Here is a 57,671-nt window from a genome sequence, read left to right on the forward strand (position 1 = left end):
CCTGGATGCAGCAGGCCTATGGGCTGCAGGCGTGCGACAGCGTGTTGCAGAAAACGCCGTTCAGCTTCGATGTGTCGGTGTGGGAGTTCTTCTGGCCGCTGATGGTCGGTGCGCGCCTGGTGGTGGCCCAGCCCGGTGCCCATCGCGACCCTGCACAACTGATCCAGGTCATCACCGAGCAGGGCATCAGCACCTTGCACTTCGTGCCCTCGATGCTCCAGGCCTTCATCCATGAGCCGGGCGTCCAGGCCTGCACCAGCCTGCGACGCATTGTCTGCAGCGGCGAGGCCCTGCCGGCCGAAGCCCAGGCCCAGGTGTTCGCCCGTTTGCCTGGGGCGGGCCTGTACAACCTCTACGGCCCGACCGAAGCCGCCATCGACGTGACCCACTGGGCCTGCATCGAGGATGGCCGCCACAGCGTGCCGATCGGCCGGCCCATCGCCAACCTGCGCACCCACATCCTCGATGCCGAACTCAACCCGGTGCCGGTTGGCGCCGCCGGTGAGCTGTACCTGGGCGGCGTGGGCCTTGCGCGTGGTTACCACCGCCGCCCGGCGCTGACCGCCGAGCGCTTCGTGGCCGACCCATTCGGCTCCGGTGAGCGCCTGTACCGCACCGGCGATCTGGCGCGTTACCGCGAAGATGGCGTGATCGACTACTTGGGGCGCCTGGATCATCAGGTGAAGATCCGTGGCCTGCGCATCGAACTGGGCGAGATCGAGGCCGGCCTGATGGCTCACCCGGCGGTCAAGGAAGCGGTGGTGCTGGCCCAGGACAACAAGCTGTTGGTCGCCTACCTGGTGCCGTCGGCGCAGGTGGCCGATAGCGGCGCGCTGCAGGCGCAGCTGCGAGCTCATCTGCAACTGAGCCTGCCGGTGTTCATGGTGCCGGAGTGTTTCATGCTCCTGGAGCGTCTGCCGGTCACTGCCAACGGCAAGCTCGACCGCAAGGCCTTGCCACGCGCCGGAGCGGTGCGCCAGCAGCACGAGGCCCCGCACAGCGAACGCCAGCGCGCCTTGGCGCAGATCTGGCAGCCGTTGCTGGGCGTCGAGGCGGTCGGGCTGGACGATAACTTCTTCGCCCTGGGCGGCGATTCGATCATCGCCATCCAGGTGGTCAGCCGCGCCCGCCAGGCCGGCCTGCGCCTGAGCCCCGCCGATGTGTTCAAGCACCAGACCCTGCGCGAGCTGGCCGAAGCCGTGGAGCAGGCGCCGCTGGTGCAGGTCGAGCAAGGGCCGCTGCAGGGCGAGGTGGCGTTGACGCCCATCCAGCATTGGTTCTTCGAACAGACGATTCCGACGCGCGAGCATTGGAACCAAGGCCTGCTGCTGACCCCGCGCGAGCCGCTGCAGCCCGAGCGTCTGGAGGCGGCCCTGGAGCGCCTGGTCCAGCAACACGACGCCTTGCGCCTGCGCTATCGCCACACATTGACCGGCTGGCAGCAAACCCACGCCGAGGCGGCGCCTGTGCAGCTGTGGCATCGTCAGGCTGCGTCGGCCCAGGCCTTGCGCGCCCTGTGCGACCAGGCCCAGGCCAGCCTGGACCTCGCCGACGGCCCACTGCTGCGTGCGCTCTTGGTGCAGATGGCCGATGGCAGCCAGCGGCTCTTGCTGGTCGCCCATCACCTGGTGGTGGACGGGGTGTCCTGGCGCGTGCTGCTGGAGGACCTGCAGCAGGCCTACCGTCAGCAGGCCTTGCCGGCCAAGACCAGCGGTTACCAGCACTGGGCTGCACGTTTGGGCGATTACCTGCCTCGAGCTCGTCAGCAATTGCCGTTCTGGCTGGCGCAGCGCGCCAGCGCGCCACTGCCGCACGACAACCCGAATGGGCGCAGGGTCAACGCCAGCGCGGCCGTGCTGACCTGGCGCCTGAGCGCCGAGCGCACCCGCCAATTGCTGCAGCGCGCAGGCCAGGCCTACCGCACCCAGGTCAACGACCTGCTGTTGACCGCCCTGGCCCAGGCCGTGGCTGACTGGAGCGCTCAGGCGGACTGCCTGGTACTGCTCGAAGGCCACGGTCGAGAGGCGCTGTTCGACGACATCGATCTGAGCCGCACCGTGGGCTGGTTCACCAGCCTGTTCCCCGTGCGCCTGAAGGCTGCGCCGACGCCGGGCGAGGCGATCAAGGCGGTCAAGGAGCAGTTGCGCGCGGTGCCGGACAAGGGCGTCGGCTATGGTGTGCTGCGCTACCTGGATGCCGAGGCCGGCGCACAGCTGGCCGCCCAGGCGCAGGCGGGCATCCTGTTCAACTACCTGGGCCAGTTCGACCAGCAATTCGGAGACGACGCCTTGTTCGCCCCGGCCATCGAAGGCAGCGGCCAGGCCCAGGATCCTATGGCGCCGTTGGCCAGCGCCTTGAGCCTGGAAGGGCAGGTGTACCAGGGCCAGCTGGTGCTGGAGTGGCGCTACTGTCGCGAAAGTTTCGACACCTCCACACTCGAGCGTCTGGCCGAGGGCTTCGGCCAGGCCCTCGAGGCGTTGCTTGACCATTGCCTGGCCCCCGGCACCCTCGGCGTGACACCTTCGGACTTCCCTTTGGCGCGGCTGAACCAGGCACAACTCGATGGCCTGGCCTTGGACTGGGCTCACGTCGAGGATGTGCTGCCGCTTTCGCCCTTGCAGCAGGGCATGCTGTTCCACAGCCTCTACGCGCCCGAGACCGGCGCCTACATCAACCAGTTGCAGGTGTGCATCGACGGCCTGGACGTGGCGCGCTTCGCCGCCAGCTGGCAGGCCGTGCTCGCACGCCACGACGTGCTGCGCAGCCAGTATCACTGGGAGGCCCTGGCGCAGCCGGTGCAGTCGATCGCCCGCGAGGTAGCACTGCCACTGCAGGTGCTGCCGGGCGAAGGCGCGGATATCCAGCGCATTGCCGATCAGGAGCGCACCCGCGCCTTCGCCCTGGACCGCGCACCCTTGCTGCGCCTGGTGCTGGTGCACCTGGGCGGCGAGCGCTACCAGTTGATCTACACCAGCCACCACATCCTCATGGATGGCTGGAGCAACGCCCAACTGCTGGGCGAGGTGTTGCAACGCTATGCAGGCGGCCAACCGCCGGTGAGTGCGGGCAAGTACGCCGATTACCTGGCCTGGCTGCAACGGCGCGACCCGGCCTTGGACGAGGTCTTCTGGCGCGGCCAGCTCCAGGCGCTCGAAGCACCGACCCTGCTGGGCGAAGCGCTGCCCCGCGAGGCAGGCGAGGAGGGTTTCGGCGAGTTGGTCCACGGCTTGGACGAAGCCTTCAGCCAACGCCTGGCGGCGTTCGCCCGGGCCCAACAGGTGACCGTCAGCGTGGTGTTCCAGGCGGCCTGGGCGTTGCTGCTGCAGCGCTACTGCAACCAGCCATCGGTGGCCTTCGGCGCCACCGTGGCCGGGCGCCCGGCGCAGTTGCCGGGCATCGAGCAGCAGGTCGGGTTGTTCATCAACACCTTGCCGGTGATCTGCGCGCCGCGTGCGACCCAGCGCGTGGCTGCCTGGCTGGGCGAGGTGCAGGCGCTTAACCTGCAACTGCGCGAGCACGAGCACACTTCGCTGGTGGACATCCAGCGCTGGGCCGGCCAGCAGGGGGCCTTGTTCGACAGCCTGCTGGTGTTCGAGAACTTCCCGGTGGCCGAGGCGCTGCGCCAAGGGGCACCGGGCGGCTTGCGGCTCTCGCAGGTCAGCAACGTCGAGCAGACCAGCTATCCGCTGACCCTGGGCATTGAGCAGCACCAGGGCCTGGTACTGACCTTCAGCCACGACCGCACCCGGATCGGCAGTGCACAGGTGGCGCAGCTGCGCGATGCCCTGGTGCACCTGCTTGCGCAGTTCGTGGCCGCGCCTGAACAGCCGCTGGCGAGCCTGGGCCTGCTCGATGCCGCGCGCCACGCCGAGCGCCTGGCTCAGGGCGGGCAGCCGCGGCTGACGCTGGACAGCCCGCTGTTGGCGCACCAGCGCTTCGAATGCCAGGCAGCGCTCACGCCACAGGCGCTGGCCCTGATCGCCGGCGAGCAGCGCTGGACCTACGACCAACTCAATGCCCAGGCCAACCGCCTGGCCCATCGCCTGCGCGCATGCGGCGTGGGCCCTGGCCAGCGCGTGGGGCTGTCGGTGCGACGCGGGCCGATGATGATCGCCAGCCTCTTGGCGGTGCTCAAGGCGGGCGCCGCCTATGTGCCGCTGGACCCCGACTACCCGGCCGAACGCCTGACCTACATGATCGAGGACAGCGCCCTGAGCCTGTTGCTCATGCAGCCTGGTTTGCTCCAGGCGCCGGCCGGGCTGCCTTGCCTGCTGCTGGAGGCGGGCGAGGGCTGGCTGGAGGGCTACAGCCCGGAAAACCCGGTCAACCTGGCCAGTGCCCAGGACCTGGCCTACCTGATCTACACCTCCGGTTCCACCGGCCAGCCCAAGGGGGTGTCGATTGCCCATGCGGCACTGCGCGAATTCTGCGTGATCGCCGCCGACTATTCGCAACTGGTCCCCGAGGATCGAGTGCTGCAGTTCGCCACCTTCAGCTTCGACGGCTTCGTCGAGCAGTGCTACCCGCCGCTGTGCGTGGGCGCCTGCTTGGTGCTGCGCGGCGATGAGCTGTGGGACACCACGACCCTGTACGAGCAGATCATCGCCCAGGGCATCACCCTGGCCGACCTGCCGGCGGCGTACTGGTTCCTGCTGGCCCAGGAGTGGGCCGCCAGCGCACCGCGTGAGGCCGGGCGCCTGCGCCAGGTGCATGTGGGGGGCGAGGCGATGTCCGCCGAGGGGCTCAAGCTGTGGCACGCGGCTGGGCTGGGGCATGTGCGGCTGGTCAACACCTACGGCCCCACCGAGGCCACGGTGGTGTCGAGCACGCACCTTTGCACCTTGGCCGACAGCGCGGGCGCCATTCCGATCGGCCGCGCCTTGCCGGGGCGGGCGCTGCACATCCTGGACGGCCACGGCCACCTGGCCCCGGTGGGCCTGGCCGGCGAGCTGTGCATCGCCGCAGGCGCGGGCCTTGCCCGTGACTACCATGGCCGTGCGGCGCTGACCGCCGAGCGCTTCGTGCCAGACCCGTTCGCCGGCACCCCGGGGCAGCGCTTGTACCGCAGCGGCGACCTGGCGCGGGTGCGCGCCGATGGCGTGGTCGAGTACATCGGCCGGGCCGACCATCAGGTGAAGATCCGTGGTTTCCGGGTCGAACTGGGTGAGCTGGAAGCGCACCTGCAAGCGTTGCCCATGATCCGCGAAGCAGCGGTGCTGGTGCACGAGGGCGCCACCGGCAAGCAATTGATCGGCTACGCCGTGCCCACCGCGCCTGCGCATACCAGCGCCGAACTGACCCGCGCCGTGCGCCAGGCGCTCAAGGCCCGCTTGCCGGACTACCTGTTGCCGGCCCAGGTGGTGGCGCTGGCAGCGCTGCCGCTCAACCGCAACGGCAAACTCGACCGCACGGCCTTGCCCGTGCCCGAGGCCCTGGCGCTTGAGGGTGGCGAGCCGCTGCGCGAAGGCCTGGAGCAGCAGCTCGGGCAGATCTGGCAGCAGGTGCTGGGCCTCGATGGCCTGGGCCGCGAGGACAACTTTTTCGACCTGGGCGGCCACTCCCTGCTGGCCACCCAGATCGTTTCCCAGGTGCGCCGGCAACTGGGGCGTGCAGTGAGCCTGCGGGCGCTGTTCGAGCATCCGCGGCTGTGCGATTTTGCCGAGCAGGTGCGCGCCAGTGCCGATCAGGCCGTGCTCGCCCGCCCGGCCATGGCGCGAGACCCAGGGCCGGGCGAGCAGCCATTGTCGTTCGCCCAGCAGCGCCTGTGGTTCCTCTGGAGCCTGGAGCCGCACAGCTCGATGTACAACATGCCCGGCGCCCTGCGCCTGCGCGGCCCACTGGATCCGGACGCCCTGCGCCGTACCTTCGAAGCCTTGCTGGCGCGTCATGAAGTGCTGCGCAGCACCTACCACGAGGCGCGCGGAAGTACCTGGCAACAGGTGCGTGACGACCTGCCGCTGGCGCTGCGTTACCGCGACTTGCGTGGCCTGGCCGATGCCGAGGCCAGTGCCCAGGCACTGGCCCGCGAGGAAGTCGCGCAGCCGTTCGATCTGGCCAACGGCCCACTGCTGCGTGTGCAGGTGCTGCAACTGGCCGACCAGGACCATGTGCTGCTCATGACCTTGCACCACATCGTCGCCGATGACGGCTCGTTCCGTGTGCTGATCGACGAGTTCGTCAGCCTCTACAGCGCATTCGCGGTAGGCGAGCAGCCGACCCTGCCAGAGCTGAACCTGCAATACGCCGACTTCGCCCGCTGGCAGCGCCAGTGGCTGGAGCAGGGCGGCGAACTGCAACGCCAACTCGCCTGGTGGCAGGCCCATCTGGGCGAGCATCACCCGGTGCTGGAGCTGCCGCCGGACCCGACTGCCGAACCCGGCGAAGCCGGGCAGGGCGCGACCTGCCACTTCACCTTCGACCGCGCCCAGAGCGCGGCCTTGCGCCGGTTCGCACGGCAACGCCAGCAGTCGCTGTTCAGCGTGCTGCTGGCCGCGTTCAACGTGGTGCTGCAACAGCGCACCGGGCAGGCCCGCCTGCGCATCGGCACCGACATCGCCAACCGCAACCATGCCGAGCTCGAGCGCATGGTTGGCTTCTTCGTCAACCAGCTGGTGTTGCAGGTGGAGCTTGTGCCGGCGATGACTGCCGATCAGCTGCTGACCCTGTGCAGCCGAACGTTGATCGAGGCATCCGAGCACCAAGACCTGCCGTTCGAGCGCCTGGTCGAGGCCCTGCGCCTGCCCCGGCGCAACGGCCGCTCGCCGCTGTTCTCGATCAAGCTGATCCACCAGGAAGGCGTGGGGCGCCTGCCGTCGATGGGGGCGCTGCAGGTCAGTGACTTCCCGTCCGGGCGCCAGGCGGCCGAGCTGGACCTGGTGGCGGCGTTCTACAACGACGACGAGCACCTGCACCTGAGCTTCGAGTATCCGGCCGGGCGTTTCGCTCCGGCCACGCTGGAGGCGATGTTCGAGCAGGTCCGGGCGGTGCTCGCGGCGCTGGTCGGGGGCGCAGCCACCCTGGGCGAGCTGTCGGCCCGGGCCGAGCAGGTCTGGCGTGACCACCAGCAGCGCCGGAGCAGCGAACGCGCCGCCCGCCTCAAAGGGCTGCACCCGATCCGCCGGCGTCGTTCCAGCGCCGTCGAATGACCTGATTGTTCAACGACTTTTGCGGCGGCTCGCGACGAGCCGCCATGGTCCAGTTCCAGGAGGCGTCATGTCTGTCACTTCATTGTCCTCTCGCCCCATGCGCGGTGCGCGCAAGCGCATTTCCAGCGACACGTCCAGCCTGGTCAGCTTCCGCCCGTTGTTCGAGGCGGGCTTTCCGCTGCTGTGTACGCCCACCGTGCCAGGGGTCGATCTGGTCGCCTGGGCGGCGCAGAACCGCGCGCTGATCCAGCAGCAGTTGCACCAGGGGGCGGCGATCCTGTTCCGCGGCTTCGATGTGGCAGGTATCGATCAATTCAACCAGTGTATCGACGCGATTTCCGGCGGCGCCCTGCAGTACCTGTTCCGCGCCTCGCCACGCACCCAGATCACGGGCCAGTTCAACATCTACAGCTCCACTGACTACCCGGCCGGTGAGCGGATCTTCCCGCACAACGAGCACTCCTATTCGCCGGTGTTCCCGCTGCATTTGTACTTCTACTGCGACACCCCCTCCCAGACCGGTGGCCAGACGCCGCTGGGCGATACCCGGCTGATCCTCGACCGCGTCGATCCGCAGGTGCGCGAAGCCTTCGCCCGCAAGGGCATTCTCTATGTGCGCAACTATGGCGACGGCATGGGCCTGCCGTGGCAGACCGTGTTCCAGAGCGAGGTGCGCAGCGAAGTGGAAGCCTACTGCGCGCAAATCGGGGTAGAGGCCGAGTGGAAACCAGGCAACCGCCTGCGCACCCGTCAGCGCGGCCCGGCCATCGTCCGCCACCCGCAGACCGGCGAGCGCATCTGGTTCAACCACGGCACCTTCTTCAATGCCCTGACCCTGCCTGACAGCATCCGCGACAACCTGCTGCGCGAGTTCGGCCCGCTGGACTTGCCGCAGAACACGTTCTTTGGCGATGGCACGCCGATCGGCGATGACGTGGTGCGCCACCTGCAACAGATCTACCGCGACGTGATGGTCGAATTCGACTGGCAGAAGGGCGACGTGGTGCTGCTGGACAACATCCTCACCGTGCATGCGCGCAACGCCTTCACGGGCCGTCGAAAAATTCTCACCGCCATGGCGATCGCGCAGAAAAGCGCCGATCTGGCCCACGATTAAGGAGCTCCATACATGACCCTCTCTCTCCAGCCAGGCCATGACGACGTAGGCGGTGAACTGTTCCAGGCCTCTGCCCAGCAGGCGCTGGCTTTGGCCAACCAGGGCGAGCACCCAGGGCACGCCTGGGTGGTGCTCAGCGTCGCACGCCTGCCCGATGCCGGCGCGCTGTCCGCGCACCTGGCTACCCTGGGTGCGCGCCACGAAATACTGCGCACCCTATACCGCCGCCTGCCGGGCATGGCCTGGCCGCTGCAGGCCGTGCAGGCGCAAGTGCCTGGCGCCGTACATGCCGAGGCCGACCGCGACCTGGACCAGGCGCTGGCCTGGGCCAGGGCCCAGGTGAGTGCAGCCGGTGCCTGCAGCGTGGCGGTGAGCGCCCTGGCCGGTGCCCAGCCACGCCTGTTGCTGCTGGGCAGCGCGGCCAGCCTCGACCGCGCCAGCCTGCTGATGGTGGCGGGCGAGTTGGCCGCCTTGTGCGAGGGCCGCGTGCTCGCCGACAACGACGAGGCGTTGCAGTACGTCGACTTCGCCGCCTGGCAGCAGGAGCTGCGCGAAGATGAGCTGGGCCGCCAGGGCGCGGCGTTCTGGCAGGCGCTGGTGCGCAGCCATCTGGTCAACCACCGCCTGGCCTTCGAAACCCCAGGCCACGCCAACGCCCGCCACCAGGCCAGCCGTGCCGATCGGACGCTCGAGGCGCTGCTGTCGAGCGACGGCGGTGAGGCGCGGGTGCTGGCGCTGTGGGGCGCTTTCCTGGCCCGTATCAGCCAGCAAGAGCGTCTGCTGATCGGCCTGCACGTGGAGGGCCGTAACGAGGATCTGGCCGATGCCTGTGGCGTGTTCGCCCGGGCCCTGCCGGTGGCCTTCGACCAACGCCAGGGCGCCAGCCTCGATGGGTTGACCGACGAGATGACGACTCGCCTCGAACAGTCGCGCTCCTGGCTGGACTGCCTGAACGAGTTCGACCTGGGGCTGTGCCGCTACGGCTTCGTCCATCGCCCGAGCGCCGCTGAACAAAGCGTTTTGGCGCTGGACGCCGAAGGGCCGGCCGAGCGCCTGCGCCTGGTGCTAGGCGAAGGCCTGGTGCGCCTGGATGCCGATGCCGCTGCCTTCAGCGTCGAGGCCTTGCAGATGCTGCTGGGGCAGTTCCTGCACTTTGCCGGTCAGGCTCTGGTCGCGCCAGCGCAGGACCTTGCCGAGGCCGGCTTGCTCGATGAGGCTGGGCGCCGGCTGGTGCTGCAGGGCTTCAACCCCCAGGCCGCCTCCCTGCGCCAGGCGCGGCAGTTGCAAGCGTTGTTCGCCGAGCAGGCCGAGCGTCAGCCCCAGGCCATCGCCTTGAGCGTGGGCGGCGAGCGGCTGACCTATAGCGAGCTGGAGCGCCTGTCGAACCAGGTGGCCAACACCTTGCGCGCCCAGGGCACAGGCCCGGACCAGGTGGTGGCGGTGTATGGCCAGCGCAGCCGCGAGCTGGTGGTGGCACTGCTGGGCATCCTCAAGGCCGGAGGCGCCTACCTGCCGCTGGACCCGAACTACCCGGCCGAGCGCCTGGCCTTCATGCTCGCCGATGCCGGTGCCGAGCAGGTGCTGGCCTGCCTGCCGCTGCCTGCGGCCTGGCAGCAGAACCCGCGTTTGACGGTCACTTCCCTGGCCGCCGATGCGCCCGTGTGGTCGGCCAGCGAGCAGGCCCCGGCGCCACTGGGCGATGCCGACAATCTGGCCTACGTGATCTACACCTCCGGCTCCACCGGCAAGCCCAAGGGGGTCATGGTCAGCCACGCCAACGCCGTGGCCTCGACCTTGGCCCGTGGGCATTTCTACCGCGAAGCGCTGGGCAATTTCCTGATGTTGTCGTCGTTCTCCTTCGACAGCTCCGTGGCCGGTGTCTTCTGGGCGTTGAGCCAGGGCGCGACACTGACCCTGCCGGACGAGCACAGCTACAAGGATCCGCAACAGCTGGCCGCGCTGATCGCCCGGGAGGGCGTGACCCATTACCTGACGTTGCCCTCGTTCCACGGGCAGATCCTCGAATACCTCGATGCACCGAGCCTGCGCTGCGTGATCGTCGCCGGCGAGGCCTGCACCCAAGAGCTTGCGCGGCGCCACGGCGAGCGCCTGGCCGGGGTTTCGCTGGTCAACGAGTACGGACCGAGCGAAGCCACCGTGTGGTCCACCGCCACCTATTTGGACCCGGCCGACGGCCATGGCATCGCCATCGGCAAGCCGGTCCAGGGCCTGCGGGTGCATGTGCTGAACGCGCAGTTCGAGCCGGTCGCGCCGGGTGTCGAGGGCGAGCTGCACGTGGCCGGCGATGGCCTGTGCCGTGGCTACCTGGCGCGGCCGTCCCTGACCGCCGAGCGCTTCTTGCCGGACCCGTTCGCCCAGGAACCGGGGCAGCGCCTGTACCGCACAGGCGATGTAGCGCGCTACCGGGTCGACGGTACCCTGGACTGCCTTGGGCGCCTGGATCATCAGGTCAAGCTGCGCGGTTTTCGCATCGAGCTGGGCGAAATCGAAAACGCCCTGCGCGCCGGGCGCGGCGTGGACGATGCCCTGGTGATCGCCCATGACACCGCGGCGGGTAAACAATTGCTGGCCTTCGTCGTTTCTACTCAGGAAGGTCACGAGCAACTGGGCCTGGACCTGCACAGCCACCTCTCCCAGGTGCTGCCCGAGCACATGCTGCCGGCGCGCATCCGGGTGCTGGAACGCTTCCCGCAGACCCCCAATGGCAAGCTCGACCGCAATGCCTTGCTGGCCCTGGACAGCCGACGCAGCCAGTACATCGCCCCGCGCACGGACCTTGAGCGCACCCTGGCCGGTATCTGGGCCGAGGCCCTGCAGGTGGACAAGGTCGGTGTGCAGGACAGCTTCTTCGAGCTCGGCGGCCACTCGCTGCTGGCCACCGCGATCCGTACCCGGATCCAGGAAGCCTTGGGCCTGACGATCCCGCTGCGGGTGTTCTTCGAGGGCGAGACCCTCGAGCGCCTGGCGCAGGAGATCGATGCATTGCGCGAGCAAGCCGGTAATCAGCAAAACACAGTGGACTCCCTGGAGGCGCTGTTCGACGAGGTTGAAGCTCTATGAATGCGGTACCGGACAGAATGCTGGCGCTGGCGCAACGGTTTGCAGGGATGTCGGCCGAAGCCCGACAGGCGCTGCAAGGCAAGATGCGCGAGCAGGGCCTGACCCTGGAAGCCCTGCCGATCCCGCCGCGTGCGGCGGGTTTGCAGGTGGTGCCGGCGTCCTACGCCCAGCAGCGGCTGTGGTTCATCTGGCAACTGGAGCCACAGGCCAGCGCCTACAACCTGACCGGTGCCTTCCGCCTGCGCGGCCCGCTGGACCGTGCGGCCCTGGAGCAGACCCTGGCCGCGCTGCTGGCGCGCCATGAAGTACTGCGCACCACCTTCCGCCTGGAGGCGGGGGCTGTGCAGCAAGTGATCCACCCTGCGATGGCCTGCCCGCTGGAGCAGGTCGAGGCGCACGAGGCAGGCCTTCAGGCTGCCATCGCCAGCGCTGCCCGGGCACCGTTCGACCTGGCCCACGGCCCGCTGATGCGCGCCCGGTTGGTCCGGCTCGGCGCCCAGGATCATGTGTTGGTGCTCACGCTGCACCATATCGTCACCGATGGCGCCTCGTTGCCCATCCTGATCGAGGAATTCACCCGCCACTACGCGGCGTTCGCCAGCGGCCAGGCGCCGCAGGTAGAGGCCCTGCCGATCCAGTACGCCGACTTTGCCCTGTGGCAGCGGCTGTGGCTGGAGGCGGGCGAGGGCGAGCGGCAATTGCAATATTGGCGCGAGCAGTTGGGCGATGAACACCCGCTTTTGAGCCTGCCGCTGGACCGCAAGCGCCCGAGCGTGCCCAGCCAGCAGGGCGATTGCGTCAGCGTCCAGGTGCCCGCCGCAACCTTGGAAGGCCTGCGCCAGTTGGCCCGCGAGCAGGGCTGTACGCTGTTCGTGGTGCTGCTGGCGTCGCTGCATGCGTTGCTGCACCGCTACAGCGGCGAGCACGACATCCGTGTCGGCGTGCCGGTGGCCAACCGCACACGCCAGGACGTGCAGACGCTGCTGGGCTTTTTCATCAACACCCAGGTGCTGCGCAGCCAGCCGCAGCCCGAGCAACCCTTCCTGGACCTGCTGCAGGCCCTCAAGGCTGCGGCCGTGCAAGCTCAGAGCCATCAGGACGTGCCGTTCGAACAACTGGTGGACGCGCTGCAGCCAGAACGCAGCTTGAACCAGAGCCCGCTGTTCCAGGTGATGCTCAATCATCAGCAGGCCGCCGAGGGCAGTGCCCGCTGGTCGTTGCAGGGGCTGGAGGTCGAAGTGCTGGCGGTCGATGAACGCAGCACCAAGTTCGACCTGATGCTCGATACCGTCGAAGGGCCCGAGGGCCTGAGCGCGGCGTTCACCTATGCCACCGACCTGTTCGAGGCCGCCACCCTCGAGCGCATGGCGCGCCACTGGTTGAACTTGCTGCAAGCGATCGTGCGCAATCCGGCCACGGCCCTGGGCGAGTTGCCGATGCTCGATGCCGCTGAGCGCGCTGCCACCCTGGCCGAGTGGAACCCCAGGCCGGCCCGGCATGAGCTGCGCGAGTGCCTGCACCAGCGCATCGAGCGCCAGGCGGCCTTGCGCCCAGCGGCCACCGCGGTGGTCTGCGAGGGCGAGCGCCTGAGCTATGGCGAGCTCAACCGCCGGGCCAACCGCCTGGCCTGGCACCTGCGTGCCCAGGGTGTGGGCCCGGACGTGCGCGTGGGCATCGCCTTGCCACGCTCGCTGGAGATGCTGGTGGGGCTGCTGGCGATCCTCAAGGCCGGTGGCGCCTATGTGCCGCTGGACCCTGAATACCCCGAGGAGCGCCTGGCCTATCTGCTCGAAGACAGCGGCACGCGCCTGCTGATCAGCCAGGCGCCGCTTGCCGCGCGCCTGCCGCAGGTCGAGGGCCTTCAGACGCTGTTGCTCGACCAGGCCGGTGCCTGGCTGAGCGAGGCGCCCGAGCACGACCTGCCCAACCTGACCGACCCCGACAACCTGGCCTACGTCATCTACACCTCAGGCTCGACCGGCAAGCCCAAGGGCACCTTGTTGCCCCATGCCAATGTGTTGCGCCTGTTCCAGGCCACCCAGCAGTGGTTCGGCTTCGACGAGCACGATGTGTGGACGCTGTTCCATTCCTATGCGTTCGATTTTTCGGTGTGGGAGATCTTCGGCGCATTGCTGCATGGCGGCACGTTGGTGGTGGTGCCCTATGCCACCAGCCGTTCGCCCCAGGACTTCCACCGCCTGTTGCGCGAGGAGGGCGTGACGGTGCTCAACCAGACGCCGTCGGCCTTCCGCCCGCTGATCGAGGTGGCGTGCGCGGCCCGCGACCAGGGGCCGCTGGCCCTGCGCACGGTGATCTTCGGCGGCGAGGCCCTGGCGGTGGCCGACCTGCGGCCTTGGTTCGAAGCCTTCGGCGATCGCCAGCCGCAACTGGTGAACATGTACGGCATCACCGAGACCACGGTGCACGTGAGTTACCGGCCACTGGGCTGGGCCGACCTTGAATCGAGCAACAGCAGCCCGCTGGGCGAGCCGATCGGCGATTTGTCGTGGTACGTGCTCGACAGCCGTTTGAATCCGGTGGCCAAAGGCTGCGTGGGCGAGCTGTACGTGGGCGGGGCGGGCTTGGCACGGGGCTACCATCAACGCGCGGATCTGACTGCCACGCGCTTTGTGGCCGACCCCTTCGCCGAGCGCCCTGGGGCGCGCCTGTACCGCACGGGCGATCTGGCCCGCTACAGCGCCGACGGCAGCCTCGAGTACATCGGCCGGATCGACCATCAGGTGAAGATCCGCGGTTTTCGCATCGAGCTGGGCGAGATCCAGCGCTGTCTGCAACAGCATCCGCAGGTCGCCCAGGCCCTGGTGCTGGTGCACGAGGCTGGCGCCAGCAAGCAACTGGTCGGCTACCTGGTGGCCAAGGCTGGCGTCGAGGCCGGCAGCAGCACCTTCGGCCAGGGCCTGCGTGACTACCTGCGCGGCGAGCTGCCTGACTACATGGTGCCCGCACACTTGATGGTGCTCGACGCCTGGCCGCTGACCAGCAACGGCAAGCTCGACCGCAAGGCGCTGCCCGCGCCGGGCCTGGCGCCGTCGCGAGGGGCCTGGCAAGCGCCGCAGGATTCGCTGCAGGCTGACCTGGTCACGCTCTGGGAAGAGGTGCTCAAGCGTGCGCCGGTCAGCATCGATGACAACTTCTTCGAGCTCGGTGGCGACTCGATCATCGCCATCCAGCTGGTCAGCCGTGCCCGTCAGAGCGGCATCCGCTTCAGCCCCAAGGACCTGTTCCAATACCAGACCGTGCAAAGTCTGGCGCGGGTCGCGGTGCGTAGCGAGGCGGCCGTCCACAGCGATGCGCCGGTGGTTGGGGAGGCGCCGCTGACGCCGATCCAGCAGTGGTTCTTCGAGCAGCCCGTGGCCCATCGCGCCCACTGGAACCAGTCGGTGTTGCTGGACCTACGTCAGCCGGTCGATGCGCAGCAGCTGCGTAGGGCGCTGGCCTGCGTGATGCGCCAGCACGACGCCCTGCGCCTGCGCTTTGTGCAGCAGGCCGGCCAGTGGCGTCAATGGCATGCCGAGGAGGGCGCCGAGCAGCCAGTGCTGCAGCACGCCCACGCCTGTGACGAGCAGGCCTTGCTGGCGCTGTGCAACCAGGCTCAGGCTAGCCTGGATCTGGCCGAGGGACCGCTGCTGCGCGCCCTGCTGGTGGACATGGCAGAGGGCGGGCAGCGCTTGCTGTTGGTGGTCCATCACCTGGTGGTGGACGGGGTGTCCTGGCGGGTGCTGCTGGAGGATCTGCAGCAGGCCCTCCAGCAATTGGCCGCCGGCGAGCAGCCGCGCCTGCCGGGCAAGACCAGCGCCTACCAGCAGTGGGCCCGGCGCCTGGTACAGCATGCGCAGAGCCCGTCATTGCTGGCCGAGGCCGCGTACTGGCACGCCCAGTACGAGGACGTGACGCCAGGCCTGCCGAGCCAGGCTGTGTCCCACCCGGTGGCGCAGGAGATCTGCGCCGTGCAGACCTGCCTGGACCCGGACCTCACCCGCCAATTGCTGCAGCAGGCCCCGGCAGCCTACCGCACCCAGGTCAACGACCTGTTGCTGACCGCCCTGGCCCAGGTGATCTGTGCCTGGACTGGCCAGGCCTCGACCCTGGTGCAGCTCGAAGGCCATGGCCGCGAAGACCTGTTCGAGGACATCGACCTGAGCCGCACGGTGGGGTGGTTCACCTCGATCTTCCCGGTCAAGCTGACCCCGGCGCTGGATGCCGGCGCCAGCATCAAGGCCGTCAAGGAGCAACTGCGTGCGGTGCCGAACAAAGGTATCGGTTTCGCCATCCTGCGCTATTTGGCCGACGTGGGGCTGGGGGCGCTGCCGGCACCGGCCATCACCTTCAACTACATGGGCCAGTTCGATGCCAGCTTCGATGCACAGGCGGCTTGGCAACCGGCACGCGAGCGCGGCGGTGACGAGCAGGCGCCGGGCAACACAGTGCTCGAAGGCCTGAGCATCAATGGGCAGGTGTATGGCGGCGAGCTGTGCCTGAGCTGGTCGTTCGACCCGCGCCGCTTCGCCCAGACCCAGGTGCAGGCCTTGGCCGACGCCTATGGCCAGGCCTTGCGTGCGCTGGTCGAGCACTGCCTGGCCAGCGATGGTGGGCTGACACCGGCCGATGTACCGCTGGCGCAACTGCACCAGGCGCAGCTCGATGCCCTGAACCTTGTGGCGCGCGACGTCGAAGACCTTTACCCGCTGTCGCCGATGCAGCAGGGCATGCTGTTCCACAGCCTCTACGACGATCAGCCAGGCGCCTACGTTCACCAACTGCGCCTGGACGTCGAAGGCCTGGACGTCGAAGCCTTGCGGGCGGCCTGGCAGGGGGCGCTGGACGCCCATGACACCCTGCGTGCGCGCTTTTTGTGGGGCGATGAACTGCGCCAGCCGTTGCAGGCGATCGGGCGCCAGGTGCGTCTGCCGCTGGAACGGCTGGACTATCGCGGCCAGCCGCGCAGTGCCCTGGAGGCATTTGCCGAAGCTGACCGTCAGCGCGGTTTCGATCTGGCCCAGGCACCGCTGCTGCGGGTCAGCGTGCTGGACACCGCCGAAGGCCGGCAGCACCTGATCGTCACGCACCACCACATCCTGCTCGATGGCTGGAGCACCTCGCAGTTGCTCGGCGAAGTGATGCAGCGTTATGCCGGCCAGACCCCGGCCAGCAGTGCCAGCCGCTACCGCGACTACATGGCCTGGCTCGTCGTCCAGGATGCCCAGTCCGCCCAGGACTTCTGGAGCGCCCAGCTGGCGCCGCTCGAAGAGCCGACTTTGCTGGCCAATGGTGCTCAGGCCGAGCCTGGCGCAACGGGCTTCGGAGAATATTTCCAGGTGCTCGACCCGGCGACCAGCGAGCGCCTGGGCGCGTTTGCCCGGCAGCACAAGGTCACCCTCAACAGCTTGGTGCAGGCCGCCTGGCTGCTGCTGTTGCAGCGCTACAGCGGGCAAGCCTGCGTGGCTTTCGGCGCCACCGTGGCTGGCCGTCCGGTAGACCTGCCGGGCATCGAGCAGCAGTTGGGCCTGTTCATCAACACCCTGCCGGTGATCGCCCGCCCTGAACCCGGGCAATCGGTGGCGCAGTGGGTACAGGCGATCCAGGCGCTGAACCTGGACCTGCGCGAGTACGAGCACAGTCCGCTGGCCGAGGTGCAGCGCCTGGCAGGGCTGGGCAATCTGTTCGACACCTTGCTGGTATTCGAGAACTACCCGCTGGCCGAGGCGCTGCAGCAGGGACCGGACACGGGCTTGCGCATCCTGGATGTGCAAGGTCGCGAACAGACCCATTTCCCGCTGACGGTTTCGGCCGACTTCGGCGCGCGCCTGTCGCTGCGCTACAACTATGCCCGCAGCGCCTTTGGCGACACTTTCATCGCCAGCCTGCACGAGCACCTGTGCAACCTGTTGCAGGCCATGGCCGCAGCGCCTGAGCAGGCGCTGGGCCAATTGACGCTGCTGGGGGATTCGGAGCGCGATTTGCAACTGCTGGCCTGGAACGACACCCAGGTGGCCTTCGCGCCAATGCAACCGGTGCATCGGCTGTTCGAATCGCAGGCCGAGCGTGCGGGGCAGGCGCCGGCACTGGTGTTTGGCGATCAGCAACTGGATTACGCCGAGCTCAACCGCCAGGCCAACCGCCTGGCGCACCGCTTGCGCGCGCACGGGGTGGGCCCGGAGGTGCTGGTCGGCATCGCCGTCGAGCGCTCCCTGGAACTGGTGATTGGCCTGTTGGCCGTCCTCAAGGCCGGTGGCGCCTACGTACCGATGGACCCGGACTACCCGACCGAGCGCCTGCAGTACATGCTCGAGGACAGCGGCGTGGGCTTGCTGCTCAGCCACAGCACCCTGGTAGCGCGCCTGCCGCTGGTCGATGGCGTCCAGGTGCTGTGCCTGGATCAGCTGGACCTCACCCAAGGCCCGGACCACAACCTGGACCTGGCCCTGGACGGCGCTTCGCTGGCGTACATGATCTACACCTCGGGTTCCACCGGCCGGCCCAAGGGCGCGGGCAACCGTCACGACGCTTTGTACAACCGCCTGGCCTGGATGCAGGCGGCCTACCCGCTGGGCGCGGGGGACACGGTGTTGCAGAAGACGCCGTTCAGCTTCGATGTGTCGGTGTGGGAGTTCTTCTGGCCGCTGATGGTCGGCGCCCGCCTGGCCATCGCCGAGCCCGGGGCGCATCGGGACCCGGCGCAACTGGTGGCGCTGATCAACCGTCACCAGGTCGATACGCTGCATTTCGTGCCGTCGATGTTGCAGGCGTTCGTGCGCGACGAGGGCGCGGCCTCCTGTCACAGCCTGCGCCAGGTGATCTGCAGTGGCGAGGCGTTGCCCGCCGAATTGCAACGCCAGGTGCTGCGCGTGCTGCCCAAGGCCGGGCTGTACAACCTGTACGGCCCCACCGAGGCGGCCATCGACGTGACTCACTGGACCTGCCGCGACGACGGTGGGCACAGCGTGCCGATCGGCCGTCCCATCGCCAACCTGCGTACCTATATCCTCGACGACAGCCTGCAACTCCAGGCCGTCGGCCGGGTCGGTGAGCTGTATTTGGGCGGCGTGGGCCTGGCGCGCGGTTACCACCAGCGCCCTGGGCTGACCGCCGAGCGTTTCGTCGCCTCGCCATTCGACGCCGGCCAGCGGCTGTACCGCACCGGCGACCTGGCCCGCTACCGCGCCGACGGGGTGATCGAATACATCGGCCGGATCGACCATCAGGTGAAGATCCGCGGCCTGCGCATCGAACTGGGCGAAATCGAGGCCGCCCTGGTCGAACAGCCCGGCGTCGCCGAAGCCGTGGTACTGGCGCTGGAGGTGGGCAAGAGCACGCAACTGGTGGCGTATCTGGTACCCAGTGCCAGCGCGCTCGACCCCGCGGTGCTCAAGGCTGCCCTGGCCGAGCGACTGCCCGAGCACATGCAACCGGCTCAATTGATCGAACTCGAACGCATGCCGGTGACGGCCAACGGCAAACTCGACCGGCGCCGTCTGCCGGCACCTGAGGCGCGCACGCGTCAGGGGCGCGCACCGGCCACGCTTGAGGAAGCGAGCTTGCTGACGGTCTGGCAGGCGCTGTTCGAGCGCGACGACATCAGCGTCGAAGATGACTTCTTCGAACTCGGTGGCGACTCGATCGTGTCGATCCAGGCCGTGGCCCTGGCGCGCAAGGCGGGGCTGTCGATCACGCCCAAGGATGTGTTCAGCCACCCGACCCTGGAGGCTTTGGCCCAGGTCGCCACCGCCCTGGCACCGGCGCTCGAGACGCCGGTGGCGCGGGTGTCGGTGGGGCTTTCGCAGGCCCAACTGGCGCGCCTTGGGCTCACTGCCGCGCAAGTGGAGGACGCCTACCCGCTGTCGCCCATGCAGCAGGGCATGCTGTTCCACGCGCTGCAGGACAGCGACGATGGCCTGTACGTCAACCAGATCGAAGTAGGCGTGGTGGGCGTGGATCCGCAGCGCATGCTTGCGGCGTGGGAGGCGGTAGCCCGCCGCCACGCGATCCTGCGCACCGCGTTCCTCTGGGAGGGCGAGCAGGAGCCGCTGCAGGTGGTGCTGCGCGAAGTGCCGCCGCTGCTGACCGTGCTCGACTGGCGCAACCGCGCCGACGCCCGGCAGACCGTGCGCGTGCTGGCCGATGCCGAGCGCGAGCAGGGCTTTGCCCTGGGGAGCGCGCCGTTGCTGCGGATACTGTTGGTGCGCATCGATGAGCAGCGGTACCGGCTGATCTGGACCTACCACCACATCCTCATGGATGGCTGGAGCGTCTCGCGGCTGATCGGTGACGTGCTGCGCCACTACAGTGGCCAGGCGCTGTCTCCGGTGGCCGAGTACCGTCATTACATCGGCTGGCTGCAGCGCCAGGATCCGCTGACCAGCGAAGCGTTCTGGAAGACTGCGCTGGCAGCGCTGGAAGGGCCGACGCACCTTGCCCGTGCCGTACCGGTCAAGCAGCCGCAGGCGGGCTATCACGCGCTCTACACCCAGCTGGATGCAACGCAGACCACGCGCCTGCAGCAGTTCGTCCAAGGGCAAAGGGTGACCCTCAACACCTTGGTCCAGGCGGCCTGGCTGCTGCTGTTGCAGCGTTACAGCGGCCAGCGCACGGTGACCTTCGGCGCCACCGTGTCGGGGCGTCCGGAAACCCTGGAAGGCGCCGAGCAGATGCTTGGGCTGTTCATCAACACCTTGCCGGTGGTCAGCAGCGTACCGACCACCCAGGCCGTGGGCGACTGGCTGCGTGAGCTGCAGGCCTACAACCTGCGCATCCGCGACCACCAGCACACGCCACTGGGCGACATCCAGCGCTGGGCCGGGCAGGGCGGCCAGGCGCTGTTCGACAGCATCATCGTGTTCGAGAACCAGCCGGTCGATCGCACGCTGCGCGAGTGGGACGGCGACTCACTGCGCTTTGAGGAGGTATCGGACTTCGGCCTGACCAGCTTTGCCATGGACCTGATGGTCAGCGTGGAGGAGGGCGGTCTGCGCATCGAGTACATGCACCAGCGTTCGCACTTTGATCTTGCGACGGTCGAGCAGATACGCGCGCACATGGAAAGCCTGCTTTGCAGGCTGTGCGACGATGCCCTCCAGCCGGTCGGCTGTCTGGGCCTGGTCGAGGACGCGCCACGCCAGTTGCAGGCGGCCGCGCCAACTGTGGCCAACACCCCGGTGCATGAGCTGATTGCCCGTCGTGCCCGGGAGCTGCCACAACACCCGGCGTTGGTGCTGGGCGAGCAAGTGCTCGACTACGCTACCCTCGAGCGCCGCGCCACGGCCTTGGCCGTGCGTCTGCAAGCGCTGGGTGTTGGGCCGGAAACCGTGGTGGGCGTGTTCATGGAGCGCTCGCTGGAGCTGGTGGTGTCGCTGCTGGCGGTACTCAAGAGCGGCGGTGCCTATGTGCCGCTGGACCCGGAGTACCCAGCCGAGCGCCTGCGCTACATGATGGCCGACGCGGGCATGGCGGTGCTGCTGACCCAGCATCGCCTGCAGGATCGGGTGACCCTGGCGCCATCGGTCACCTGCCTTGCGGTCGATACGCTGGTACTCGATGAAACGGTCGATGCCTCGGGCTTGCCGGCGGTTCAGGACCTGGGCCTGGCCTACCTGATCTACACCTCGGGTTCTACCGGCAAGCCCAAGAGCGTCGCCGTGGCCCATGGGGCGATCAGCATGCATGTGCAGGCTATCGCCCAGCTCTACGAGATGGACCACGACAGCCGCGAGCTGCACTTCATGTCGTTCGCCTTCGATGGCGCCCATGAGCGTTGGATCACCACGTTGATCAGTGGCGGCACCCTGGTGATCCGTGACAACAACCTGTGGACCGCCGAGCAGACCTTGCAGGTGCTCAAGGCGCAGCGCATCAGCATCGCCTGCTTCCCGCCGGCGTACTTGCTGGAGCTGGCCGAGCAGGCCGAACGCCAAGGCGAGGCGCCGGCCGTGCGCATCTACTGCTTTGGCGGTGATGCAGTACCGGATGCCAGCTTCGAGCGGGTCAAGCGCAGCCTGGCGCCACAGTACCTGGTCAACGGCTATGGCCCGACCGAGACCGTGGTCACGCCGCTGCTGTGGAAGACCCCAGCGAGCGGGCATTGCCAGGCAATGTATGCGCCGATCGGTCTGGCGGTGGGGGCGCGGACCCTGTACGTGCTCGATGGCGACCTCAATCCCTTGCCGCCGGGCCTGGTCGGTGAGCTGTTCATCGGTGGCGAGGGCGTTGCCCGCGGCTACCATCACCACCGCGGCCAGACCGCCGAGCGCTTCATCGCCGACCCGTTCGGCGCGCCGGGAGCGCGGCTGTACCGCACGGGCGATTTGGTGCGCATGCGCGCCGATGGCGTGGTGGATTACGTGGGGCGCGTCGACCATCAGGTCAAGGTTCGGGGCTTCCGGATCGAGCTGGGCGAGATCGAGGCGAGGCTGCGCGAACAGACCGGGGTCAAGGATGCCTTGGTGGTGGTGCGCGACACCCCGCAAGGCCGCCAGCTGATCGGTTATGTGGTCGCCGCTGCCGAACAGGGGTTGAGCCAGCGCCTGCTGGCGGCCCTGCGCGAGCGCCTGCCGGACTACATGGTGCCGGCCCAGGTGGTGGTGCTGGCGCAGTTCCCCCTCACGCCCAATGGCAAGCTCGACCGCAAGGCGCTGCCGGACCGTGACTTCGGTGCCCGCGAATTCGTTGCGCCGCGCACGCCCCTGCAGGCGGCGCTGGCGCAGGTCTGGCAACAGGTGCTGGGTGTCGATCAGGTGGGCATCACCGACAACTTCTTCGAGCTGGGCGGCGATTCGCTGCGCACCTTGAAGGTGATCTCCCAGGTACGGGCGATGCCGGGGCTGGGCTTCGAACTCAAGCTGCGCGACATGATGGCCAACCCGACCATCGCCGGCCTGACCGCCGCCCAGGGCCAGGCGCCGGAGCCGTTGCTGCTGCTCAACCAACCGGTGACGGATGCAGCGCCGCTGTTCTGCCTGCATGCAGGGTTCGGCACAGTGTTCGACTACGAGCCCCTGGCCCGGCGCCTGGAAGGGCAGCGCACGGTGTACGGCGTGCAGTGCCGGATGCTGCTGGACCGCCAGTGGCAAGACTTGTCGCTGGCGCAGATGGCCAGTGACTACGCCGCTGCCATTCGCGCTCGCCAGCCCCAGGGGCCGTATCACTTACTGGGCTGGTCGCTCGGCGGCAGCCTGGCACTGCTGGTGGCTCAGGTCCTGGAGGGCCAAGGGCAGAGCGTACGCTGGCTGGGCCTGGTGGACAGCTACGTGCCGCTGGACACCGGTGAGCAGGCCGAAGCGCTGCGCGAAGACCTGCAGGCCTTCCTCTGCGCCACCCTGGGGATGGACCCGGACGCGGTGCAACCAGTGCTCGACGGGCACAGGGCGATCGAGGCCCAGGAGGTGGGTGGGTTGATTGCCGAGGTGATCCAGCGTCAGCCACAACAAGGCGCGGGTTATGCCTTGCTCGGGGCCGATGAGCTGGCGCATACCTTCATGGTCAGCCAGCGGCTCAAGCAACTGTCGCGCGAGCTGCCGATGTTGCCGGTGGTCAAGGCCGAGCTGCGTTGCTGGTGGGCCAGTGCCAACCCGACCGGTGAGCGAGCGGCGCTCGAAGCGCAGCAACCGCGTATTGCCCACACCGAGGTGGTGCGCGCCAGCCACTACGACATCCTGCATAGCCCCGGCTGCCTTGATGGGGTATTGGCGACCCTGGAGCCGGTGCGGCTGCCTCAAGCCTGACCGGCCAGTCTGGCGGTTTGCAGTAAATAGCCACGCCCGGCTTACGTTAGTGAGTCGAGCGTGGTTTTTTTTTGGAGACCGATCGATGCCGCTGCACCCTGATATTGAAGGATTTCTCGAACTGGTGGAGTTCGGTCGCCTGACCGGCAAGAGCCAGCCCATGCATGAACTGTCGCCGCAACAGGCACGCGAGCAGTTCGCCCAAGCTTCACGGCTGCTGGACAGCGCCCCGGCCGGCAACCTGGAAATCACCCAGCTGACGATCCCCAGCCGCGACGGCCAGCCCCTGGCGGCGAGGGCCTATCAGCGTGCCCAGGGTGCGGAGCGACTGCGTCCGGTATTGGTGTATTTCCATGGGGGTGGCTATGTGGTGGGGAGCCTGGACTCCCACGACACCCTATGTCGTCGCCTGGCCTTGGCGGGGGGCTTCGTGGTGCTGTCGGCGGACTACCGGTTGGCGCCGGAGCACAAGTTCCCCACCGCATTCAACGATGCCGAGGACGTGGCGCTGTGGCTGCTCAATGAAGGCGCCCGTCATGGCCTGGATGCCGGGCGGGTGGCGTTGGCAGGCGACAGCGTCGGCGGCAGCCTGGTGGCCGCGCTGGCGATCCGCGCCGCTTCGGCCCCGGAGCAACTGGCGTTGCGGCCGAAGGTCCAGGTGCTGCTGTACCCGGTGCTGGACGCGGCGGTGGAGCGACCCTCGCTGGAACGCTTCGCCGAGGGCTACCTGCTGGAGAAGCAGTCGCTGCGCTGGTTCTACCGGCAGTACGAACGTGATACTGCAGACCGGCTGGACTGGCGCTTCTCGCCGATCCATGCCCAGCTGCCAGCGCAACTGGCGCCGACGATCCTGTGGCTGGCCGAGTTCGATCCATTGCTCGATGAAGGCCTGGCTTATGCCGAACGGGTGCGCGGGGCTGGGCTCGAGATCGACTGCGAGGTCAAGGCAGGCATGACACACGACTTTGCACGCATGGGCGAGGTGGTAGGCGAAGTGCCCGAAATGCTGACGACGCTGGCGCAGGAAATCCAGCGGCGGCTCTGAGCGCTTGGGGGCCGCTGCGTGGCCCATTAGGGGCGCAGCGGTTTTGCTTGCTTTTTCCAAGAAAAAAGTAAGCCGCCGTAAGGGCGCAAGGGTGAATCAGCGTCACCCAGCTCAATGGCTAAGCCCACAAACCTCAGAACCGACACAGCCCCAACGAAAAAGCCGGAGCCCACACACGTGGCTCCGGCCTCCTGGTCCTGCTTGGCGCCGATCAGTAGCGGGCGCGCAAGGTCAAGGTCAGATTCCGCGGTTCGCCATAGAAGTTCGACCCCCAGGCACTATCAACCCGGTCGTAGTACTTGCGATCGAACAGGTTGTTGGCGGTCAGGGTCGAGCTCAGGTGCTCGCTGAATTTGTAGCCCACCTGCGCGGTGGTCACCGCGTAGCCACCCTGAACGAAGTCGACATCACCGCGTCTGTAGGAGGTTTCGCTGACCACACGGGTACCCCCGGCCACATGGAAGCCTTTGAGCGCGCCGTCGAGGAACTCGTATTTGGTCCACAGATTGAAGTTGTGCTTGGGCGTGATGGTGCTGAACTGGCTGCCTTTGCTCACGCCGTTGGTGGTGTCGTCCTCCAGCAGCTTGGTCATGGTGAAGGCATAGCCGGTGGCGATGCTCCAGTTGTCGGTCAGGTTGCCGGTCAGCTCGGTTTCCCAGCCTTGGCTGCGCACCTTGCCGCTGGCTTCGTAGCCATTGACGCCGTTCCACTGGGCACGGTTCTCGTCGAAGATCTGGAACATCGCCAGGGATGCGTTCAGGCGACCATCGAGCAGTTCCTGCTTCAGGCCCACTTCATACTGCTTGCCCTTGTGCGGGCCGACCATCTGCTTGCCGGTGGCGTCGGTTTCGCTCTGGGGCTTGAACACGCTTGTGTAGCTGGCGTAGGCCGAAAGCTCGGGGGTCAGCTTGTAGACGATGGCGCCATAGGGAATGGCCTTGGCGTTGGTCTCGGTGGACGGGTTGCCGAAGTTGTTGAAGAAGGTGTTGGCGTTCTTCGCGTCAGCTTCGAACCAGGTCACGCGGCTGCCCAGGATCACGTCCAGCTCGTCGGTGACACTGAGCTTGGTGCGGCCATAGATCCCGTACTGCTCACTCTTGGAGTAGTTGAAGTTGGTGTGCGGCATGTCCAGGTGCGGCAGGTCGTTGGCGCCGCCGATGCCGATCGGAAAGCCGTCCGCCCAGCCGTCGCCGTCAAGGTCCGCTGTGCCGTAGGTGAAGGCTTTGTCCAGGTGCTGGTATTCGCCACCGAGGGTGAACTCGTGGGTACGACCGGCGAAGGTGAATGGCGAGGTGACGAAGCTGTCCAGACCCATGGTCTTGATGCGGGTGTAGTAGGAGTACATCGACGCGATGGCGGTATTGGTCGCCGGGTCCACGCCGTCGGTGGTCCAGGTGAACTCGCGGGTGGGGGTGCGGGCATCGCGGTAGGTCAGCGAGGTCTTCCACTGGCCGCCATTGTCCAGGGCGTGGTCGAGTTCGGTGAAGGCTTCCCAGGTCTCTTCCTTGAGCGTGTTCCACTTGGCATCGATGTAGGTGTGACGGCCCACATCCAGCAGCTTGCCGTTGGCATAGGCCGGCAGGCCGAACGCCGGAGTGGAGTCGTTCTCCTGGTAGGCACCACCGAACGACAGGGTGGTGCTCGGGTCCAGGTCCATTTCCAGGCGACCATAGAACATCGGGCGCTCGTTCTCGACATAGTCGACGAACGATTTGTTGTTCTCGTAGGCGGTGACCGCACGGCCGCGGATCGTGCCTTCGGCATTCAGCGGGCCGGTGACGTCGACCATGGTGCGATAGCGGTCCCAGGAACCTGCGGCCACCTCGCCGTTCAGGGCGAAGGTGTCCAGGGCGCGCTTGCGCACCACGTTGATGGTACCGGCCGGCTCGCCGGACCCTGCGTACAGGCCGCTCGGGCCGCGCAGCACTTCGACGCGGTCATACATGGCCAGGTCGAAGCTGGTGGCCATGTCGCCTTGGCCGGTGATCTGCGAGACGCCATCGACCTGCACCTGGTCCACCAAAAAGCCGCGCATGTACACGTCGTTCAGGCTTGAGCCGGTGTTGTAGGTCTTGATGGTGGCGCCGGTGACCTGGCGCATCGCGTCCTGCAGGTTGTTCATGTTCTGGTCATCCATGCGCTGGCGGGTGACCACGGTCACCGACTGCGGGATGTCCTTCAGGCGCTCGGTGCCTTTGCCGATGGTGACCGCCTGGGCCGCGTAGGAGTGCGTGCCTTCGGAGGTGGCGCTCAGGGCCTGGCCGTCGATCTGGATGTTCCCCAACTCCAGAGCGTCGCCCGCCGAGGGCCCCTGCAAGGTGACCTGGGAGCCGTCGATGCTGTAGCGCACGCCGGTGCCTTGCAGCATCTGGCGCAGCGCTTGCTGCGGCTCAAGGCGACCGTTCACCGCGGTGGAGCGCTTGCCGCCGACGGTGTCAGGGCTGAACAGGATCTGCAGGTTGGTCTGCTGGCCGAGGGCTTGCAGTGCCGAGCCCAGCGGTTGCGACGGGATGTTCAACTGGATTTCCTGGGCCTGGACCAGCGCTGCGCAGGGCAGCATGAGGGCCAGGGCCAACGGTGACAGTACGTGTTTGACAGACATCGTGCTTCCTTTGAAGGAACTTGTAATTTTTTGGGTGAATGAGAGTTGTTCGTATTCAAGGAGAAGACGCATAGCCTTCTGGAAACCGGAAAAAATTCTTGCAGGTAGGGGTAAAAAGACGCGCCTGGGGTCAGGCGCGCTCGGTCAAGGGATGCAATTGGCCGCCACGTACTTCGATGAGCTGGTCGGCCAGGTCGAAGTAGCGGTCGTCGTGGGAGATCACGATCACGGTCTTGCCCTGGCGTTTGAGGTCCGGCAACAGCTCGGTGTAGAAGACCTTGCGAAACGCCGGATCCTGATCGGCGGCCCACTCGTCGAACACCAGCACCGGACGCTCGTCGAGCCAGGCGTGCAGCAGGGCCAGGCGTTTGCGCTGACCGGTGGAGAGGTCGGTGGTCGAGAACGCGCCGTCGCGGATGGTCACCTTGTGCGCCAGCTCCAGGCGCTCGAGGTAGGCCTGGGTGTGCTCGGGGAGCACGCCCTTGCGTTCGAGCAGTTCCTGGAAGAGGAAGAAGTCGGCGAACACGGTGGTGAACAGCTGGCGATAGTCGTCACGCTGGGCAGGGCCGACGGCCTGGCCGTTGAGCAGTACCTGGCCGCTGTCGGGTTCGTACAGGCCCAGCAACAGCTTGATCAGGGTGGTCTTGCCGCTGCCGTTCTGGCCGACGATGAACAGCAGTTCACCTGGCGTGACCGTCAGATCGAATGGCCCCATGCGAAATGGTGGCAAGCCGTCGACGCTGGGGAAGGCATAGGTCAGTCCACGCAGCTCCAGGCTTTTGAGCACAGGGCGTGCGTTGGTCTCGTTGGCGGGGAGCAGGAACGGCTCGGGCGTGGAGAACGCGGCGTTCATGTCGGCGATGCGCTTGAGGGCGACGGCGTTGCGGCTGATCAGCGGCAGCAGGCTGAGCACCGATTCCATCGGGCCTTTCATGAACAGCAAGGTCATGATGAAGCCGCTGAGCACGCTGTTTTCGACCGGCACCCCCCAGGTCTGCTGGGCCAGGCACAAGCCGATGACCATGAAGAACAGCAGCGAGCCGAAGGTGCTGGCACTCAGGAAGATGTTCACCGAGCGGATTTGCAGTGCGGCGATGCGCTGCACGGTGGGAATCACCTGCTCGCGGTACAGCGTGTGCCGGCGCTGGCGGTGCATGCGCAGTTCCTTGGCGCCCTCGGCCATGCTGCGGTAGTACTTCTGCAACTGGTCTTCTTCTTCGCGGGCGGCTTCGAAGCCGCCCATGCCATGGCTGCGCGCCACGTACTGGGCGATGCAGCCAAGCACCACAGCGCTGGCGGTGATCAGGAACAGCGTCCCATCGAGCATGGCCAGGTAGCCCAGGCAACCCAACGTCACGGTCAGCGAGACGATCAGCTGCGGCAGGCCGAAGGTGAAGTCGCTCACGGTGTCGATGTCGTGGGTCAGCACCGGGATCAGGCGATGGCTGCGGTAGCGTTCCAACTGCTCGATTGGGGCGCAGAGTACCTTGCCGCCCAACGAGATGCGCAGGCGCGCGATCACCTGCTGGCCAACGTAATTGGTGCCGATGTTCGCGGCGATGGCGCAGCCCAGGGCCAGCGCGCACAGTCCGGCAAAGCCGAGCATGACCGCGCTGGCGATAGCCTGCTCGCTGTGCATCAGGGCGTTGATCCTCGCCAGCAGTGCGGTCACGCTCAGGCCGCCGACGATCCCCAGCACGATGGAGACGGCCAGGGTGGGCAGCAGCGGGCGCAGGATCGACAGCAGTTCGCGGGATGTAGCCTTTGTCGAGCTCATGAAGCGTCCTCAAAAAACGGCCGCGCGTTACGCGCGGCTCAGGGCGACGGCTTCACGCAGCCCGGCACGCTGGCCGGCCAGAGTCTGGTACAGCGACTGACCGATTTCGCTGGCGCGCATCGGCAGCACCGAGAGCAAGGTGTCGGACAGGCCGTGTGAGCTTTCGCAGAACCCTTGCAGGTACACCGCCGCCTGCAGGTCGTCGCTGGCCAGGGCCCGGTAGTCGCGATCGACCACGAAGTCCTTCAGGTGCTGCTGCAGGGGCGCCAGAAGCTCGCGGTGCGAACGGCGTTCGTAGCCGGTGGCAAGGATCACCGCGTCGTAGCGATGGGTCTGCTGCTGGTGTGTGGCCAGGTCCTGCAGGGTCAGCTCGATGCCCTCGGCAGTGGCGGTGGCCGCTTCGACTTGACGGCGGCAGAGCACGGCGTGACGGAACTGGTGGGCGACTTTCTGGCGATAGAGGATGCCGTAGATGCGCTCGAGCAGGTCGATGTCCACCACCGAGTAGTTGGTGTTGTGGTACTCATCGATCAGTTTCTTGCGCTCGGGCTGGCTCTGGTTGAACACCAGGTCGGTGTACTGCGGCGCGAAGATTTCGTTGACGAAGGGGCTGTCGTCGGCGGGTTTGAGCGCCGAGGCGCGTACGATCATGTCGACCTTCACCGATGGGTAGCTGTCGTTCAGGTCGATGAACGCCTCGGCCGCGCTCTGGCCAGAGCCGATGATGGCGATGCGCATCGGCTTGCCGTCGCTGCAAGGCAGGGCCGCCAGGCTCTTGAGGTAGGTGGAGTGGTGGAAGACCCGTGGATCATGCTTGAACGCGGCGAAGGTCGCCGGCACTTTCGGCGTGCCGCCGGTGCCGACCACCACCGAGCGGGCCAGGCGGCGGCGCTCCTGGCCGCCCGCCTCGCGGGAGATCACTTGCAGGTGCTGGATGCGCCCGGCTTCCAGGACCGGCTCGATGCGCACCACTTCCTCACCATAGGCCGCCTGGGTGGCGAAGTGTTCGGCAGCCCAGCGCAGGTAGTCGTTGTACTCCAGGCGGCAGGGGTAGAAGGTGCCCAGGTTGACGAAGTCCACCAAGCGCTGCTTCTGGTGCAGGTAGTTGACGAAGCTGTAGGGGCTGGTGGGGTTGCGCAGGGACACCAAGTCCTTGAGGAAGGAGATCTGCAGTTCGCTCTGGGTGGCCAAGGTGTCGCCGTGCCAGCGGTAGTTGCGCTGCTTGTCGATGAACAGGGCATCGAGGGCGTAGCCGTGGGTGTCGGCGAGTTCTTCCAGGGCGATGGCCAAGGCCAGGTTGGAAGGGCCGAAGCCTACGCCAATCAGGTCGTGAAGGGGCTCGGAGGTTGGGTGCTGGCTCATGGTGACGATTCCTCGGGGTCTGTCGGAGGTGGGTGCCTTGAAGGCACCCGGGTCCTGCGCATGTACACCGATAGAACGAGCCGTCAGCCGTGCAATTTAGAACTCTTCTCGTTCTCCAGTTCCCGGACGACGCGAAAGCCGATCCAGTCGCCGCGATCGTCCGGATAGGTCTGGTTGCGGTTGCCCGAGCGGGAGAAGATCGGTGCTTCGCCCCAGTCGTTGCCGCGCAGTTGCACAAGCTCGCAGTTGGGTTCCTTCCAGGCGCTGCCATCGCTGGGCGCGCCGACGTAGCTGTCGTGATAGCAGTCGGCAGTCCATTCGTAGACGTTGCCGTGCATGTCGTACACGCCGAAGGCGTTAGGCGGGTAGCTGCCCACGGGAGCGGTATAGCTGAAGCCGTCCTTGGGGCCGTAGACGTTGGCGTGGCGGGTGATTTCGTAGTCGGCATCCGGGTCCAGAGGGAAGGGGAATGGCCCAGTGCTGCCCGCACGGGCCGCGTATTCGCGTTCTGCCTCGCTGATCATGCGGTAGGTATGGCCGGTCTTTTTCGACAGCCAGGCGACATAGGCCTCGACGTCCTTGTAGCTCATGCACACGGCAGGGTGGCGGTCGGCGGTTTTGGGGTCGAGCTTGTAGCTGGGGACGCTGTTGGTGCAGCGCCGGCCTGGGCGATCGTCACCGTCGGCGATCACCGTACCGGTCTGTTTGAGGTAGGCCTGCCACTCGCCTGCGGTAACGTGGAAGCGGCTGATGGCGAAGGGTTTGTCGAAGGTCACCAGGTGCAACGGGCCCTCGTCAGGCTGACGGCCGACCTCATCGTCCGGGGTGCCCATCTGGAAGCTACCGGCGGGCAGTACCACCATCTGCGGGCAGTCCTTGCAGTCCTGGAACACTTCGCCGGGCTTGTGGTCGTGCGCGCCTCGGGCCGGGCCTGCGAGCAGGCAGCCGAGCAGGCCGAGTAGGGATAGCGGGCGTAGCAGGTTCGTGGGCATCGTGGGTTCCTTGCTGTGGCGGTCATAGCGTGCGCTTGAGCAGCGCGAGGGTACGGTCGAGTTCCTGTTCGTCGTTGAGCAGGCCCGGCGCGGTGCGGATCACCGGGCCTGCGTCGCGGTACACGGCGTCGACCATCACCCGGTGTTCGATCAGGTAGTTGGCGAACCGGTCCTGGTCTTCCTCGGCCTTGACGCGGAAGAAGGTGAACCCGGCCGAATGGGTGCTGCCTTGGGGGGTGACCAGTTGGAGTTGGTCGATTTCCGCCAGGCGCTGTTTGAAGTAGTCGTTGAGCTGGTGGATACGCGCCTGCACATCGGCCTTGCCCAATTGCAGGTGCAGCTCGAAGGCTTTGCCGACTGACCAGCGGTGCTCGAAGCTGTGATAGCCCCCGGGGGTCATGATGGTGGCGAAGTCCTCGTCCTCGGAGAACGTGGCGAAGGTGGGTACCAGATGGTCTTGCAGTTTTTCGCTGGCGGCGCAGATCAGGCCGGTGCCCCGGGGGCCGAACATCCACTTGTGGGTGCCGGCGATGAAGTAGTCGCAGTTGAAGTCGGAAAACTGCGCATCTTCCACGCCGAACCCATGCACGCCATCGACCACGTAGACGATGCGATCCTGCTCGTCGCGGTCGCGATTGTGCCGACGCACCAGCTCGCCGATCTGGCCAATGGGCAGTTTCACGCCGCTGCCCGAATGCACCCAGGTCATGCCCAGGACGCGGGTATGGGGCCTGATGGCGCGGTCGATGGTCTCCAGGATGCGCTCGGTGCTGACGTTCCAGGCCTCGTCGAACAGGCGAAGCTTTCGCACCTGGGTGCCTTGCCGGCGTTGGCGAAGGTCGAAGCTGGTGTTGGCCGAGTAGTGTTCGTGCTCGGTGGTGAGGATCTCCTGGTGCGGCGCCACCTTCAGGCCCGCGTAGATCATCCCCAGGCCTTCAGTGGTGCTGCCGGTCAGGGCAATCTGGCGGGGTTTGACGCCCAGATAGCGTGCGGCCCACTCGCGGACCTCGGCCTCGCGCTTCCACACTGCCTGGCTGTGCCAGTCCATCCACTGCGCCGGGTTGCGGTCGAGTTCGGCGCGGTAGCGGTCGATGCTCTCCTGCACTGGCCGAGGGTGGGTGGTCACCAGGAAATTGGACAGGTGAATCACCTCCGGCGCCTGGGGAAACAATGTGCGCAGCTGGCGCCATTTGTCCTGGCCGGTCAGCGACGCGGGCGCGGCGACGGCCAGGGCGTGGGGCATCATGGGAAGGCTTGCGGCCAGCAGGCCGGCTTGCTTGAGGAAGGTACGGCGATTGCTCATGAGCGGTCAGGCCTTGATCAGCGGTGGGCGACAGGGTGGGCGGATTTCTGGACCTGCTCCCACACGCGCAGGAAGTTGCCGGCCCACAGCTTGGCGATGTCGGTTTCGCTGTAGCCGCGGGTGAGCAGTTCGGCGGTGACATTGCGGATTTCGCTGACGTCCTTCCAGCCCTCCAGGCCGCCGCCGTCATTGAAGTCCGAGCTGATGCCGACATGGTCGATGCCGACCTTCTTGACCGTGTAGTCGATGGCATCGACGTACTGCTTGAGGGTGGCCTTGGGCTCTTCCTCGAGGATGCCGTAGAGCGAACTTGCGTACTCGCCGAAGCGCGCCTCGGGCCAGATGGCGATCACCGCATCGCCTGGCATCAGGGCGTTGGCCAGGCCCTGCAAGGGCGGCAGGTCGAAACGCGTGCGCAGGGCCTGGAGCTTGTCGAGTACTGGCTTGCCCAGCGGTTTGAGGTACTGGCCGAAGCCGACCACCTGGATCACGCCGCCGCTGTCCTTGATCAGTTGCATCTCCTTGTCGGACAGGTTGCGTGGAATATCCACCAGTGCCCGGGGCGCGGAGTGGGAGGCGACGATCGGCGCGCGGGAAAGACGGGCGACATCTTCCAGGGCCAGCGTGGACATCTGCGACACATCGATGATCACGCCCAGATCGTTCAGGCGCTTGACCGCCTGCTCACCCAGCGGCGACAGCCCGCCAAGGGCATCGGCGGTGTCGTTGAAGAACGGCAGCGGTCGCGAGGAGTCGGCCCAGTCGTTGTTGCCGGTGTAGCTGAAGCCGAACATGCGCATGCCACGCGCCGCCCATAGGTCGAGCTGGGACAGGTCGTGGCCGAGCGGGTAGGCATTGAGCATGCTGATGAAGATGGCGAACTTGCCTTCGCCGTTCAGGCGTCGGAAGTCTTCGGGGGTGTAGGCGATGCCCACTTGGTTGGGGAAATCGCGGACCATGCCGGTGATGATCTTGTAGCGCACTTCCTGCTGGTGGCGGGCCTCGTCGACGAAGCCCGGGGTGGGACGGTGCGGGGCGTTGGGCCCGTTCCAGATCTCCGGCCAGCCGAAAATCGTCAGCGCCGCGCCGGAGAGTCGTCCACGGCCGGCCTTGACCAGGTCGAACTGGCCCGGCCCGTCCTTGTCGAGCTCGTTGCCTGCTGTACCCAGGTCCAGTGGCACGGTCACATGGCTGTCGAAAGAGAGCATGTGCTCGTGCAGGGCATTGGCCTGCTCGACGATGGGGCGCGGGTAGCCAGGATCCTGGCCGAACCAGTGGAAGTAACCGGCAGCGCCAAGGGCGGCTGCCAAGGCCAGGGGCAGGCCGATGTACAGGGCTTTGCGGGAGCGGGTCGTGGTCATTGCCATCTCGTTGCAGGGCTGATCGGGGCGAGGTGCCGGGCAGGTGTGGGCCAGGGCAGGGCTCGGGTATCAGGTGGACGAATGGCGGGACGGCAAATTTATTGGCGGGCGCTGACGCTCAAGAAGTGCGCCGGGCGGCCGATAGTTACTGCGTCTAAATGGCCCTAATGGGCAGGGAGAAACACATGGTAGGCATCACAGGGATCAACATCGCTAGCCCATCGCTGGCCACGACCACCCAGGCGGGCGAGGCGGACAAGACCGAACAGGGCAAGGCGACGGGCGTGCAGGTCGATCTTTCCGGGCTGCGTGATACCGCGCAGGCCAAACAGGCCAAGCAAGCGGAAAGTGCCGAGGACAGCGGTGAGCCGCCGCACATCAAGCAATTGCGGGAGATGATCAAGAAGTTGCAGAAGCAGCTGGCCGAGGAGCAAAAGCAACTGGCTCAGCTGGCGGCCCAGAACATGGACGAAACCAGCAAGCTGGCAGCGATCACCGCCAAGCAGGCGAGCATCGCCACGATCAGCGGTGAAATCCAGGCGGCCACCGCGCAACTGTTGGAAGCCCTGAGCAAAACCGGCGGCAGCAGCGCCGGTGGCATGGTCAGTACCCAGGCTTGAAACCTGGGATGCGCATTCGCGGGTAAATCCGCTCCCACAGGTTTTGCGGTGCTCTCACGAACCCCGCCATACCTGTGGGAGCGGATTTACCCGCGAAGCAGGCGCCGCGCAGCATGGTCGCGGATCAGTCGTTGGCCAGGCGCGGACGGCTCTGGCGCTCGGCCTTGTACTGCATCGCCACCGCCGGTGCCGGCTTGGCGCTGCCGGTCTCCAACCACTGGCGCATGCGACTGGCATCGGCGAAGTGGGTGTACTTGCCGAAGGCATCGAGGATCACCATGGCCACTGGGCGATTGTCCATCTTGGTCAGCAGCACCAGGCAGTGGCCGGCCTCGTTGGTAAAACCGGTCTTGGTCAGCTTGATGTCCCAGTTGCTCTTGTTCACCAAATGGTCGGTGTTACGAAAGCCCAGTGTGTAGTTGGGCTTGCGGAACGCCACGGTCTTTTCGCGGGTGGTGGAAAGCTCGCTGAGCATCGGGTACTTGCGCGAAGCCATCAGCAGCTTGGCCAGGTCACGGGCGGTGGAGACGTTCTGGGTCGAAAGGCCGGTGGGCTCGACATAGCGCGTGTGCGCCATGCCCAGGCTGCGCGCCTTGGCATTCATTGCCTTGATGAACGCGCTGTAGCCACCCGGATAGGCGTTGGCCAGGCTGTTGGCGGCGCGGTTCTCCGAAGACATCAGGGTGATCAGCAGGGTCTCGCGACGGTTGAGCTGGCTACCGAGCCGCACACGGGAATAGACACCCTTCATCTCCGGGTTGTTGGCAATGGTCATGGTGAGCATCTCATCCATGGGCAGCTTGGCGTCCAGCACCACCATGGCGGTCATCAGCTTGGTGACCGAAGCGATGGGCACTACGCGGTCGGCATGGCTGGAATACAACTCCTGGTTGGTGTTCAGGTCGATCAGCAGGGCGCTGCCGGAGGCCAGGTGCAGCTTGGCGGGGTCGCGTTGTACCTGGGCCGGGGGTTGTGCAGCAGCGGTCGACGGAAGGGTCGCGGTTCCTGTGAGCAACAGCAGCAGGCTGAGGATGGACAGGGAAGTTTTCACGTTGAGGCTCACTAAAAGTTGGTATGTCGTTGGCTGTGCAAGGGTTTCCCCCAAAAAACCGATGCATTCTGGAGTATGGCCGAACGGCTGTCGAATGCCTTATATCCAAAGGGCGCAAGGTGAACGAAATTTAATCCTGTACCCGTTCAGCGACATAGCCAGTACCGCTGGGCTCAGCGATGCCCAACGTGGTCAATAAGAAGTCGGCACGCTCAGCCACGCTGATCTTGGGCAGCAGCGATACCGCATAGCCTAGCGCTGGATAAGTCTTCTGGAGCTGCTCGAACTCACATCGAGCGGCAGCCATGTCATGGCGGCGCTCTGCGTCCTGCACGTAAATCTCTGCCCATGGCGGTGCCAGGAAAACATGAGGGTTATAGGGATGCTGCTGGCTGAGCTTTTCCAGTATGAGATCGCCGGTCAGGGTCTGAAGCGCAGCCGCCGCGTCGATCAGGCCACGGTCGAAGAACACCCATTGCGAACTACCACATGGCGCATTGGCATAGTCCTCCAGCGCTACGTCGATGGCCCGACGCAAGAAGGCTTCCATATCAATCCAAGGCAATGCCTTCCCGCCTGCGCGTTCCTCTGCCTGCACGACACGCCGCCCGGGCTCTTCTACCACTGCATAGCCGCGCCGCTTAAGCTCGGACAAGAGAGTTGATTTACCTGCGCCTGAGCAGCCGGAAATAACGACGAAGTGATTCATATGTACTCGGTCCGAAAGCCTTCCTTTCAACTGAGCTACGCAGTTTTGCATAAGCGATACTAGATTGCGCTCATCAACAAGCAGGGCACGCCTGAAACGTATGGCCCTGGGGATATTCGGCGAAGTCGTTCCGGGCGGCCGAGGGAAGCGCGACAGCCATCACTGAATCGGCTTGATCAGCTCCGGGCCCTGGTTTCTGACGTTGCCCACGGCCGCGCTCACCCGGAACCACTCGAATTCTTCAGCGGGTTCGCCCAGGTTCAACGCCATTTGCTCGGCATGCTCTGGTTGGAATGCAGGGTCTACCCAGGCTCTGGCTGGTCCTGGGGCCAGAACCACCGGTCGCCGATCATGCACATCGACCATGCCGCCTTGGGCGTCGGCGGTGATGATCACGAAGCCGTCGTGCTCACTGCCGGTGAACTGGCCGATGCTGGCACATAGGGCGGGTCGCCCGTCCCGACGCCGGATGTAGTAGGGCTGCTTCTTTGGCCCGCCTTCATCGACCCACTCATACCACCCGTCCACCGGCGTGATCGCCCGATGCGGCCAGATTGCCCGGAAGAATGGCCCGTGGGCGACCTTCTCGATTCTGGCGTTGATCGGCGGCGCTCGATCGGTCGCCCAGTGCGGCCGCCATCCCCACCTCACCAGATCCGCCCGCAGGCCTGCGTCATCCATTCGCAGCACGGCTACCTGCGTGGTGGGCGCCACGTTGTAGCACTCCATGGCTTGGTCGCCAATGGTGTCGCGCCAAACCCCAGGCATGCTCAGCGTATCGACGAAGTCGTGTATGCCACGGTACTGGCTGAGCCTTCCGCACATCTGACTTCCCTCCCGGTTAGCCAATAAGCATAGCCTTCTGCTCAACCTGCCCGATCTCTCGCCTCACTGTCTTTGAGGCCCTTTCGCGGGTCAAGATTTTAGCCGTCCTGGTCAGGCCTGTGCTTTACGGGCACCGCAGTGGGTGAATTAGCGTTTCGTCGTCGCAGCTCCTATCATCGCCAACGCTTTACGCAGGGATGATCCTCACTGGCTTGAAGGGATTGCTTAAATGGAAAGAAGCTATTTTGTCACGATGCTTGCGCTCATCCTTCATCAGATAGATGCCGCGTACTGGCAGGAATGGGAGATGTTTTTCCTGCCTGGCGGGGTGCAGGGCTTTTTGCTGTTCAATAGCTTGGCAATCCCCGTATTGCTGGTTGGCTATCGAAATGTTTTGCTGGGTACGGCCAACGCCATGGTCTTCGCTAAAGTGTGTGCCGGCCTGGGCCTGCTTACGGTCTTTATCCATACCGGTTTCGGCTTGGCTGGCTTTCATCAGTTTCACCTGCCTGCTTCGATCTGCATTCTCATTCTGTGTTTGGCCAGCGCTCTATGGCTGATGGCCAGAATACGATCCGCATTGCAATGAAGGCCGGGGCTTGCCTCTCTGACGTTCTCGCGGGAAACCCCACACAGGATGTGGCTCCAACAGGCAAAAAAAGCCCGCCAAGGAGGCGGGCAATAGGGGCTTGGGAGCAACGCACAACAAATTCGGTCAGGCCAGCAGGCTTGCGGCCTGCAAACGCTCGGCAAGGGCCTGGGCGGTGGCTCGGGAGGTCAGTGGACCGCTGACGGTCTCGCCATTGCGGATCAGGTACCAGCAGGCCAGCAATCCTTGTTCACGCAAGGTGGCCGGGACGGCGCTGCCGATGACGGACATGATCTGGATAGTGGCCATTTGAGAACCTCCTGTGTGACATGGGGCTACCTTATCGGGCATCCGGCGCGGCTTGAAATCAACTTCCTCAATAGTGCTAATCAGTTATATCAACGTTAACTCGGGTGCGAAGCAGTCCCTCTGTTACGCTACGTAAACGATTCAGCCTAGGAGAGCGGGGCAATGACGATTCCACCGAGCAGAGACACCGTGTTGTGCATTTCCCTGGCCGGGCGCCCCGGCACGTTCGGGGTACGCTTTCACAACCACCTCTACCGGCAGTTGGGGCTGGACTACTACTACAAGGCCATGACCACCCAGGATCTGCCCGCCGCGGTTGCAGGGATCCGCGCCCTGGGCATTCGTGGTTGCGGTGTGTCGATGCCTTACAAGGAAGCGTGCATGGCCTTGGTCGATGAAATCGATCCTTCGGCGGCGGCCATCGAGTCGGTCAATACCCTGGTCAACGAAGGCGGGTATTTGAAGGCTTACAACACCGATTACCTGGCGGTGCGTCAATTACTCCAACGCCATCAGGTCGACCCCAGCACTGCGTTCGCCCTGCGCGGCAGCGGTGGCATGGCCAAGGCGGTGGCCAGTGCCTTGCGCGATGCCGGATTCGCCGAAGGCATCATCGTGGCGCGCAATGAGCAGGCCGGGCGGCAACTGGCGGATGTGTGCGGTTATCGCTGGCTGCCGCAGCTGGGCGACCTGTGCCCGCCAATGCTGGTGAACGTGACGCCAATCGGCATGGCCGGTGGGCCCGAGGCAGAGGAATTGGCATTTAGCCCGGATGCCATCGCAGCAGCGCAGCAAGTGTTCGATGTGGTCGCGATGCCGGCGCGCACGCCGTTGATCCGCCATGCCGAGGCGCTGGGCAAGCCCGTGATTACTGGGTTGGAGGTGATCGCGTTGCAGGCGCTGGAGCAGTTCGTGCTGTATACCGGCGTACGTCCGACGGACGCGCAGGTGGCGGCGGCGGTGGAGTATGCGCGGCAGGCTTAGGGCCGTGCAGACGTTGTGGGAGCGGATTTTGCCCGCGAAAGCGGTAGTGGATCAGTCGACGTTTGGCGAGTAAACCCGCTCCCATGGGTGCAGCAGTCTTCGAACCGTCAGAACACCTGGCGGTCACCGTCGAGCTGTTGATCGACCAGCCAGCGGCCATGGGCCAGCGCGGCGTGCTGGGCGTTCTCCAGGTCGGACAGGAAGGCCATGTTCATCGGCAGCGACAGGCGGCGGCTGGTGTGTCCTTGGGGATCGGTGATCAGGCAGCCGGCAGCGAACGGCAGCGGCGACCCAGGGTGGGTCATGACGCTCGCGGTGATGGTGTGGTCGCGGTATTCACAGTGAAGGGTTTGCATCGTCCTTTACCTCGCTGTGGCTTGGAAACGGTTTATTCCATATACCACAGCGAGGGGCCGGGAGTTCCCGGCCCGACGAGCGTGCCCTGGCGGGCGAGGCTTAGAACGTGGTCGGCTGGATCACTTCGACCCAGTAACCGTCCGGGTCCTTGATGAAGGCCAGGTGCTTCATGCGGCCGTCCGACAGGCGCTTCTGGAAGGGCACTTCCAGGGCTTCGAAACGCTCGCAGGCGGCGCGTACATCCGGCACCGAGATGCAGATGTGGCCAAAACCGCGCGGGTCGGTGTTGCCATCGTGATAGGCGAACTCGGGGTCGTTCTCGGTGCCGTGGTTGTGGGTCAGCTCCAGAATGCCGGGGATCGACTTCATCCACTGGTGACGCTCGGCGTCATCGGCCGGGATCTGTGCCGGATCGACCAGTGCCAGGAAGTACAGGCTGAAGGCCGCTTCAGGGAAGTCGCGCTTGTCCACCAGGCTGAAGCCCAGCACGCGGGTGTAGAAGTCCAGCGACTTTTCGATGTCCTTGACCCGCAGCATGGTGTGGTTGAAGACGAAGTTGGCGGTGGCGGCATCCGGTGTGGCGGTGACGCCTGGCAGGGCGTGCAGATCGTGCAGGCTCATGGGTACTCCAGAAGAGAGGCCGGGACACAAGGCCCCAGCGGGAAAGACAGGTGAGCCATGATACGGCAGTGAGGCGTGAGCGCAAACGAAAGCGCCCTGCACGAGTGCAGGGCGCTGGAATTAGAGGCCCGCATGTGCGGGCGCGTGATGGGGTCGCTAGTCCTTTAGCTGGTTCGATACTGCGCGTGTCGATGTGAAAAAAGTGTGAAGTGGGTGTTGATGTTTCATGGGCGTACCCAACTTTCCACTGTCTTGGCGCCGTACTGTTCTTTCCAGGCCTTCAACCCGCGGTGGTTGCCACCTTTGGTCTCGATCAGCTCGCCGGTGTGCGGGTTCTCGTACACCTTCACCACACGGGGGCGGCGCTGCTGCTTGGGCGCCGTGGTCGGTGCCTTGGTCACTGCCTTCGGGTCGAGGATGGCGACGATGTCGCGCAGACTCTTGTCATAGCTTTTCATCAGGCCGACTAGTTTCTGCTCGAATTCGATTTCGCGTTTTAGGCCGGCGTCCTTTTTCATCGCCTCCAGTTGCGCCATTTGTTCCTGGAGAGCTTTTTCGGCAGCACGAAACTCTGCAAGTCTGGACACTGTCATCACTCCTGTAAGTGTCGTGGCAGGGCGTGACGAACATACAAGAAGCAATAAACGCCGGCCACGGGGATGGGTACAGCTGTTCGCTGATATCGATTGTAGTCGTCGTCCACTACTGGGTAAACCGCAAACTTTTTATAAGTAATCGCGGAACTTTGTTAGTTTTTCGCGCCTTATTCGCAGCGCGTTGCAAATTGCTCTTCAGCGGTGCTTAGACTATCGTCCAATGGCGCATGCTAGAGGGGTTTCACGATCATTCAAGATGATGGCCGTCGTGTTTGTCGGCTGTTCCGTAGTGCCGGGGGCAATGCTGCCCCGGATCGTTTTTCGCCTTCTTCCTGGATGTTCCTTTCGCATGTTTCCCCCGTTTTCCTCAGCCCCCGGGCGCCGTTTTACCGGCCTGTTGTTCCTGTGTGTCGGTGCCCATGCCCAGGCCGCCGGTTTTCTTGAAGACAGCAGCGCCAAGGTCGAAGCGCGCACTGTCTACTTCAACCGGGATTTCCGTGATGGCCACAGCAGTTCAAGTCAAGGCGCATCCAAACGCGAAGAAACGGCCCAGGGTTTCATTTTGAATGTGCAGTCCGGTTATACCCAGGGGCCGGTGGGGTTTGGTGTGGATGCACTGGGAATGGTCGGCTTCAAGCTCGATTCCAGCCCGGCCGATAGCAACAGTGGCCTGCTGCCCTCGTCGGGCCATGACCCGCGCGGTTCGGCCGATCAGTACGCCAAGCTTGGCCTGGCTGGCAAGGTCAAGGTGTCCGACACCGTGCTGCGCTACGGATCGATGATGCCGGATATGCCGCTGCTCAAGTACAACGATGGCCGTCTGCTGCCAACGATGTTCCATGGCGCGATGCTTACCTCCGAAGAAGTGCGTGACCTGAAGTTCACTTTGGCTCGCCTGAACCAGTACACCGCTCGGGACTCCACCGACCGCCAGGACATCCGCGTTCACTGCAAGAACAAGCGCTATGCCTGCAACATCGAGGCCGACCACTTCGATCTGGCCGGCCTTGACTACCGTTTCAATGACCGCCTCAGTGGCCAGTACCAGGTGTCGCGCCTGGAGAACATCTATCGCCAACAATTCCTGGGCCTGGTGGCCAGCCAGCCTCTGGCGGTGGGCAGCCTGTCGGCCGACCTACGCCTGATCAAGAGCGACGATATCGGCAACGCCCGCGCGGGTGAAATCGACCACCGTGCCTTCAGCGGTATGCTCGGTTACAGCCTGGGTGGGCACAAGATCAGCGCCGGCTGGCAGCGCATGTATGGCCAGAGCGCCATGCCGTATCTGGATGGCAGCAACCCTTACTTGGTCAACTACGCCCAGGTCAATGACTTTGCCGCCGCTCAAGAGCGCTCCTGGCAACTGCGTTATGACTACGACTTCAAGGCCCTTGGCGTACCGGGCCTGACATTCTTCACCCGCTACATCAACGGCGACCATATCAAGGTTCCCGGCAGCAGCGCCGAAGGCAAAGAGTGGGAGCGCGATACCGAGCTCAAGTACCAAGTGCAGAGCGGCACCTTCAAGGACGTGAGCGTGCGCCTGCGTAACTCCACCTACCGCAGCAACTATGAAAAATGGGCGCGGGACATGGACGAGACGCGGGTGATCGTGAGCTACAACTTCTCGATTCTCTAGCGTTTTGCCAAATGCCGCCGGCCGCTCGACAATGGCGGCTGGTTGGCAGGAGGACAGGGCGATGAAACGCGTGCTGCTGATTGGCATCGGTCCGGGCGACCCACGCCAGATCACCTATGAAGCGGTGGATGCGCTGCGGCGCGCCACGGTGTTCTTCGTCCTCGACAAAGGCGACGACAAGGATGAACTGGTGCAGTTGCGCAGAAACATCCTGGCGCGCTACGTGCCACAAGGCGGTTATCGCTTGGTGCAATTGAGCGACCCGCGGCGCGATGGCCAGGCGCAGGATTACCTCGGCGCGGTGCAGGACTGGCATCGCCAGCGCGCGGCCTTGTATGGCCAGTGGCTGCAGGACGAGCTGGGCCCTGACGATGTCGGCGCCTTCCTGCTCTGGGGCGAGCCGGGGTTGTACGACAGCACGTTGCGTGTGCTCGACCTTGTTCGCCAACAGGGCATGGCCTTGATGCTGGAGATCATCCCCGGCATCAGCAGCGTGCAGGCCCTGGCCGCGCGCCATCAGATTCCCCTCAATCGTATCGGCGAGCCTCTGACTGTGCTGCCTGGGCGGCGCCTGGCCGAGCAGACACGGATCGACAACGTGGTGGTGATGCTCGATGGGCAGTGCGCCTTCGCCGGGTTGGACGATCCGCAATTGACCATCTATTGGGGCGCCTACCTGGGGACCGAGGATGAGGTGCTGGTCGCTGGGCCGCTGCAAGAGGTCAAGGCACAGATTCTCGAGTTGAGGGTGCGATTGCGGCGACGCAAGGGATGGATCATGGACACCTACTTGCTGCGGCGCGAATGCTGACGTGGGACAGATCGGCAATCGGGGCCGCTTTGCGTCCCCGGTTTCAACGCCGACGCAACATGGCCCCAGTGAAGTTGTACAGACGCTGTTCATCCAGATGCGCCAGGCTGTGCTCGATCCGCTCGGTCAGGGCCAAGGCGTGGCGGTTGCGGTCGTAGCGGGTCTTGAGCAAGGGGGCGCAGGCCGCCTGGGCTTGTTGCCACGCCGCTTGGTCGCTGTAGAGCCGCACGCAGGCTTTCGCCAGTGCCTCGGCGGTCCCGGCGACGGCGCCGGGCCAGGGCAGGGCGCCGTGCATGGCCTCGGCGCCGATGGGCGTGGTGACGCTGGGGGTACCACAGAGCATGGCGTCGGCAAGCTTGCCCTTGATCCCGGCGCCAAAGCGCAGCGGCGCAAAACACAGGCGTGCGTTGCTCATCACCTGCAAGGCATCCTCGGCCCAGCCGAGCAGGTGGAAACCTTCGTCTGGGTTGTGCAACGCCTGGGCCTTGGGCGAGGCGTAGGCGCCGTAGATGTGCAACTGGGCTCCGGGCAAGTGGCGGCGGATCATCGGCCAGAGGTTGTGCTTCATCCACAGCACCGCGTCCCAGTTGGGTGCATGGCGGAAGTTGCCGATGGTCACGATGTGCTCGCGCTCGGCGAAGGGGCGCAACGTCTGGGCCGCAGGGTCGAGCATCAGCGGACACCAGTGCAACAGGTAGTCCGGCACACCAAAGCCATTGACCAGCAGGTCCGTTTCCACGTCCGAGATGATCAGCGACAGGTCGCAGCGGTAGATCGCGGCCAGCTCACGCTGGGCCAGCGCGCTCGGCGCCATCTGGCGGAACAGCTCGGGGCCGCTGGTGTTGAACAGGCCGCGGAAGTCGTTGGGGTCCAAGCCTTCGATCAGTCGCCGGCGCAGCAATTGGTGGCGGGCCTCGCGCAGGCTTTGCAGGTCTGAGGTTTCCAGCACGCGCAGGGCGTTGGGGCAGTGCCGGGCAACGATGGCGCCGAATTGCTCTTCCATTTCGAATCGGTCGAACAGCACCAGGTCGGGCGCCTGTTCGGTGAGGAGGTGGGCAATGCTTGCGTGGTCGCCGGCGAGGGCCAGCTCGGTGATGCCCAGGGCGCGGAGGTCGGCCTTGTGCTCGGCAGGCTCGGTGGTGCTGGCAAAGGTGATGCGCCAGTTGCGGGCGAGAAAACTCTCGAGGATCTGCATCATGTGACCGCCGACGGCGGAAGAGCGCGGTTCGGGCCAGGCTTGGCCGATGACCAGGACGTGGAGCATGGAGGAGGGCCTTGGGCTGGAAAAGGCGCTATTTAATCATGTCCGGGGGCAGGGGGCCGCAGCGCAGCCCCATGCCAGCCTTCAGAACGTGTAATCCAGCGTCGCAAAGTACGAACGCGGTGCCCCCAGCAGCCACTGGTCGCTGGTATAGACGTAGGACGCCGCGTACTCACGGTCGAACAGGTTGTTCACTTGCAAGCCCAGGCGCACATCCGGCAACACCTGCCAGCCCAGATTGGCATCGACCACCGTATAGCCAGGTACGCTGTTCTCATTGGCCGCGCTGTCGTAGCGCTGGTCCACGTAACGCACACCCAGGCCGGCATCGACCTGTCCAAACCCCTTGCTCAGCCACAGGTTGGCCGTGCGACTTGGCACGTTGCCCGGTCTGTTGCCAGCGCGATCCACCACGCCGCTTCCGGTGTTCTCGAGATAGTCATCGAACTTGGCGCGCACCACTGCAGCATTGGCCGAGACCTGCCACTGGTTGGCCAAGGCCAGTTCCACCGTCGCCTCCAGGCCATCGGAGGTCTGTTGGCCCGCTTGCTGTACGCCGTGATTCACGGGGTCGGCAACCAGCAGTTTCTTCTTGACGATGTGGTAGGCCGCCAGCGTCCACTCGCCACGGCCCTCCCAGAACCGTTGCTTGAGGCCCAGCTCGGTCTGCTTGGCTTCGGTCAGGTCGTAGCGTTGCTCCGGGCGCAGGGTCAACAAATCGCCTACGCCATCCTCGCTGGTCGAGTATTGCCCGTACAGCGACAAGTCGTCGTTGACGGCGAACACCAGCCCGGCACGCCAGTTTCCGCCTGGCAGGCTGCGCTCGCTGCGGGTGTCGTTGACCAGATCGTTACGCTCGATGTGATTCTGGTCGCGGCGGATACCAGTCACCAACGACAGGCGCTCGGTCAGCTCGGTGCGGTTCTCGGCGAACAGGGCAAAGGTGTGAGTGGTGGACAATGTCTGTGGGCGTGTCGGCGACAGGCTATGGAACCTGCCAGGGGCGGGATGCCAAGGGTCGAGCGGGTCTGTGATGCCATCGTCGTAGGGCGCGTTGCTGTCGACGTTGAAGCGGATCTTGTTGTATTCGGCGCCGACCAGCGTCGTGCTGGCCAGGCCAAACAGATCATAGTCAAAGGTCAAGCTCTGGCGGTCGCCGATCTGCTCTTGGTTGTGCTTGATCTCAAGGAAACTGCCGCGCTCCAGCCGGTCTTGATCACCCTTCCAGGCGTAGGTTTCGGCATTGCGCCAATGCCGGCGGCTTTTGATGTAGTACAGCTGGTTGCTGGCCGACACGCTGTCGCTGAGGGTCCAGTCGGTGTTCAGCCGAGTCCATTCGTCGTGGTAGCGCTGGACGTCGTTTTGGATGTTGTAGTTCTTCTTGCGCAGACTGCTGCGGTAATGCCCGTCGATCAGCGGCGTGCCGTAGTAGTTGGCAGGTTCTGCATCGCCGCGCTCGTGGGCCAGGGTGAAGCTCAGGTCATCGGTGGCGTCGAAACGCAGCGCGGCGCTCAAGGCCAGGCTGCGCGAGTCGGTACGGTCGACCCAGCCGTTGCCGGCCTGCTGGTTGACCGTCATCCGGTAGCTCAGACGCTCGCTCAGGCTGCCGCCGCTGTCCAGGCCGAGCTGTTGACGGTCCCAGGATCCGTAGCCCAAGCGCAGCCGGTTGTGGACGTCGCCGGCGAAAGGTTTTTTCGGAATCACGTTCACCACCGCCCCGGTGGCGCCTTCGCCATACAGGACCGAGGCCGGCCCGCGGAGGATGTCGATGCGCTCGACCATCCACGGATCGACCGGGAAGGTCAGCGTACCGGCGCCGCTGTACAGGCGCGAGCCGTCGAACAGGGTCATCACCGAGCTATGGCCTTCGAAGCCCCGGGCCGAGAGGCCGGTGTCGCCATCGCCGGGGCTGCCGGTGAAGCTGATGCCTGGCGAGCGGGTCACGGCGTCCTGGACGGTGAGGTTGTTGCGCCGCTCGATCTGTTCGGCGCTGAGGGTGCTGGTGCTGGCCGGGGTTTGCAGGGCGCTCAGGTTCAGGCGCGATCCGGCATCGGTCGGGGTGGCCAGATCGATGGCCGGCGCGTCGTGGGTGTCGGTGATGGTCGTCGAAGGCAGGGCCAGCACGGGATTGTGCTGTTCATCGGCCACTGCCGGAAGGGCAACGGCCAGGCAGGCCGCCAAGGTATGAAGCGTGTAGGTACGGGACATGTCGTTCCACTGCTGCAGGAATGAATGGATCCCGGTGGAAACAACGCAAAGACAAGCGAACGCGCACGCAAGGGGCGTGCGCGAAGACCGGCCTGCGCCCGCCCACCGCGGGTTTGCCAATGTGAAGTTCCAGGCCGGTCTCCGGGCTTGCGAGGGTCATGAAGCCTTCACCTTCCCATGCAGGCGCACAGTGGTCTGTCGAAGGATTCGCTCGCTTACCGTTGCGGGGGCAGCGCCGGACTTGTCGTAGGGACGACGCACCGGCTTCCCGTTTCACCCTGCGCGCGGCGGCGCAGGACACCTGAAACTGGCACGCATCTGACCATCGATCGGGTGGGCAGTCAATGCGCGGGGGAAAGGCGAGGGCTCAGCGCCCGCGTCGGCGCGAGACCCGCGCCTCGATATTCTTGCGCCCGATCAGCAGCGCGGGCTTTTCCACCACCGGCTCGTCCGCCAGCCATTTGTACATCACCAGGCAGTCCACCAACCCCAGTTGGGCATGGCGGTACGCCTTGGGCAGCCGGCCGACGGTCTCGAAGCCGAGCTTGTGCCACAGCGCCACCGCCACTTCGTTGGTAGCCACCACCGAGTTGAACTGCAGCGCCAGGAAACCTTCCTGGCGGGCCAGCTTCTGTGAGTGTTCGCACATCAATCGGGCCACGCCACGGCCACGAGCGGCCTCGCTGACCATGTAGCCGCAGTTGCCCACATGGCTGCCAGGGCCGGCGGCATTGGCCTTGAGGTAGTAGGAACCCAGCAACCCGCCGTCCTGCTCGGCCACCAGGGTGCGCAGGGGCAGATCCAGCCACAGCTGGCGGGCCTGCTCGAAGGTCAGTGCGGGGTCGAAGGCGTAGGTCTGGCGGGCCTGGACGATGGCCTGGAAGGTCGGCCAGAAACGGTCGAAGTCTTCCGGGGTCATGGGGCGGATCTGGATCATGGCGGCTCCTGCGGGCTGGACCGCCAAGTCTGGGTGGCTTGGCGCCGCCGCGCAAGGGCGACGACGCCGGTCGGGTTCAACTGCCGGCTTTGCCCACGGCGTCCATGGCGCGGGCCGAATAGACCAGCGCGGCGCCGGCGTTCATCGCCACGGCCACGCCGAGTGCCTCGGCGATCTCTTCACGGGTGGCGCCTTGCTTGACCGCCTGTTGGGAGTGCACGGCGATGCAGCCGTCGCAACGGGTGGTCACGGCGACGGCGAGGGAGATCAGCTCGCGGGTCTTGGCATCGAGGTGGTTGGTCTTGGCACCGGCGCCGCTGGCGGTCATGTAGCCGGCCACGGTGTCCGGAGACAACTGCTTGAGATCGCCGATGCCGGCCATCAACTGCTTACGGTAGGCGTCCCAGTCCATCATGCTCATCGTCTTCACCTTGGGAAGGTTGCGGAGTGGAGCTTTCAGGCTAGTCGAAGTTTTCGGCAAGGGACGGGCTTGTGTCGCGATGGGCCGCGAAGCGGCCCATTGGCATTTCAGATGTAGATGAAGAACAGCACCAAGGCTGCGACCACCGCCCACTTTTCCAGGTAGTAGCGGGTGCGGTTGCGCTTTTTCAGCGCTTTGCCGCGCTCGCGGATCTTGTAGATACGGGTGAACAGGCGGTTGATGCCGCCGGTCTTGTCATTGGCGTCGTTGGGCGCGGCGGCGGCGGCCATGACGTTGCGGCTGAACCAGCGGTTGAAGGCGGTCGCCCAGCGGTACTTGAGCGGGCGCTCGACGTCGCAGAACAGAATGATGCGATTGTGCTCGGTGGTGTTGGCGGCGTAGTGGATGTAAGTCTCGTCGAACACCACCGCTTCGCCGTCGCGCCAAGCGTACTTTTCGCCATCCACATCGATGTAACAGCCGTCGTCGTTCGGCGTGTCCAGGCCCAGGTGGTAGCGATAGGAGCCGGCATACGGATCGCGGTGACGCACGAGCTTGGCGCCTGGCGGCAGGGTGGCGAACATGGCGGCCTTGACCGTGCCGATACCCTGCAGCAGCTCGGTGGTGCGGGGGCACAGCTTCATCGCAGAAGGATGGCTCTCGCCGTACCACTTCAGGTAGAAGCGCTTCCAGCCGGTCTTGAAGAACGAGTTGAAACCGACATCGTCATAGTTGTCGGATTTCTTGATCTCGCCGACGTGCAGTAACTGCTGGGCTTCTTCGCGGATTTCCTGCCAGTGGTCCTTGAGCGGTTGCAGCTCAGGGAAGGCCTCCACCGGCAAGTAGGGCTTGGCCGGGTGTTTGGAGAACAGGTACAGGAAGGCGTTGACCGGCGCCAGGAAACTGGAGTGATCGCCCAGCTGGCGGGTCAACTTGTGGCGAACCCGACCGCGCAGGTGGACATAGGCGATCGAGAGGACGAATAGAAGTACTAATGCAATTTTCATGGACGGCTGCTTGTCAAGATGGCCATGCTTCGTGGCTTGAGCCCGCCAGCATAAACAATCATGCGTCGGCTTTATAGAATTAATCTCACATTGCCAGGCAGACATTCGTACGATAAGCCCCGTTCGTGCCGTGTGCCCCGGCCTAGACCTTTTCCAGGAGGGAATGACCAATGGCATTCGTCGAACGCGACAAGGGCCAGCCCTTCAAGCGCCTGTTCTTCGCTCTGACGGTCAGCGATGCCCAGCGCCGCGCCATTGCCCAATGGCGGCGCGCGCTGGCGCTGCGCAGTGGCAAGCCGGTGCCGGCGCAGAACTTTCACCTGACATTGTTGTTTCTAGGCGATGTGGATGTCGCCCAGGTGCCCGCCCTGTGCGCCGCCGTGGATCAGCTCAAGCGTCCAGAGGCGCCGATACGTCTGGTGCTGGATCGTCTACAAGTGTGGCATCGCGCCAGTGTCTTGGTCCTTGAGCCCCAGCAGACGCCTCCGGCCTTGGGTCAGTTGGTCTACGCCCTGCAACAGGCAGCCTTGCCGTTGGGCGTCGCCGAGCAGACCCGCGAGTACCGGCCACACCTGACGCTGTCCCGCGATTTTCGCGCCCAGGTGCCGGAGTCTTCCACGGCGCCGGAGTTTTTCCTTGCCGCGCGCTCGTTCGTGCTCTACGAGTCGCGCAAGGGCGCCTATTGGCCACTGGCCGAGTGGCCTTTGGAAGGCTGAGGCCAGCACAGGCTTCATGGTTGTGAGACAGGGGCTTGACGCGTACCATGCCGAGCATTCCTTTCAATAACAAACCGCACGGCACTGGCCAGCATCGGCACGTGGCGTGTGGCTTTTCGTCTTGCCTGCGGAGATCAACAACCCATCCATGAACGGACCTACTCCAAGCGTCTTGCCCACCACCGCGCAAAGCGGCAGCTGGCTCAGTGTCATCGCCCTGGCGCTGGCGGCCTTCATCTTCAATACCACCGAGTTCGTACCGGTGGCGCTGCTCAGCGACATTGGCCACAGCTTCGACATGAGCACCGCCCAGGTCGGTCTGATGCTCACCATCTATGCCTGGGTAGTGGCGCTGGCCTCGTTGCCCATGATGCTGATCACCCGCAACATCGAGCGTCGGCGCCTGCTGTTGTTCGTCTTTCTGGTGTTCATCGTCAGCCACCTGTTGTCGTGGCTGTCCCAGAGCTTCGCCATGCTGCTGGTCAGCCGTATCGGCATTGCCCTGTCCCATGCGGTGTTCTGGGCCATCACCGCGTCGCTGGCGGTGCGCGTGGCCCCCCCAGGCCAGCAGGCCAAGGCCCTGGGCCTGTTGGCCACCGGTACCACCTTGGCCATGGTCATGGGCATTCCGCTGGGACGCGTGGTGGGCGAGGCTTTGGGCTGGCGGGTGACCTTCCTCAGCATTGCCGGTGTGGCACTGGCCACCTTGCTGTGCCTGGTGAAGTCGCTGCCGCTGCTGCCGAGCCAGAACTCCGGTTCCCTGCGCAGCCTGCCGATCCTGTTCAAACGCCCGGCACTGGTGATCACCTACCTGCTGGTGACGTTGGTGATCACCGCGCAGTTCACCGCCTACAGCTACATCGAGCCGTTTGCCTTGCACGTTGCGCAGATCGGCGGCGAGCGCACGACGCTGTTGCTGCTGTTGTTCGGCGGGGCCGGGGTGTTCGGGTCGCTGTTGTTCAGCCGCTACAGCGACCGCTTCCCCCATGGGTTCCTGGTGGCGGCCATCGCATCCCTGGCCGCGTGCTTGCTGCTGTTGCTGCCGCTGTCGGGCAATTTCTATGTGTTCGCGGCCTTGAGCATGGTCTGGGGCGTGGCGATCCTGAGCTTCAGCCTGTCGTTGCAATCGAAGACTCTGAAGCTGGCGTCGGACGCCACCGATGTGGCCATGGCGCTGTTCTCGGGGATCTACAACATCGGCATCGGCGGTGGTGCCCTGCTGGGGAGTATCGTCAGCAGCCAACTGGATGTGACGTACATCGGCGTGGTCGGTGGCAGCGTTGCGGTGGTGGGGCTGGTGCTGGCGGCGGCGAGTACGGCGCGGTTTCGCCAGGCGTTAGGCAAGTAGACGCAGGCGCTCTTGAATCCGGCGGCGAAGCAGACGGTGCTGAGCAGGCTGATCGCATCAAGTGTCGTCGGGCTGCAACGCCGCGAAGCGCTCGCGTAGCCACAGATGCAACTGCGAAACCGCAGGCGACAATTGCTTGCGGTGGGGGCACACCAGAGTCACGGGTGTGGGCTCGCCGGGGTGCTCGGGCATCAGGATTTCCAGCTCGCCCGCCGCCACGTTGGCACTCACATCCAGCCATGACTTATAGACGATCCCTTCGCCTTCCAGAGCCCAGCGCCGCACCACGTCGGCATCGTCGCTGAACAGTGGGCCGCGTACCTGTACGGTGCGGCTGCCCAAGCGCCATTTGTCGTAGACCCGCCCCAGTTGCAAGTAGAGCAGGCAGGCATGCTGCTGGAGCTCTTCGGGCGTGCGCGGCCGGCCGTGGCGGGCCAGGTAGTCAGGGGAGGCCACCAGTACCCGACGGTTCCAGGGCGCCAGGGGCAGGGCAATGTAGTTGGCCTCGGCGTTCAGGCCGTAGCGAATAGCCACATCCACCGGATCGCGGGAAAAGTCGGCGACCTGGTCGGAAAGAAAGAACCGCAGGCTCAGTTCTGGGTGTTCGCGGCGAAACGCACTGAGCCAGGGCAGCAGGATGTTGCGCCCAAGGTCCGAAGGCGCCGACACCTGCAGCACGCCACGCAGGCTGCTGTGTGCGCCGTGCAGGTTGTCGCGCCCTTGGCGCAGGGTGTCCAGCACGCTCTGGGCGGTGGGCAGGTACAGCTCGCCCTCGGCGGTCAGGCGCAGGCTGCGGGTGGTTCGGGCGAACAGGCGCACATCCAGCTCGCGCTCCAGGCGCTTGATCGCTGCCGCCACTTGTCCCGGCAGCAGACCCGCTTCATGGGCGGCGGCGGTGAAGCTGCCCAAGGCGCTGCTACGCACGAACAGTTCGAGATCGGTAAGACGCAGCATTTTCACTCCAGCGATGAAAGTGTTGCTGCATTGTGCGGGTTTTTCTTTTTAACGGGAAAGATAAGATGCGCCACACATCCGTTCTCTTGAGGAGTTGTCCTGATGGATACCGTTGCCCTGGCCAAGCGCCGCTACACCACCAAAGCCTACGATGCCGCACGCCGCATTCCCCAGGCCACTGTCGATGCGCTGCTCGAACAATTGCGCCACAGCCCGTCGTCGGTCAACTCGCAGCCCTGGCACTTCGTCATCGCCGACAGCGCCGAGGGCAAGGCGCGCCTGGCGAAGGCCGCTGATGGGCGTTTTGCCTACAACTCGCCAAAAATCCTCGACGCCTCCCATGTGATCGTGTTCTGCACCCGCACCGACATGACCGAAGCGCACCTGAATGCCTTGCTCGAGCAGGAACAGGCCGATGGACGATTCCGCGACGAGCAGGCCCGTGCCGGGCAGGACGCCAGCCGTCGTGGCTATGTGAATCTGCACCGCTTCGACCAGAAGGATCTGCAGCACTGGATGGAGAAGCAGACCTACCTGGCCTTGGGCACCGCGCTGCTCGGCGCCGCTGCCCATGGCCTGGACGCAACGCCTATCGAAGGGTTCGACAGCAAGGTGCTGGATGCGGAACTGGGCCTGCGCGAGCAGGGTTTCACCAGTGTGGTGGTGCTCGCCCTGGGCTATCGCAGCGAGCAGGACTTCAATGCCGGGCTCAACAAGTCGCGTCTGCCGGCTTCCACGGTGTTCACCTTCCTCTGAGCCGAGGGGCTAGTCGTCAGGCTCCTGTGACAGGGGCCTGGCCACATGCTCCAGCGCGCGGCGTTCGGCGGCGATGCCCCAGCGTGCTTGCACCAGCGCGGCGATGATCATCAGGCTTGCGCCGATCAGGTAGCCGTACAACACGTTGATGCGCTCGCCAGTCTCGATCAATGCACCGAACAACGCGGGTCCGATCAAACCGCCCAGCCCGGTGCCGAAGGCATAGAACACGGCGATGGCCAAGGCACGGATTTCCAGGGGAAAGGTCTCGGACACGGTGAGATAGGCGGAGCTGGCGGCGGCGGAGGCGAAAAAGAAAATCACCATCCAGGCTGCCGTTTGCTCCGTGACATCGAGCAGGCCTTGCTCGAACCCATACCCGCTGATGGCCAGCAGCACACCGGATACCAGGTAAGTGGTGCTGATCATCACCCGCCGGCCCAACACATCGAACAGTCGCCCCAGCAGCAACGGCCCGCAGAAATTGCCCAGGGCGAACGGCAGCACGTACCAGCCGATACGCTCGGACGGCACGCCATAGAAATCGGTGAGCACCAGTGCATAGGTGAAGAAAATCGCGTTGTAGAAAAACGCCTGGGCACTGAGCAACGTCAGGCCGACCAAGGCCCGGCGTCGATGGACGACGAACAGGCTGTGCATGACCTCGCCCAAGGGCGTGTGGTCGCGTGTGCGCAGGCGCAAGGGTGGGGCGTCGAGGGATGGCAGTACGGCGCCACTTCCGCGCAGCTGGTGTTCGATGTCGCTGACGATGCGTTCGGCGCGCTCGGGTTGCCCGTGGACCATCAACCAGCGCGGGCTCTCCGGGATCCATAGGCGCATCAGCAGAATCGCCAGGCCCAGCAGCGCACCGATACCGAAGCACAGTCGCCAGCCCAGATCGCCGCCGATCCAGGCCGGATCGAGCAGAATCACCGCGCCGATCGCACCCAAGGCAGCCCCCAGCCAGAAGGTGCCGTTGATCACCAGATCCACCCAGCCGCGATAGCGCGCGGGGGTGAACTCCTGGATGGTCGAGTTGATGGCGGTGTACTCGCCACCGATGCCGGCCCCGGTGAGAAACCGGAACAGTAGAAAACTTGCCAGGTTCCACGAAAACGCCGTGGCCGCTGTAGCGCCGATGTACAGCGCCAGGGTGACGAAGAACAGCCTGCGCCGGCCCAGGCGGTCGGTCAGCCAGCCGAAGAGCAGGGCTCCGAGCACGGCGCCGGCGATGTAGGCGGCGCCAGCCAGACCGATATCGGTGTTGCTCATGTGCAGCGCCGGGCTGTCTTTGAGGGCTCCTGACACCGAGCCTGCCAGGGTGACTTCCAGGCCGTCCAGCAACCAGGTGATGCCCAGCGCTATCACCAGCAGTGTATGAAAGCGGGTCCAGGGCAGGCGGTCGAGACGGGCGGGAATGTCAGTATGGTAAAGGCGCTCGGTCGAAGAGCAGGGCGAGCGTTGGGTCACCAGAAGGGGCTCCGAGGCTGGCGGTGTGTGCCTGGCAGTGGAGCTCATTTCAGGGGGCGGAGTTCATTTCAGTTCGCGGGTAAACCCGCCCCACCTGGTCCGCTGTGCCTGTGGGAGTGGGTTTACCCGCGAACAGGTCGGGACTGTCACCACAAGGCGACAGATGCAGCGTTCACCACCCGCCCGAACACCTCGATGGCCTTGTCCACCTCGGCCTCGCAGGTGAAGCGCCCAAGGCTGATCCGCACGCTGTTGCGTGCCTGGGCTTCGTCCAGACCCAGGCTCAGCAGGACGTGGGAAGCGGCATCGCTCGCCGAGCTGCACGCCGAAGTCGAGGACAGGGCCAGTTCGCTGGCCAATGCCGCGCTGTTGAACCCCTTGGCGTCGATGCACAGGTTCAAGGTATGGGGAATGCGTTGTTGCGGGCAGCCATTGAGGCGCACCCCGGGCAGTGCGAGCAGGCCACGGCGCAGGCGTTCGCTGAACTGGACGATGCGTTGGTGCTCGCTGTCGCCGGGCCCGCCGGCAAGGGCGAAGGCGCTGCCCATGCCGACGATCTGGTGGGTCGCCAAGGTCCCGGACCGCAGGCCGCGCTCATGGCCGCCGCCGTGCATCTGGGCGCGCAGCACCGGGCGTGCGCGCGGGCCGACGTACAATGCACCGATACCCTTGGGTCCATAGACCTTATGCGCCGAGAACGACATCAGATCGACCGCCTGACGCGCGAGGTCGAGGGCGACCTTGCCCACTGCCTGGGCGGCATCCACGTGCAACAGGGCCCCATGGGCGCGCACGTGTTCGCCGATGGTGGCGAAATCGGTAAGGGTGCCCAGTTCATTGTTCACCGCCATCAGCGACACCAGGCGGGTGTCGTTGCGAAGCGCCGCCTGTACTGCCTGGGGTTGGATCAGCCCGCGTGCATCCGGTGCCAGGCGCGTGACCGTCCAACCGAGACGTTCGAGCTCGGCCACGGTATCGAGCACCGCTTTGTGCTCCAGTTCGCTGGTGATCAGGTGGCCTGGGTGGCCGACGCATTGGGCAATGCCCTTGAGCGCTAGGTTGTTGGATTCGGTGGCGCCGGAGGTCCAGACCAGGTCGGTCGGGTCTGCGCCTACGCGCTCGGCTACCTGGCGGCGAGCCTGTTCCACGAGCTCGCGGGCGGCCTGGCCATAGACATGGCCGCTGGATGCTGGGTTGCCGAAATGCGCTTGGTGGCCAAGGCAGGTGATCATGGCCTCGATGACGCGGGCATCGACAGGAGTGGTGGCGGCGTAGTCGAAGTAGAGGGGGGCGCTGGGCATGATGGGCGGGTCCGTGCAAGTTGCCGTGAAGTGGCGATCGATGTCCCATCGTACCCAGCGGGCGGAGATGCTTTTTGCCTTGTTGGCCGATTGTGCTCTGGCTTGAGGATCAATTTTTCTCTGGAGTCGATTCGTGTAGGAAAAATTTCTCCAACTAGGGAGCGGGAGGCCTTCCGGGCAGAGCTTCAGGCCGAGAGGGGCTGCTTTTCTTCTTCCGTCGTCACCCGTTCGCACAGGTCGATGATCTGCTCGCGCATCCAGCGGTTGGCCGGGTCCTGGTCGGTGCTTTCGTGCCAGTACAAGTGGGTTTCCAGCGGCGGCACTTCGACCGGCAGCGGCAAGTGGCGCAATTGATGGCGGCGGGCGAAGCGCTCGGGGACGGTCATCACCATGTCGGTCTGTTGCAATACCTGCGAAGCCATCAAGTAATGCTGTGAGCGCAGGGCGATCTTGCGCTGCAGGCCCATTTTGCCCAGGGCCAGGTCCACATAGCCCAGGCCGTTGCGGCGGCTGGAGATGTGGATGTGGGTCAGGGCAAGGTAGCTGTCGAGCGTGAGCTTGCCTTCGATCAGTGGGTGGCCGGGGCGCATTGCGCAAACGAAGCGATCTTGCATGAGCTTGACGTGGCGCACCTGCGGGTCGATGTTCAGCGGGGCGTCCACGGCGAAATCCAGGTGACCGGCGGCCAGTTCCTTGGTGGTCTCGCGCCGTTTGCACAGGAAACTTTCGATCACCAGCGCCGGGGCCAGGCGCCGCAGGCGCTGGAACAACGGCGGCAGGATCACCGCCTCGGTGAGGTCGGTCATGCTGATGCGGAAGGTCTTGTTGGCCTGCTGCGGGTTGAAGGTACGGCTTTCCTGCACCGAGGTGCGCAGCAAGGCCAAGGCGTTGCGCACCGGGCCGATGATGTTCTGCGCCATTGGTGTGGGCACCATGCCTTGGGCGGTGCGCACGAACAGCGGGTCGTTGAAGGTTTCGCGCAGGCGCGAGAGGGCGTTGGACACGGCAGGCTGGGTAATGCCGACGATCTGCCCGGCACGGGTCAGGTTGGCTTCGGTGTAGATGGCATCGAAGACGATGAACAGGTTGAGGTCGACCTTGCTGAGGTTCATGGCGCTGCTCTTTATAGGAATTATCGGCCGATCATATATTGCTTATGAATGTTAATACACGCGGAAAATAGACTAGGTGGATAGCGCCTCGGTGCTCTAGGCTCTGGCTCATGTTCTCAAGCCTGTGAAGGTAGCCCTGATGGATTTCGCCTATTCGCCCAAGGTCCAGGCATTGCGTGAGCGTGTCACGGCATTCATGGACGCCTATGTCTACCCAGCGGAGCCGGTGTTCGAACGCCAGGTCGCCGAGGGCGATCGCTGGCAGCCCACCGCAATCATGGAAGAACTCAAGGCCAAGGCCCGCGCCGAAGGCCTGTGGAACCTCTTCTTACCCGAGTCGGAGTACGGCGCAGGCCTGTCCAACCTCGAATACGCCCCCCTGGCCGAGATCATGGGGCGCTCGCTGCTGGGGCCGGAACCGTTCAATTGCTCGGCGCCCGATACCGGCAACATGGAGGTGCTGGTGCGCTATGGCAGCGAGGCGCAGAAGCGCCAATGGCTGGAGCCGTTGCTGCGCGGCGAGATCCGTTCGGCGTTCGCCATGACCGAGCCGGACGTTGCGTCCTCCGACGCCACCAACATGGCCGCCACGGCCGTGCGCGAGGGTGACCAGTGGGTGATCAACGGGCGCAAGTGGTGGACCTCCGGTGCCTGCGACCCGCGCTGCAAAGTGATGATCTTCATGGGCTTGTCCGACCCGCAAGGGCCGCGTCATCAGCAGCACTCGATGATCTTGGTGCCTACCGACACGCCGGGTGTGAAGATCGTCCGCCCGTTGCCGGTGTTCGGTTACGACGATGCGCCCCATGGCCATGCCGAGGTGCTGTTCGAGAACGTACGGGTGCCGTATGAGAATGTGATCCTGGGCGAGGGCCGTGGCTTCGAGATCGCCCAGGGTCGCCTGGGCCCTGGGCGCATCCACCACTGCATGCGCTCGATCGGTATGGCCGAGCGTGCCCTGGAGCTGATGTGCAAGCGCGCCGTCGAGCGCACGGCGTTCGGCAGACCGCTGGCTCGGTTGGGGGGCAATGTCGACAAGATCGCCGATTCGCGCATGGAGATCGACATGGCGCGGCTGCTGACCCTCAAGGCCGCCTACATGATGGACACCGTCGGCAACAAGGTCGCGCGCAGCGAGATCGCCCAGATCAAGGTGGTGGCGCCGAACGTGGCGTTGAAGGTGATCGACCGGGCGATCCAGATCCACGGCGGGGCCGGTGTCAGTGGCGACTTCCCGCTGGCCTACATGTACGCCATGCAGCGCACCCTGCGCCTGGCCGACGGGCCGGACGAAGTGCATCGGGCAGCGGTGGGCAAGTACGAGATCGGCAAGCATGTGCCCAAGGAGCTACTGCGTAGCGGTCACTGAACTGGGGCCGCTTATGCGGCCCCGAGGCGGGTTATGGACCAGATGGGGGAGAACCGGCGCGCTCGTTTTTTTCTGCAAGGTCCGGGTGGTCTTGCGCCGGGTCGTCATGCCGGTCGCGGGTCTTGAACAGTGACAACAGCACCCCGCCGAGCAGCAAGCCGAACGTCACGCCCAGCGACA

37 protein-coding genes and 1 riboswitch (1 of these 38 running past the window's edge) are annotated in these 57,671 nt (G+C 65.3%); of the genes, 14 read left to right on the plus strand and 23 right to left on the minus strand.

Annotated features, from left to right (window positions below; genetic code table 11):
- The 5 genes from DQ397_RS09890 to DQ397_RS09910 all read left to right on the plus strand — a co-directional run.
- Window positions 1-7,145, plus strand: a 7,145-nt coding sequence (locus DQ397_RS09890; RefSeq protein ID WP_148921534.1) for a non-ribosomal peptide synthetase, incomplete at its 5' end; no start/stop codon positions are given.
- Window positions 7,146-7,212: 67 nt separating this feature from the next.
- A complete protein-coding gene (locus tag DQ397_RS09895; RefSeq protein WP_043215871.1) occupies window positions 7,213-8,262 on the plus strand; it encodes a TauD/TfdA family dioxygenase in 1,050 nt (349 codons plus the stop codon).
- A gap of 12 nt (window positions 8,263-8,274) precedes the next feature.
- Complete coding sequence (locus tag DQ397_RS09900; RefSeq protein WP_043215870.1) at window positions 8,275-11,343, plus strand: amino acid adenylation domain-containing protein; 3,069 nt, start codon at window positions 8,275-8,277, stop codon at window positions 11,341-11,343.
- On the plus strand, window positions 11,340-23,078 hold the full coding sequence (locus DQ397_RS09905; RefSeq protein WP_148921535.1) for an amino acid adenylation domain-containing protein: 11,739 nt from the start codon (window positions 11,340-11,342) through the stop codon (window positions 23,076-23,078). Before DQ397_RS09900 ends, DQ397_RS09905 begins: the two co-directional genes overlap by 4 nt.
- An 85-nt stretch (window positions 23,079-23,163) precedes the next feature.
- Entirely contained in the window at window positions 23,164-24,123 is a 960-nt protein-coding gene (locus tag DQ397_RS09910) for an alpha/beta hydrolase (RefSeq protein ID WP_043211578.1), read from the plus strand.
- 211 nt (window positions 24,124-24,334) lie between these two features.
- Here the strand turns inward: DQ397_RS09910 and DQ397_RS09915 are convergent, their stop codons facing one another.
- The 6 genes from DQ397_RS09915 to pvdM all read right to left on the minus strand — a co-directional run bounded on the left by DQ397_RS09915 (window position 24,335) and on the right by pvdM (window position 33,520).
- The gene (locus DQ397_RS09915) at window positions 24,335-26,725 is read right to left on the minus strand and encodes a TonB-dependent siderophore receptor (RefSeq protein WP_043211580.1); all 2,391 of its coding nucleotides are present in this window, start codon (window positions 26,723-26,725) and stop codon (window positions 24,335-24,337) included.
- Between the two features lie 130 nt (window positions 26,726-26,855).
- Window positions 26,856-28,502: a cyclic peptide export ABC transporter gene (locus DQ397_RS09920; protein ID WP_043211583.1), complete on the minus strand. Its 1,647-nt coding sequence runs from the start codon at window positions 28,500-28,502 to the stop codon at window positions 26,856-26,858.
- A 27-nt stretch (window positions 28,503-28,529) separates the two neighbouring features.
- Window positions 28,530-29,864 (minus strand): lysine N(6)-hydroxylase/L-ornithine N(5)-oxygenase family protein, encoded by a 1,335-nt coding sequence (locus tag DQ397_RS09925; protein ID WP_043211586.1) that lies wholly within the window; start codon window positions 29,862-29,864, stop codon window positions 28,530-28,532.
- 83 nt (window positions 29,865-29,947) lie between these two features.
- On the minus strand, window positions 29,948-30,856 hold the full coding sequence (locus DQ397_RS09930; RefSeq protein ID WP_043211588.1) for a formylglycine-generating enzyme family protein: 909 nt from the start codon (window positions 30,854-30,856) through the stop codon (window positions 29,948-29,950).
- A gap of 22 nt (window positions 30,857-30,878) precedes the next feature.
- The gene (locus tag DQ397_RS09935) at window positions 30,879-32,159 is read right to left on the minus strand and encodes an aminotransferase class V-fold PLP-dependent enzyme (protein WP_043211589.1); all 1,281 of its coding nucleotides are present in this window, start codon (window positions 32,157-32,159) and stop codon (window positions 30,879-30,881) included.
- A 17-nt stretch (window positions 32,160-32,176) separates the two neighbouring features.
- Window positions 32,177-33,520 carry a pyoverdine-tailoring dipeptidase-like protein PvdM gene (gene pvdM, locus DQ397_RS09940; protein WP_043211591.1) on the minus strand — a complete coding sequence of 448 codons (1,344 nt, stop codon included), beginning with the start codon at window positions 33,518-33,520 and terminating at the stop codon, window positions 32,177-32,179.
- A gap of 185 nt (window positions 33,521-33,705) precedes the next feature.
- Between pvdM and DQ397_RS09945 the strand changes: the two genes are divergently transcribed.
- Window positions 33,706-34,140: a hypothetical protein gene (locus DQ397_RS09945; RefSeq protein ID WP_043211592.1), complete on the plus strand. Its 435-nt coding sequence runs from the start codon at window positions 33,706-33,708 to the stop codon at window positions 34,138-34,140.
- Between the two features lie 124 nt (window positions 34,141-34,264).
- Here DQ397_RS09945 and pbpG read toward each other — a convergent pair whose 3' ends face one another.
- From pbpG to DQ397_RS09960, 3 genes are all read right to left on the minus strand, one after another.
- Entirely contained in the window at window positions 34,265-35,191 is a 927-nt protein-coding gene (pbpG, locus tag DQ397_RS09950) for a D-alanyl-D-alanine endopeptidase (RefSeq protein WP_043211593.1), read from the minus strand.
- 130 nt (window positions 35,192-35,321) lie between these two features.
- The gene (locus tag DQ397_RS09955) at window positions 35,322-35,900 is read right to left on the minus strand and encodes an AAA family ATPase (RefSeq protein ID WP_043211594.1); all 579 of its coding nucleotides are present in this window, start codon (window positions 35,898-35,900) and stop codon (window positions 35,322-35,324) included.
- Between the two features lie 159 nt (window positions 35,901-36,059).
- Window positions 36,060-36,725, minus strand: coding sequence for an SOS response-associated peptidase (locus DQ397_RS09960; protein WP_043211597.1), 666 nt, complete (start codon window positions 36,723-36,725; stop codon window positions 36,060-36,062).
- A gap of 229 nt (window positions 36,726-36,954) precedes the next feature.
- On the opposite strand from DQ397_RS09960, the gene DQ397_RS09965 reads away from it, so the two are divergent.
- The gene (locus tag DQ397_RS09965; RefSeq protein ID WP_043211599.1) at window positions 36,955-37,314 is read left to right on the plus strand and encodes a DUF6713 family protein; all 360 of its coding nucleotides are present in this window, start codon (window positions 36,955-36,957) and stop codon (window positions 37,312-37,314) included.
- A gap of 126 nt (window positions 37,315-37,440) precedes the next feature.
- On the opposite strand, the gene DQ397_RS09970 is transcribed toward DQ397_RS09965, so the two are convergent.
- On the minus strand, window positions 37,441-37,623 hold the full coding sequence (locus tag DQ397_RS09970; protein WP_043211600.1) for a hypothetical protein: 183 nt from the start codon (window positions 37,621-37,623) through the stop codon (window positions 37,441-37,443).
- A gap of 162 nt (window positions 37,624-37,785) precedes the next feature.
- Here DQ397_RS09970 and DQ397_RS09975 point away from each other — a divergent pair, with 162 nt between their 5' ends.
- Window positions 37,786-38,607: a shikimate 5-dehydrogenase gene (locus DQ397_RS09975; protein ID WP_043211601.1), complete on the plus strand. Its 822-nt coding sequence runs from the start codon at window positions 37,786-37,788 to the stop codon at window positions 38,605-38,607.
- A gap of 107 nt (window positions 38,608-38,714) precedes the next feature.
- On the opposite strand, the gene DQ397_RS09980 is transcribed toward DQ397_RS09975, so the two are convergent.
- From DQ397_RS09980 to DQ397_RS09990, 3 genes are all read right to left on the minus strand, one after another.
- Complete coding sequence (locus tag DQ397_RS09980) at window positions 38,715-38,963, minus strand: hypothetical protein (RefSeq protein ID WP_043211603.1); 249 nt, start codon at window positions 38,961-38,963, stop codon at window positions 38,715-38,717.
- Window positions 38,964-39,063: 100 nt separating this feature from the next.
- Complete coding sequence (gene gloA / locus DQ397_RS09985) at window positions 39,064-39,585, minus strand: lactoylglutathione lyase (protein WP_043211604.1); 522 nt, start codon at window positions 39,583-39,585, stop codon at window positions 39,064-39,066.
- Between the two features lie 224 nt (window positions 39,586-39,809).
- The gene (locus DQ397_RS09990) at window positions 39,810-40,172 is read right to left on the minus strand and encodes a histone-like nucleoid-structuring protein, MvaT/MvaU family (protein ID WP_043211606.1); all 363 of its coding nucleotides are present in this window, start codon (window positions 40,170-40,172) and stop codon (window positions 39,810-39,812) included.
- Window positions 40,173-40,530: 358 nt separating this feature from the next.
- Between DQ397_RS09990 and DQ397_RS09995 the strand changes: the two genes are divergently transcribed.
- Both DQ397_RS09995 and cobF read left to right on the plus strand, forming a co-directional pair.
- On the plus strand, window positions 40,531-41,820 hold the full coding sequence (locus DQ397_RS09995) for an OprD family porin (protein ID WP_043211608.1): 1,290 nt from the start codon (window positions 40,531-40,533) through the stop codon (window positions 41,818-41,820).
- 61 nt (window positions 41,821-41,881) lie between these two features.
- Window positions 41,882-42,631 carry a precorrin-6A synthase (deacetylating) gene (gene cobF, locus DQ397_RS10000; RefSeq protein ID WP_043211610.1) on the plus strand — a complete coding sequence of 250 codons (750 nt, stop codon included), beginning with the start codon at window positions 41,882-41,884 and terminating at the stop codon, window positions 42,629-42,631.
- 43 nt (window positions 42,632-42,674) lie between these two features.
- Here cobF and DQ397_RS10005 read toward each other — a convergent pair whose 3' ends face one another.
- The 5 genes from DQ397_RS10005 to lpxO all read right to left on the minus strand — a co-directional run bounded on the left by DQ397_RS10005 (window position 42,675) and on the right by lpxO (window position 48,465).
- Entirely contained in the window at window positions 42,675-43,895 is a 1,221-nt protein-coding gene (locus tag DQ397_RS10005; RefSeq protein ID WP_043211663.1) for a glycosyltransferase, read from the minus strand.
- Between the two features lie 81 nt (window positions 43,896-43,976).
- Window positions 43,977-46,100 (minus strand): TonB-dependent siderophore receptor, encoded by a 2,124-nt coding sequence (locus DQ397_RS10010; protein WP_043211613.1) that lies wholly within the window; start codon window positions 46,098-46,100, stop codon window positions 43,977-43,979.
- 114 nt (window positions 46,101-46,214) lie between these two features.
- A riboswitch (cobalamin riboswitch) is annotated at window positions 46,215-46,420 on the minus strand.
- Between the two features lie 47 nt (window positions 46,421-46,467).
- Window positions 46,468-47,037, minus strand: coding sequence for a GNAT family N-acetyltransferase (locus DQ397_RS10015; protein WP_043211615.1), 570 nt, complete (start codon window positions 47,035-47,037; stop codon window positions 46,468-46,470).
- 76 nt (window positions 47,038-47,113) lie between these two features.
- Complete coding sequence (locus DQ397_RS10020; protein ID WP_043211617.1) at window positions 47,114-47,458, minus strand: carboxymuconolactone decarboxylase family protein; 345 nt, start codon at window positions 47,456-47,458, stop codon at window positions 47,114-47,116.
- A 107-nt stretch (window positions 47,459-47,565) separates the two neighbouring features.
- The gene (gene lpxO / locus DQ397_RS10025; protein WP_043211619.1) at window positions 47,566-48,465 is read right to left on the minus strand and encodes a lipid A hydroxylase LpxO; all 900 of its coding nucleotides are present in this window, start codon (window positions 48,463-48,465) and stop codon (window positions 47,566-47,568) included.
- 170 nt (window positions 48,466-48,635) lie between these two features.
- On the opposite strand from lpxO, the gene thpR reads away from it, so the two are divergent.
- Window positions 48,636-49,181, plus strand: a complete 546-nt coding sequence (gene thpR, locus DQ397_RS10030; RefSeq protein WP_043211621.1) for an RNA 2',3'-cyclic phosphodiesterase — start codon at window positions 48,636-48,638, stop codon at window positions 49,179-49,181.
- Between the two features lie 148 nt (window positions 49,182-49,329).
- Window positions 49,330-50,529: a sugar transporter gene (locus DQ397_RS10035; RefSeq protein ID WP_043211665.1), complete on the plus strand. Its 1,200-nt coding sequence runs from the start codon at window positions 49,330-49,332 to the stop codon at window positions 50,527-50,529.
- A 57-nt stretch (window positions 50,530-50,586) separates the two neighbouring features.
- On the opposite strand, the gene DQ397_RS10040 is transcribed toward DQ397_RS10035, so the two are convergent.
- Window positions 50,587-51,483: a LysR family transcriptional regulator gene (locus DQ397_RS10040; protein WP_043211624.1), complete on the minus strand. Its 897-nt coding sequence runs from the start codon at window positions 51,481-51,483 to the stop codon at window positions 50,587-50,589.
- Between the two features lie 102 nt (window positions 51,484-51,585).
- Between DQ397_RS10040 and DQ397_RS10045 the strand changes: the two genes are divergently transcribed.
- Window positions 51,586-52,239, plus strand: a complete 654-nt coding sequence (locus tag DQ397_RS10045; protein WP_043211626.1) for an oxygen-insensitive NAD(P)H-dependent nitroreductase NfsB — start codon at window positions 51,586-51,588, stop codon at window positions 52,237-52,239.
- Window positions 52,240-52,248: 9 nt separating this feature from the next.
- On the opposite strand, the gene DQ397_RS10050 is transcribed toward DQ397_RS10045, so the two are convergent.
- The 3 genes from DQ397_RS10050 to DQ397_RS10060 all read right to left on the minus strand — a co-directional run bounded on the left by DQ397_RS10050 (window position 52,249) and on the right by DQ397_RS10060 (window position 56,122).
- Window positions 52,249-53,709: an MFS transporter gene (locus tag DQ397_RS10050; RefSeq protein WP_043211629.1), complete on the minus strand. Its 1,461-nt coding sequence runs from the start codon at window positions 53,707-53,709 to the stop codon at window positions 52,249-52,251.
- A 146-nt stretch (window positions 53,710-53,855) separates the two neighbouring features.
- Entirely contained in the window at window positions 53,856-55,010 is a 1,155-nt protein-coding gene (locus tag DQ397_RS10055; protein ID WP_043211631.1) for a cysteine desulfurase family protein, read from the minus strand.
- Window positions 55,011-55,195: 185 nt separating this feature from the next.
- Window positions 55,196-56,122: a LysR family transcriptional regulator gene (locus DQ397_RS10060; protein ID WP_043211632.1), complete on the minus strand. Its 927-nt coding sequence runs from the start codon at window positions 56,120-56,122 to the stop codon at window positions 55,196-55,198.
- A gap of 139 nt (window positions 56,123-56,261) precedes the next feature.
- On the opposite strand from DQ397_RS10060, the gene DQ397_RS10065 reads away from it, so the two are divergent.
- Window positions 56,262-57,491 carry an acyl-CoA dehydrogenase gene (locus tag DQ397_RS10065; protein WP_043211633.1) on the plus strand — a complete coding sequence of 410 codons (1,230 nt, stop codon included), beginning with the start codon at window positions 56,262-56,264 and terminating at the stop codon, window positions 57,489-57,491.
- A gap of 31 nt (window positions 57,492-57,522) precedes the next feature.
- Here the strand turns inward: DQ397_RS10065 and DQ397_RS10070 are convergent, their stop codons facing one another.
- Window positions 57,523-57,671, minus strand: the 3' end of a protein-coding gene (locus DQ397_RS10070) for a TerC family protein (RefSeq protein WP_167358122.1). The gene runs 901 nt beyond the window's last position; only the last 149 of its 1,050 coding nucleotides appear in the window; its start codon lies beyond the right edge, outside the window; its stop codon occupies window positions 57,523-57,525.

This window comes from Pseudomonas sp. CK-NBRI-02 (assembly GCF_008124495.1).
GTDB lineage: Bacteria > Pseudomonadota > Gammaproteobacteria > Pseudomonadales > Pseudomonadaceae > Aquipseudomonas > Aquipseudomonas guariconensis.

Coding starts and splice junctions, on each gene's coding strand:
- DQ397_RS09895 (WP_043215871.1), top strand. CDS start 7,213: ATGTCTGTCACTTCATTGTCCTCTCGCCCCATGCGCGGTGCGCGCAAG.
- DQ397_RS09900 (WP_043215870.1), top strand. CDS start 8,275: ATGACCCTCTCTCTCCAGCCAGGCCATGACGACGTAGGCGGTGAACTG.
- DQ397_RS09905 (WP_148921535.1), top strand. CDS start 11,340: ATGAATGCGGTACCGGACAGAATGCTGGCGCTGGCGCAACGGTTTGCA.
- DQ397_RS09910 (WP_043211578.1), top strand. CDS start 23,164: ATGCCGCTGCACCCTGATATTGAAGGATTTCTCGAACTGGTGGAGTTC.
- DQ397_RS09915 (WP_043211580.1), bottom strand. CDS start 26,725: ATGTCTGTCAAACACGTACTGTCACCGTTGGCCCTGGCCCTCATGCTG.
- DQ397_RS09920 (WP_043211583.1), bottom strand. CDS start 28,502: ATGAGCTCGACAAAGGCTACATCCCGCGAACTGCTGTCGATCCTGCGC.
- DQ397_RS09925 (WP_043211586.1), bottom strand. CDS start 29,864: ATGAGCCAGCACCCAACCTCCGAGCCCCTTCACGACCTGATTGGCGTA.
- DQ397_RS09930 (WP_043211588.1), bottom strand. CDS start 30,856: ATGCCCACGAACCTGCTACGCCCGCTATCCCTACTCGGCCTGCTCGGC.
- DQ397_RS09935 (WP_043211589.1), bottom strand. CDS start 32,159: ATGAGCAATCGCCGTACCTTCCTCAAGCAAGCCGGCCTGCTGGCCGCA.
- pvdM (WP_043211591.1), bottom strand. CDS start 33,520: ATGACCACGACCCGCTCCCGCAAAGCCCTGTACATCGGCCTGCCCCTG.
- DQ397_RS09945 (WP_043211592.1), top strand. CDS start 33,706: ATGGTAGGCATCACAGGGATCAACATCGCTAGCCCATCGCTGGCCACG.
- DQ397_RS09955 (WP_043211594.1), bottom strand. CDS start 35,900: ATGAATCACTTCGTCGTTATTTCCGGCTGCTCAGGCGCAGGTAAATCA.
- DQ397_RS09960 (WP_043211597.1), bottom strand. CDS start 36,725: ATGTGCGGAAGGCTCAGCCAGTACCGTGGCATACACGACTTCGTCGAT.
- DQ397_RS09965 (WP_043211599.1), top strand. CDS start 36,955: ATGGAAAGAAGCTATTTTGTCACGATGCTTGCGCTCATCCTTCATCAG.
- DQ397_RS09970 (WP_043211600.1), bottom strand. CDS start 37,623: ATGGCCACTATCCAGATCATGTCCGTCATCGGCAGCGCCGTCCCGGCC.
- DQ397_RS09975 (WP_043211601.1), top strand. CDS start 37,786: ATGACGATTCCACCGAGCAGAGACACCGTGTTGTGCATTTCCCTGGCC.
- DQ397_RS09980 (WP_043211603.1), bottom strand. CDS start 38,963: ATGCAAACCCTTCACTGTGAATACCGCGACCACACCATCACCGCGAGC.
- gloA (WP_043211604.1), bottom strand. CDS start 39,585: ATGAGCCTGCACGATCTGCACGCCCTGCCAGGCGTCACCGCCACACCG.
- DQ397_RS09995 (WP_043211608.1), top strand. CDS start 40,531: ATGTTTCCCCCGTTTTCCTCAGCCCCCGGGCGCCGTTTTACCGGCCTG.
- cobF (WP_043211610.1), top strand. CDS start 41,882: ATGAAACGCGTGCTGCTGATTGGCATCGGTCCGGGCGACCCACGCCAG.
- DQ397_RS10005 (WP_043211663.1), bottom strand. CDS start 43,895: ATGCTCCACGTCCTGGTCATCGGCCAAGCCTGGCCCGAACCGCGCTCT.
- DQ397_RS10010 (WP_043211613.1), bottom strand. CDS start 46,100: ATGTCCCGTACCTACACGCTTCATACCTTGGCGGCCTGCCTGGCCGTT.
- DQ397_RS10015 (WP_043211615.1), bottom strand. CDS start 47,037: ATGATCCAGATCCGCCCCATGACCCCGGAAGACTTCGACCGTTTCTGG.
- DQ397_RS10020 (WP_043211617.1), bottom strand. CDS start 47,458: ATGAGCATGATGGACTGGGACGCCTACCGTAAGCAGTTGATGGCCGGC.
- lpxO (WP_043211619.1), bottom strand. CDS start 48,465: ATGAAAATTGCATTAGTACTTCTATTCGTCCTCTCGATCGCCTATGTC.
- thpR (WP_043211621.1), top strand. CDS start 48,636: ATGGCATTCGTCGAACGCGACAAGGGCCAGCCCTTCAAGCGCCTGTTC.
- DQ397_RS10035 (WP_043211665.1), top strand. CDS start 49,330: ATGAACGGACCTACTCCAAGCGTCTTGCCCACCACCGCGCAAAGCGGC.
- DQ397_RS10040 (WP_043211624.1), bottom strand. CDS start 51,483: ATGCTGCGTCTTACCGATCTCGAACTGTTCGTGCGTAGCAGCGCCTTG.
- DQ397_RS10045 (WP_043211626.1), top strand. CDS start 51,586: ATGGATACCGTTGCCCTGGCCAAGCGCCGCTACACCACCAAAGCCTAC.
- DQ397_RS10055 (WP_043211631.1), bottom strand. CDS start 55,010: ATGCCCAGCGCCCCCCTCTACTTCGACTACGCCGCCACCACTCCTGTC.
- DQ397_RS10060 (WP_043211632.1), bottom strand. CDS start 56,122: ATGAACCTCAGCAAGGTCGACCTCAACCTGTTCATCGTCTTCGATGCC.
- DQ397_RS10065 (WP_043211633.1), top strand. CDS start 56,262: ATGGATTTCGCCTATTCGCCCAAGGTCCAGGCATTGCGTGAGCGTGTC.